Genomic DNA, 56793 nt, shown 5'->3' on the forward strand with positions numbered 1-56793 from the left:
CGCACTGGCTCATGCGGTCTGTCTGGACAAGCCTGTGACCGAGTTTGCCTTTGAAGTGACCAACAGCGACCTGACGATGCCCGAGTGGGCGTCCGGCTGGGGGCGTATCCACTTCCCGCCGGTCAAGCTGGTGCAGGAGTAAGCCATGAAACCGAATTTGTACATCTGCCACACGGCCTATCAGGTTTTGGTAGACCTGCTGCGGGCCGGGCGCTGCGCCTGTGAAAATGGACCCCACACGATGGTGCTTTCCGCATCCGTGCCCGACACCGCCGCGCTGGCGGCCCGGCTGGACGCGGCCGGCGTTGTTAAGACAGTCATTGTGGACGAGACAAAGTGGCCCGGCACAGTGACAGGCCCCTTTGCCCACCAGCGTGCGGCGCGGGCGTTTGAGAAGCTGTGCGGCTGGAAATTTGACCGCGCAGCGTATGAAAACGTGTATATCCACAACGATTGGAGCGTGCTGGGCCGCTATATGCAGGACTGCCGCGCCGGGTATATCTTGTGTGAAGACACGTTCGGCAGCACCCTTGGCCCCGACCAGCATCTTGTGACCGACCAGCGCGCGGCGGCCGATTTTGCCGCGAAACAGCGCGGAAAAGGCTACCTCTACTGGGGCGACAGCCCATGGTGCGTGCGCATCGAGAGCGAGGACGCCGCGAGGTGTACGCTGTTCCCCGCTGCGCGCATGGTGACGGACAGCAAGGCCATACTGTTGGAGAGCCTGACCGATGCCGAAAAAGCGCTGGTGTGCCGCATATTTTTGACCCAGCCCCTGCCCGAAAAGGCCGACGGCGCAACGCTTTTGCTGCCCCGCAGCTTTGTGGCGGACGGACTGATGACCCAAGGACAGCAGGACGCGATGTTCAAGGCGGTAGCGGAAAAATATGCCGTTGGGCCGCTGTTTATCAAGACCCACCCCCGGGACACGACGGACTATAAAGCCCTGTTCCCTGACGCTACCGTGTTGGAGCGCACGATGCCCAGCGAGGTGCTGAACTTCTGTCTGCCCTTCCATTTTGCCCGCGCCGTGACCGTGCAGAGCTTTGTTTTGCGCGGGTTCACCGCGGCGGATGAAAAAATCCACCTGACGCTGGACGAGGCGAGGGCGCTGGTGTGAAGGGTTGCAACTGTAGGGGCGGGACATGTCCCGCCCTCAACCTGATCGTAATAGAGCGCTTTCCGTAAAGCTGTGGGCCGGGCATGCCCGGCCCCTACATGCGTGGTTCATTTTATATATAAGCCAAATATGCGAGGTATAATACCATGAAAACAATCGCCGTTATCCCCGCGCGTTACGCCAGTACCCGGATGCCGGGCAAGCCGCTGGCGGATGTGCTGGGCAAACCGATGATCTACTGGGTCTACCAGGCCGCCAAGGCCTGCCCGAAGCTGGACGATGTGCTTATTGCCACCGACGACGAGCGCATTGCCGACGCCTGCAAAGCCTACGATATGCGCTACTTGATGACCAGCCCTGACCACGATACCCCCACCGGGCGCATCTGGGAGGTCAGCACCGTGGAGAATGCAGACCTCTACTTGCAGCTGATGGGCGACGAACCGCTGGTCAACCCGGCCGCGTTTGACCTGATCCTGCCCAGCACCCTGCCCGAGGATCCTTATTATGTCGCCGTACTGACCAATATTATGGAACACCCGGCGGATGTCATCGATTTCTCCAATCAAAAGGTCGTGACGAACGCCGCGCGGGAGATCCTGCTGATTTCCCGCAGCCCCATCCCCTACCCCAAAGGCACGCTGGATTTTGAGTACGAGAAAGTCACCGGCATTCAGCTGTACAGCAAGCAGGCGCTGAAATTCTACCACGAGACGCCGAAATCCATCCTGGAAAAGGCCGAGGAAAACGACATGATGCGCTTTATCGAGAACGGCCACAAGGTACACGCCATCGTCAGCCCTTACAAGACGGTCAGTGTGGATACGCCTAAAGATTTGGCGCTGGTAAATGAAATTTTGAAGGAGAAGCAGCATGGCTGATATCAAACTGCTGGACTGCACCCTGCGCGACGGCGGCTATGTCAACAGCTGGCAGTGGGGCTTCGGCTCTGCGAGGCGCATCATCCAGACGCTGACCCGCGCGGGCGTGGACGTCGTCGAGGTGGGCTTTCTGCGCAATGTGGACGGCTACGACCCCGACGTGACGGTCTGCAACACCATCGAGGAGCTGAACCGCCTGCTGCCCGACGAGAGCCAGCGCGGCCACACGATGTATTCCGGCATGGCGATGCGCTCGAACTACGATATCTCGAAGCTGTCCCCCTACGACGGCCACGGCATCGAAATTATCCGCATCACCGCCCATGACTACGACATTAAAGACGGCATGGACTTTGCCCGCCGCATCAAAGAACTGGGTTACAAAGTCTCCATCAACCCCATCAACATCATGGGGTACAGCGACAAAGACCTGCTCTGGATCTTTGAGCAGGTCAACGAGATCCACCCCTGGCAGTTCTCCATCGTGGATACCTTCGGCAGTATGCGCCGCCGTGACCTGGAGCGCATTGTCAGCATGGCCGACCACAACCTGGCCCCGGATATCCGGCTGGCGCTGCACCTGCATGAGAATATGGCCCTGAGCTTCTGTCTGGCACAGGAGTTCTTGGACAAGCATCTGCGCCGCGACCTGGCCGTGGACGGCAGCCTGATGGGCATGGGGCGCATCCCCGGCAACCTGCCCATTGAGCTGATCGCCGACTATATGAACGAGTATTTCGGCGGCCACTACAACATTGATGACTTGATGGACGCCATCCAGGACCACATTGCGCCCATCAAGGGCGAGTGCGCCTGGGGCTACACCCCGGCCTACTTCCTGTCGGCCAAGTTCAATCTGCATCGTAACTATGCCGAACATTATCTCGGCAAGGGCGACTTGACGAACCGCGACATCAACCACATCCTGGCGGCCATCGCGCCGGACAAAAAGACTGTGTTTGACGCCGCCTACGCTGATACGCTCTACACCGAGTACAAGAACCGCCGCACCGACGACACTGCCGCGCTGGCTGCCTTGCAGGCCGCCTTTGCGGGGAAAACCGTGCGGGTGCTGGCCCCCGGCGCAAGCCTTGCCACCGAGGCAGGCCGTGCGGCCGTGGCGGCGGCACAGGCTGACGTGACCGTCTCGGCCAACTTTGTGCCGGAGTTTGTCAAGCCGGACTATGCGTTCTTCACCAACGCCAAGCGCTTTGATGAGGACGCCGCCTACCCCTGCCCGCTGATTTTGACGAGCAACCTGCGCGCTGACAAGGGCGCGGCGGTCGTCAACTATGACCGCCTCTCCGCCACCGACGCCCAGGGCGGCAACAGCGTTTTGATGCTGCTGCGGCTGCTGCGGCTCTGCGGCGCGGCTAAGGTGCTGCTGGCCGGTGCCGACGGCTACAAGGCGGGCACGGCGGCCTACGCTGACGCCGGGCTGCACACCCACACCGGGCGCGGCGCGGCCTACAACGCCCAGATGGCGGGGGCCATCCGCGCGGCGGGCCTGCCGGTGGCGTTCATCACCCCCAGCGAGTACGAGAGGGCCTGACCATGATACGATTGCTGGTGCTGGATGTGGACGGCACAATGACCGACGGCGGTGTCTACTACGACGCCACCGGCAACGAGACGAAGAAGTTCGCCATCAAAGACGGCGCCGGGCTGGTGCTGGCCCGCACGGCGGGCATCCGGGTGATGATCTGCACCGGGCGCGAGTGTGAGGCTGTGCGCCGCCGTGCTGCGGATTTGAAAATCACCGACGTATACCAAAACGTAGGCAAAAAGGCGGCGTTCCTGCGCGGTTTTATGGCCGAGAACCACTACGCGCGGGAAGAAGTCGCCTACTGCGGCGACGATTTGAATGACCTGGCGGCCATGGCGCTGTGCGGTTTTGTGGCCTGCCCGGCGGACGCCGCTGCGGAGGTGAAAGCCCGCGCCGATTACATCTGCCCCCAGCGCGGCGGCGAGGGTGCCGTGCGCGGTGCCGTGGAGAAGATTCTGCGCGGGGACGGACGATGGAAGGACGCCGTGAAAAAGGCGTTTGATGTTGAGCTATAATTGGGAGAACCCATGAAACAACAATGGAAAAACCATAAACCCCTGCTGGCCGCTTTGGCGACGCTGGTCGTGCTGCTGGCGGGCGTGGTGCTCATCTGGCTGGCGCAGGTGCGCCCCAACGTGGGCAAGGGCCGCAGCGAGATCATCACCGATTTCCTGCGTGCGGAGCTGATCCATGACGGCGAGACCGCCGAGCAGGTGTTTACCTACGACAAGGATATTTTGACGATAGGCCTTGAATTTTACCTGCCGGGCGCACAGCCCAGCGGCGAGCTGGATGTGGTGCTCTATGATGCCGACACCGGCGAGGAGTTGGCCCGCTCGGTGGGGACGATGGACTATATCGTGCCTGACCAGTACACGACGCTGGGTCTGGACCCCGCCGTGACCGGGCAGGAGGGCCGCCGCTACCGGTTGACCGTGACGCCCCACTACACGACCGACGCGATTCTGGCCGTTGGCCACAGCGACGGCGTGGCGCTTTGGAAAGAGCAGATGTCGGTGGCTGACCGCGCCGTGGACGGCACGATGGCCATGCAGATCACCTACCAGCGCATCGGCGGCTACCTGACCCGGTTCTTCCTGGTCGTGGGCGGCTTTGCGGCGCTGCTGGCGGCATTTGCCGTGTGGGCAGTGCTGAGCAAAAAACTGGCGCTGCACCGTCTTGTATTTGTTCTGGTGCTGGGCTTTGGGCTGCTGTACAGCTTTGTGCTGCCTCCCTACGCCGCGCCGGACGAAAAATACCACATCAACCAGAGCTTCACCCTCGCCTGCCGCTGGGCCAACGATTTGTCCCGCGATGAATGGCGGATGGGCAAAGTGCCCACGACGACCTCCTTCCGCCGCGTAGGCGACGAGGACGCCGATTTGCAGGACGAGAACACGACGGTCTTTACCTGGGAGGAGTTTACCTCCGAGCTGTTCACGACGACGGACCAGCCATTTGACAGCCACCAGGAGTACAACGAACTGCAGACCGACCAGAACCCGCTTTTGTATGTGGTCAGTGCGGCGGCGGTGTTCCTGGCGTATGTGCTGCACCTGGGGTTTGCCCCGGCGCTGTTCCTGGGGCGGCTGGCAAACCTGCTGCTGTTTGCGGCGCTGGCGGCGCTGGCCGTGAAGGCCGCGCCGTTTGGCAAGCGGGTGTTCACCGTGGCGGCGCTGCTGCCCATGACGCTGCACCTGGCGGCCAGCTTCAGCCGCGATGCCCCGCTGCTGGGGCTGTGCTTCGCCTTTACGGCGCTGCTGCTGGATGCGGCCTTCGGCCCCGAAAAGCAGAAGGCTCTCTCCCCTGCCCGGCTGGCGCTGCTGCTGGGTTGTGGTGTGCTGCTGGCCCCCGGCAAGCTTGTTTACCTGCCGCTGGCCGCGCTGTTGCTGGTGGTGCCCGCAGCCCGGCTGGGCCGCCACGCCAAAGCAAAAAAGTGCGGCTACCTGGCCGTCTGCCTGGCGCTGGCCCTGCTGCTGAACACCGGCCTGCTGGCCGACACGCTGCACAGCGGCGCAGGAGAGCAGACGGAGACGAGCGAGACAACAGAGACGACCGCCGAGGCAACAAATATTGAAGACACCGACCGCACGCCAAAGGGCCGCCCGGAGGAACGCGACGCAGATTACGAGGTAGAGATCTGTACGGTAAACACAACGGAAAACTTCCTGCGTCGGCTGTACTATTTTATTGATAATACGCGGGATCCCGCCCAAAGCGAACTGGACTTCTGGGTGCAGGCTCTCAATGACGGTGATGTTACCCCTGCTGTGCTGGAGCAGAGCTTCTTCCTTTCGCCGGAGCATATCAATGAATACAATGATATCTCCGACTTTTATTGGAACGTGTGCAGCGCCCTACTGGGCACCAATGTCAGCTATGGCAACGAGGATGCCTTCTACCCCTACTTTGAACAGGGCGGCCCGGTGCTGGCCTATAAGCAGCTGCTGGGGCTGGACGGCACCCAGACTTACTTTGCCGAGCTGGGGCTGGAAGTCGGCTCAATGGATGACCGCATCCCGCTGGACCGCGCCGAACTGGCAAAAGAGGTCGAGGCCGCTCGCGCGACCCGCAGTACCCAGAGCACGGCGGATGAGGCCGACAAGACTACCTATACGCCCGGGTACATCCTGCGGCATCCCGTGGCCACTGTCATGCTGTTTGTGCGCAGCGCCGTGGAAAACGGCGACCACTATATCCGCACGCTGGTGGGCGGCAGTTTAAGCTACTACACCGTGGATCTGGCCTGGGGCTGGGTCGTGGTGCTGTACCTGCTGCTGGCCTATGCGGCCCTGCCGGTGCAGGGCGCGGCGCTGGCCCCCTGTGGCAAAGCCCGCGGCTGGTGCTGCGCGGCGACAGTGGTCAGCTGCCTGCTGGCTGTGGCTGGCTGCCTGCTGTGGACGCCCACCCATTACGAGACACTGTACGGTCTGCAGGGGCGGTATTTCCTGCCGGTTCTGCCGCTGCTGCTCCTGACCTGCCTGCCCCGCCGCCTGGCCGCCGTGCCCGACGAGGATACGGCGCAGTCCCACCTGACTCTGGCCCTGGCGCTGGTGCAGGCGGGCGTTGTGGTCAATATCATGCTGGCAGTGATTGCACGATAAAAAGGCTTACACTATGGTTATTTGCTTCTTCTCCACCCAATACCTCCCCACTCCCGGCGGGGTCGAGCGGTATACCTGGAATCTGGCGCGGCGGTGCGTCGCGGCGGGGCACCGGGCGCTCGTGGTCGCGGCGTCGCTGCCGGGCCTGCCCGCGCGGGAGACCGGCCCCGACGGTATCGAAATTTTTCGCCTGCCGTCGTACCCTGTCATGGGCGGGCGGTTCCCGGTGCTGCATCCCTTCGTTGACGCTGGTGACCTGTGGGCGCAGGGCATCGACTTTGCGGTCATCCAGACCCGGATGTACCCCCAAAGCGTCTGGGCAGCCCGCCAGTGCAAGCGGCGGGGCATCCCGGCGCTGGTCATCGACCACTCTACCGGCTATATGATGCACGGCGGGCTGGCCGGGGCGCTGGGCAAAGCCTATGAGCACGCCGCCTGCGGCTGTATCCGCCGCTGTGGATTCCCCTTCTACGGCGTTTCGGGGGACGTCTGCCGCTGGCTGCAGACCTTCGGCATCGCAGCGGCGGGCCGCCTGCCCAACGCTGTTGATCCGGATGAGCTGGACAAACTGGCCCGCGCCGAGAACGCCGTAGACTGGCGCACCAAGCTGAATGTGCCCGCGGGCGGCAAGCTCATCGCCTTTGTCGGGCGACTCATCCCCGAAAAAGGCGCACTGCGCCTTGCCAACGCCGTGCAGGCCATCCCCGGTTGTGTGCTGGCCGTGGCTGGCACCGGCCCGGAGGAACCGTCTCTCGCCGCGCTGGGCGGCCCCATCCACGTGCTGGGTGCGCTGCCGCATGAGCAAATCGTCCAGCTGCTGGCCCAGGCGGACGCCTACTGCCTGCCGACGGAATACGCCGAGGGCTTCCCTACCACCCTTTTGGAGGCTGCGGCCTGCCGCTGCCCCATCGTGACGACCCGCACGGCGGGCACCGGGGAGCTGCTGCCCGGGGGCGATTACGCAGTCTTTCTGGCTGACGCATCCACCCAAACCATCCGCGCCGGGCTGGATACCCTGATGGCGGATCCTGCTGCGGCGGCCGCCCGGGCCGAAAAAGCCCACGAAAACCTTTGCAGCCACTTTACATGGCAGGCTGTGTTTGCTACAATGATGGAAATTGTAAATGCAGCCAAAAGGAGCTAAGATGTCAAAACTACTCATCGTCATCCCCGCCCATAACGAGGAAGCCAACATCGTGCAGGTCGTGGAGGAACTGACCCGCGACTATCCCCAGTATGATTACGTGGTTGTCAACGATGGCAGCCGCGACAAAACGGCGGCCATCTGCCGCGCCCACAGCTATCGCCTCATCGATCTGCCGGTCAACCTGGGGCTGGCGGGCGCGTTCCAGACCGGGCTGCGCTTTGCCGCCGAAAATGACTACGACTGCGCCATGCAGATGGACGCCGACGGCCAGCATAAGCCGGAATATATCGAAGCTATGATGAAAGAACTGGAAGCAGGCAGCGATATCGTCATTGGCAGCCGCTTTTTGACCGTGAAAAAGCCCAAGACGCTGCGGATGCTGGGCAGCTACATCATCAGCTGGTCCATCCGGCTGACGACGGGCCGCGCCATCTGCGACCCGACGAGCGGGATGCGGATGTTCAACCGCGCTATGGTCGAGGAATTTGCCCAGAACCTCAACTACGGCCCCGAACCGGACACCATCAGCTACCTGATCAAAAACGGCGCGACCGTCAAGGAAGTGCAGGTGGAAATGGGCGAACGCATGGCGGGCCAGAGCTACCTGACCTTCTGGCGTAGTGTGCAGTATATGGTCAAAATGTCCATCTCGATTTTGCTGATCCAGTGGTTCCGCAAGCGGGACACCGAGACCCCCTACCCCGAAAGGAGCCTGTGAAATGTTCGATCAAACGCTCATTCGCATCTGCCTGATCCTGGGCAGCTTCATCACGGCGGGGTATATCCTGCGGCGCGTGCGGCAGGCAAAAGTCCAGATCGAGGATACGATCTTCTGGCTGCTGTTCAGTGCGGCGCTGCTGATTCTGGCCATCTTCCCAGGCATTGCCTACTGGGCCGCCAACCTGCTGGGCTTCATGAGCCCCATCAACTTCGTCTACGTCGTCATCATCTTCCTGCTGCTGGCTAAGCAGTTTTTCATGTCCATCAAATTGAGCCAGCTGGACAGCAAGGTGCGCATCCTGACCGAGCAGGTCGCGCTGAACGAGGAAAAAGTGGAGCGGGACAAGCTGGACCTGTAAAGGCTTCCCCCAGGGGGAAAGGTATTTGCAATAAAAATTTGTATTCCGGCAAAATCTATGCTATAATATAGTATTGACTAAACAGAAAGAAGGTTTCAGATATGGCATATACCCCGAAACTGACCTATAAGGGCCGCCCGCTGGTGCGCTGCGGCAACGATATCTACTACGGCTCAATGAAAGATCCGTTCGTCGTTTATCTGCAGGTGCTCTCCACCAAGAAGGAAAACGGCGTCGACGTAGCCGATAAGGTGCACATCGTCCTGCTCTCCACCGATGAGACGAAGCCCCTGCCCGAGCGCATTGCCCGCCAGGCCAACAAGGTGGGCCTGTACAACGCGCTCTCCTTCGGCGATATCATGCTGCAGGGCGCATTGCAGAAAAAGTAAGAAATGGCTGAATCAAAAAACTGCCTGTCTCCGCATTTAGGAGACAGGCAGTTTTTTTAATAGATCGGCCAGCCGTATAGAAATTGCATTGTGTAGATAACGCTTACGATAACCTGCGTTACCAATACACCCTTTGTGAGCCGTGGGCGGCCCTGCAAAAGCAGCGCCAAGGCAATGGGCAGACAGAACAGCCCCACCGCGTACCGCGGGGCGCTGATCAGCCAGGTGGCACCCATCGTTACGGCAAAATAGGCAAGACCGAAGCCGAGCCAGTGCGCCGGAAGGCGGCGCACCGTGGCAGACAGCAGTGCCAAAATTGTCAACAGGCAGAGCACCGCGGTCAGGCATAGCGCAAGGGCGCTTTTGGGGCTGCTGTCCCACCACTGCGCCATGTAGTCCAGGTGGTAGCGCACAGTATTGGTGAACAGCCCCAGCTTCTGGTTCCAGTTGTCCCATTGGTATATCTGGTACTGGTTCCACCGCCCATATACGAGGTAGTTCAGCAGAAAATAAAGGCCAAGTCCGGCAGCCGGGGACAACATAGCAAGCAAGGACGGTATTGTGGGCCGCGTACCGCGCCGCCACCGCATAAAGAGATACAGGCCGGTCAGCCCCAAAAGCAGACCGCCGGGGGCACGGCACAGACCGGCAAGAACCCCTAGCGAGGCACAGCGCCACCATTGTTCACGTTCCAGCGTCAGCACATACCGCACCGTAAGCAGCAGGAACAAGCTCTCTGTCATGGGCACTGCAAAAAACACGGACGCCGGGCTGGCCAATAGAAGCGCCAGCGACAATGCGGCTGTCTGCTCGCCCCAACGGCGGGCGATTACTGTGTAGAAGGATGCTGTGGCCGCTGCAAAGAGCGGCAACTGCACTGCAAAACCCAGCCAGAAAGCGTCGATGCGGGTCACGAAGTGGAGAATGTGCAGCAGCGCAGGATACAGAGGGAAAAACACGATTTGGAGATACTGCTCCGGGAAAGCCTCCTGCGTGCCGTAGCCATAGATGGAAAGGTCAAGGTAGTGCCGAGAATCGGTATTGCCGTAAAACTGCCATTCTATCGCCTGGCGAAAATCAGCCTCGGGATAGTTTATATGGGCCGTGACGGCAAAAATCAGATGAAGGACAAGGATAAAGGCGGCCCCGGCAATGGCGGCCCAGCATCTGCTGCGCGACGAAGGCTCCGTATAGTGCGGGGCGGGCTCCGGTGAAAAGACGCGCCTTATGCACCACACGGCAGACCAGAGAAACAGCAAAGCGGCTGCCAGGGATGAGGCTGTTTTGACTGGTTCAGGCATTTGAAATTCTCCTGATTTCAGCATAAAAGGCTCGGTGCTTATCCACCGAGCCTTTTGGCATACTTTAAAAATTACTGATCCTGCTTGTCGGTCTCCTCGGCGGAGTCCTCCTCGGTGCCTTCCAGCTCAACGTCGAAGGTCGCGCCGCAGTGGGGGCAGACCAGGTCACCCTCGGGATCCATCAGGGTCTCCTCGTCCAGGGTGGAGATCTGGCCGCAGTTCGGGCAGGTCACCTCGTACATGGTGCTGTCATCGTCTTCGTCGTCCTCATCCTCGTCGTCGTCATCGGCATAGAGGTCGCTGACGATATCGTCAACATCCTGATCCAGCGTCTCCAGTTCGTCGTAGACCTGATCCAGGGCGTCGTCATGCTCGGTGACCTGGGCGGCCATCTCTTCCAGCAGGTCCATCATGGCGGCAATGACTTTGCCGTTCTTGGAGTCTGCGTCAAATTCCATACCGGTCATCAGGCCGCGGATGTAGGCGGCCTTTGCATTCAGATCCATAGCCATAATTCAATCCTCCCTAATGTTAAAAAATGCCGGGCGCGGCGGTACGGCCATGCCCGGCAAAGAGAAACAAAATTAGTTCACGCGCTCCATATACTCGCCGGTGCGGGTATCGATGCGAATCTTATCGCCCTCGTTGATGAACAGGGGCACGCGGATCTCGGCACCGGTCTCGACGGTGGCGGGCTTCAGGGTGTTGGTGGCGGTGTTGCCCTTGACACCCGGCTCGGTAGCGGTGACTTCCAGCTCAACAAAGTTGGGGATCTCAACGCTGAAAACCTTGCCCTTGTAGCTCAGCAGCTTGCAGGTGTCATTCTCCTTGCAGAACTTGAAGTTATCGGGTACGTCAGCAGCACCAACAGGGATATCGTCGTAGGTCTCAACATCCATGAAATGGTACAGATCGCCGTCCTCATAAGAGTAGGTGACCTCGCGGCGCTCGATGAAAGCCTGCGGGAACTTAGCGGTCGGGTTGTAGCTGGTCTCAACAACAGAGCCGGTGATGACGTTCTTGGTCTTGGTACGGACGAAGGCAGCGCCCTTGCCCGGCTTGACGTGCTGGAACTCAACGACCTGAAGGACCTGGCCGTCCTGCTCGAAGGTGACACCGTTACGGAATTCGCCTGCAGAAATCATATAGAAATTCCTCCAATATTAGATTATACATACCTGTATTTATTTTACAGGAAAGTCGGCACTTTTTCAAGCCCTGTTCGGACTTTTTTGCGTGAAATTTGCTAAATTTTGTGTTTTTTATAGGGCGGCATAGGTTTTTGCCAGCGTGGCGGCGTCCTCGGCCTGCGTTCCGGCAGACTCGCAGATTATGGTGGGCGCTAAACCACGCTCCTTCAGCAGCGCCAGCAGCGGCGCGTGGGGTGGGCCAAACTCGGTATCCGCAAAGGTCAAGTGGCACTTTTCCCCACCCTTGGTGTAGGCAATGCGGGAAAAATGCGCGTGGAAGTGTGCGGCGCGGTCGTCGCCCAAACGCGCCGCCAGCGTGTCCAACAGGGCAGCGTAATCGGCGGGCGCGGTGGCAGCGGCAAACTGCTCGCCGCAGCTGCGGGCGTACAGATGCCCGAAATCGATGCAGGGCGTGATGCGCTTGTCGACCTCGCACAGGGCCAGCACCTCGTCCAGCGTGCCCAGCTGGTTGATCTTGCCCATCGTCTCGGGGCAGAGAATGCAGTCACCGTAGCCGGCTTCGTCGCAGGCTTTGACAGCGCGGGCCATCGTGTCCAGCGCCTTTTCCAGCGCCGCCTCCCGGCTCTGCTTGCCGCAGGAGCCGGAGTGGAAGATGACACGCCGTCCGCCCAGCGCCTTGACGAGGGCGCAGCTTTGCAGCAGGTAGTCGATGCTGTTCAGCCGCTTGTCCTCCTCCAGGCTCGACATACTGATATAGTACGGCGCGTGGACCGAGAGGACGATATTTTGCCCTGCACAGGCGGCACCCAAGGCAGCGGCCTTGTCGTGGGCCAGCCGCACGCCGCGGCCGCACTGGTACTCAAACGCCGTCAGGCCAAAGCCTGCCGTGTAGGCGGCGATGGCGGCGGGGTCAAACTTTTTGACCGTGTAGCTGTCGGCCAGCCCGGCCGTGCCGAAACGCGGAGTGTCACTCATACAGCTTGCCGCCCTTCTGATAGTATTTGTCGATCCAGTACGGTTCAAACTTGCGCTTTAACAGCACAAATTTGTTTTTGTCGTGGTTCGTGCGGGGCATCAGGTACAAGCAGGGGCAGCCGTACAGCCCGGCGGCCATCCGGTCGGCAAAAATCTGGTCGCCGACCATGGCCATCTCGCTTTTTTGGCAGCCCAGCCGCCGCCGCGCTACCCGCAGGCCGACGGTGAACGGCTTGCAGGCCAGCGGCACCCAGTCCAGGCCGATGCGCTCCGCAAAGGGACGCACCCGCTTGGCGGTGTTGTTGGACACAATGGTCAGTTTGATGCCCGCCGCGCGCATTTCATCCAGCCAGGCCTGGACGGATGGTTCCAGCACCTGGCTGTTGTCACCGGTCAGGGTGTTGTCTACGTCCAGCACCAGCGCCTTGATGCCATGTGCCGCGAGAAAATCCGGGTGGATGCACTCGATGGTTTTGAAAATATATTCAGGGGTTAAAATCATGGATGTGACCTTTTTAAAGATGGCGGTTGGCTGCCGCGGCATGAGGGTATGCCGCCCTACGATGCACAATTCCGTAGGATGTGGGGCGGGGTGCCCTCATGCCGCCGCATCGCTGCCGCCGATAAAATAAAAGTGCAGGCCCGCGCGTAACGCGAACCTGCACAGTCGTTCGTTGTAAGATACCTTACTTAAACTTGCGCTTGCGGGCAGCCTCGGACTTCTTCTTGCGCTTAACGGAAGGCTTCTCATAAGCCTCGCGCTTGCGGACCTCAGCTAACACGCCGCTGCGAGCAGTGCTGCGCTTAAAACGGCGCAGAGCGCTCTCGAGGGACTCGCCCTCTTTGACACGGATCTCCGACATCTTCTTCCCTCCCTTGACCTGAGACAGGAGTTTGCCGGTCAAATACTATTAACCAGTAAACAAGATTATACTATAAAAGCCCCCCTGATGTCAACAACAATTTTCGCTAAAATGAAAATTTTTAAAATGTTCATAAATGGTGGGGCGGTTTGCCCTCAGGCTGCCCCACTTTGCCTTTAGAACTACTTTAGCCTTTAGTTGTAGGGGGCGGCGTCCTCGTCGCCCCGTACCCTCGCCGTCACATCCCCCTGATCCTATGCCACAGCCACAGCGCCCCATAAATCACGGGCTGGTGCAGCATATACACAAACAGTGTGTTCCGTCCAACAGCACAGAGCGGCGCTGCCGCAGCTGGGGCCTCTCCCCTGCTTGGGTGCCACAGCCGCGCCAAAAACACACCGCACCAGAACAAAAACACCCACGGTATGACCGGGAAATAATCCGCCGAGGTAAACCGTGTCAAGTCCGGCAGGCCCAGCCAGAACCAGTTTGCCTTGTACAGCCCCGCAGGCAGGGCGCAGAGGTGCCAATTCTCAAAGCCTAAATACCCGTAGGGCAGTTGATTCGTCAGCGCAAACAGCGCCGCAGACGTCGCCAGACCCATCCCGGCTGGCACGCGCTGCAAAAGCGGATACACCAGGCAGGTCAGCAGCACGGCGGCGGCGTTTAGGTGCAGCACGCCGAACCAGATGGCTTCCGACGGCATGAATACCGCCGTCACAACCGTGAGTACCGCCGCGCACCCGGCCACCAGCAGGCCGTTTTTGACCGGCTTGCGGGCCAGCGGAAAGCTGAACCCCGACAGCACAATAAAGCTCCAACAGATATATTGCTGCCACACATGGCACCCCGGGGCCCAGATATCGTACCAGCGGCTGGCATGGCCGAACACATATACCCAGTCGTACATGCCGTGGTAGACCAGCATATTCAGCAGCGCCAGCCCGCGCAGGGCGTCCGGCAGCCACATCCGGTTGGTTTTGGTGCGCAATACAGGCATGTTACCGCCTCTTTCTCAAATTTTACCGATACTTTATTGTAGCACAGTTGCCTGCACCTTGCAATCGGTGCGGTTTTGCGATACAATATCCTGGATAAGGAGTGTGAAACTATGCAGGACATCCGCCTTGTGGCGCTGGACCTTGACGGTACTGTTTTCAACGATAAAAAGGAGATCACCCCCCGCACGCTGGCGGCCATCCGCACGGCCTGTGAGCGTGGCGTGGCGGTGCTGCCCGCTACCGGCCGCACGGCAAGCGGTGTGCCGGAGGCGTTCACCGCCATTCCCGGCGTGCGGTACGCGCTGACCTCCAACGGTGCCAGCGTCGTGGACCTGCAGACCGGTGAGCAGCTGGTGAACCAGCCGTTCAAGACCGAGGACGCACTGAAAATCTATGATATCCTGGCGGGTGGTGCCGGCATGATGAGCATTTTCATCGGCGGCAAAAGCTACACCACCCGCGAAAACGCCGAGCAGCACATGGACATGGTCCCGGAAAATCTGCGCACCTACTTCCGCACGACCCGCCTGGAAGTTGCGGATATGCACAAAACGCTGCGCGACCACGCCCACGAGATTGAAAAGTACAGTATGCTCTACGCCACCGAAGCCGAGCGCGACGCTGCCTGGCACGAGGTGCTGGCCGCCTGCCCCGGCATGGAGCTGACGAGCAGCCTGCCCTGCAACATGGAGATCAACGCCCCCGGTGTGACAAAGGGCAGCGGCCTGATGGCGCTGGCCCGCACGCTGGGCCTGACCCGGGCGCAGGTCATGGCTGTGGGTGACTCCGGCAACGACTGCGCCATGATCGAAGCTGCGGGCTTGGGTGTGGCGATGGGCAACGCCACCGACGATATCAAGAAAATTGCCGATGTTACGACGGATGATAACAATCATGACGGTGTAGCAGCTGCGATTGAGAACTATGTTTTATAATATATGAAATAAAATATACGAGAGGTAAACCTATGAAGAACGTTCTGGTAGGGCAGTCGGGTGGCCCGACTGCTGTCATCAACTCCAGCCTGGCGGGTGTCTACGAGACCGCGAAGGCCTGCGGTGCACCCCATGTCTACGGTATGCAGTACGGCATTGAGGGCGTGCTGGAGGGCAAGCTCGTTGACTTGGACACGGTCCTGGGCGATAAGATGGACATTGAGCTGCTCAAGCGTACGCCGTCCAGCTTCTTGGGAAGCTGCCGCCACAAGCTGCCCGACCCCACGGTGGACGAGAAGCCGTTTTTGCAGCTGTTTGAGCTGTTCAAGCAGTACGACATCGGCGCGGTGTTCTACATTGGCGGTAATGACTCGATGGACACAATCTCCAAATTGAGTGCCTACGGCAAGACCGTAAACAGCGAGATCCGCTTCATTGGCGTACCCAAGACCATCGACAACGACCTGATGCTGACCGACCACACCCCCGGCTACGGCAGTGCAGCAAAGTACATTGCCACGATTTTGAAGGAAGTCATCTGCGATTCCAGTGTCTACGACCTGCGCAGCGTGACGGTGGCGGAGATCATGGGCCGCCACACCGGCTGGCTGGCCGCTGCCGCCAGCCTGGCCGCAGGCCCGGACTGCAACGGCCCCGACCTGATTCTGCTGCCCGAGCGCCCCTTTGACGAGGAAGCGTTCCTGGCCCGCGTCGCAGAGCTGGAAAAGGAGCGCCACAATGTCATTATCGCAGTCAGCGAGGGCGTGAAGAATAAGGACGGCGTTTTCCTGTGTGACCTGGTCTCCACGGCCGGGCAGCTGGACGCCTTCGGCCACAAGGCAATTTTGAGCGGCACGAGCCGCTACCTGGCGGACCTGATCCGCGTGCGCCTGGGCTGCAAGACCCGCGCCATCGAATTTTCGACGTTGCAGCGCTGCGCCAGCCACCTGGCCAGCCGCACCGACGTGACCGAAGCCTACCAGGTGGGCGGCGCGGCGGTGGAGGCCGCTGTGCGCGGCGAGACCGCCAAGATGGCAGCCATCAAGCGCCTGAGCGACCAGCCCTACCGCGTGGAGACCGAGATGGTCGATGTGACGCAGGTCGCAAACTTTGAAAAAACGGTCCCTGACGAATGGATCACCGCGGACGGTATGCACGTCAACGAGAAGTTTGAGCGCTACGCCCGCCCACTGATCCAGGCCGAGCTGACGCCCATCTACATCAACGTCGTGCCGCGGCATATTCATCTGTGATAGAGCAAAATGCCTCCCTTGTCAAAGGGAGGTGCCGAGCTATGCGAGGCGAAGGGATTCCTGCCCGGCTGCGGGCGTGAGCGCGTGTAAGGCAACGCCCGTCGGAATCCCTCCGGCCGCCTTCGGCGTCCACCTCCCTTTAACGAGGGAGGCTTTTTTGTTTGTTACAAACAAAAAAGGACCCGCATCCCTGCGGATCCTTAAAAGCTATCAATCTGTACGAGATCAGCCGGAGACCTTCTCCTTCAGTCGGCCGCTGGCCTTGAAGCCGGGGATAGCGGTCGGCTCCAGCTTGCTGGTGACCTTGGTCTTGGGGTTGGTGAAGTTCTTGGTCTGGCGCTCACGCATCTCGAAACGGCCAAAGCCTGCGATGGTGACCTTGTCGCCGCTCTTGAGCACATCGCCGATGGTGCCGAAAATGCCGTCCATAACCTTCTCCACTTCAGCAGCGGTCATGTTGGTGTCATTGGCAACCTTGGTAATCAACTGAGATCTCGTCATGATATTTTTAACTCCTATCCTTATAGGCACACATAGCCTTTATTATTACGTTGTTTATTATAGAGAAAATTGTGCGCAGAATCAAGAGTTTTTTCGCAAAAAAGCGGTTTTTCGGCAAAAATCATAAAATTTGCGAACGGAATCCGGCAAAAAGTGACATATGGCAAAAAATGCACGTTCTGCGCTGGAATATCCGAGCGGCGCAGCGCGGTACAAGCCCATCTGCGCGGCGTCGGGGTAGCTGGCGGGCGCACCGCCTACCGGGGCGCAAAGGCGGGTACCTCGGCAAAGGCGCAGCCGCTTTTGGACGGTATCATGTCGATCAGCGCTTTGACCTCGCGTACAAAGTATCACGAGGCATAGCGGACCTCCTTACAGATTCAGCGGGTAGACTGCGGCGGTAAAGTTGGCGGGCCGCAGTGTGACCTGACCCCCGGCGGGGTAGTACCGGGTGGACAGAACGGCCGCGCCATCGTTGAGGAAAATTTCCAGCGAGGACGCATCCCCCGCCACCCGTAGACGACGGCAGGGCGCATCCAGCACCACACAGCGGCTCGTGCGGCCGCCGGACATGGCGGCGTCGGTAAAGGTCAGGCAGCAGGTGCGGTCGGCGTCACTGTAAGCCAGCGTCAGCCCGCCGTCAAAGCCCAGAGAGAAGTCCCCGCCAGGGGCGGCAACCAGGTCGAAGCAGGCATCCACGGCCTGCTCTGCACCGTCTGTGGCGGTCACAGCGGCCCCGCGGCGGGCGGCCAGCTCGGACACCGGGTTTTGCAGGATGTGCCCGGCATTGTCCCGGGTCAGCACCCGGGAAATCGTCATGCAGTGCTGCCAGCCGTAGGCCACGGTGGCGACGTTGGTAGCCCTGTTCGTCCAGCACGCGGCTGATGCCCTCCACCATGCGGGCGCAGCTCTCACTGCTGAGGGTGGGCATAATGACGCCGATCTGCAGGGTACGGCGGGTGTGCATCATCTACGCCTGCATACTGGGGCGGTAGCCCTATAATAGCAATCCACAACAAAACGCCTGCACCCTTTTTACAGGTACAGGCGTTCATGCTATTTGTTATTTCCCATTTGCCGCTTCGCGGTGCAAATTCGCGATATCCACCAGCTCCATCTGGCTGATATCGTGGTCGCCGCGCAGGGCGTCCACCAGCACGCTGGCGGTGTCCATGGCCGTGATGGTCGGGATGGACAGCTCGGTGGCCTTGCGGCGGAACTTGACCGAGTCGCGGTGCGGGTCGCGGCCATGGGGGCTGGTGGAGATGATGTAATCCACCAGGCCGCTTTCCAGCAGATCCAGCACGTTGGGGCGTGCGCCGCTCATCTGGCGGACGACGCTGCAGGGTATCATCTCGCCGTTCAAGTACTTGGCTGTGCCGGGTGTGCCGTAAATCTTATAGCCGTAGTCGTGCAGCTTCCAGGCCAGCTTGGCAGCTTCAGCTTTGTCGCTGTCCTTGACCGAGATAATGACGCAGGAGCCGGGGCCGGGCACCTTGAACTGGTAGCCAGCCGCCACCAGGCCCTTCATCATGGCCTCGTGGAAGGTGGGGGCAATGCCCAGCACCTCACCGGTGGACTTCATCTCGGGGCCCAGCATCGTGTCAACGCCGTGCAGCTTCAGGAAACTGTACACAGGCACCTTGACGGCGTAGTAGGGGCTCTGGCCGTTGCGCCACAGACCGGTGCCGTAGCCCATATCCTTGAGCTTTTCGCCCAGCGTGCAGCGCACGGCCAGATCGACCATCGGCACACCGGTGACTTTGGAGATATAGGGCACGGTGCGGGAGGAACGCGGGTTGACCTCGATGACATAGACGCGGTCATTCTGCACAGCGTACTGCACGTTGACCAGGCCCACGACCTTCAGCTCGCGGGCAAAGCGGCCGGTGTAGTCGACCAGCGTGTCAATGACCTTCTGGCTGAAGGTCGTGGGCGGGTAGACACAGATGGAGTCGCCGGAGTGAACGCCGGTACGCTCGACCTGCTGCATGATGCCGGGGACGAGGTAATCTGTGCCGTCGCAGATGGCGTCGACCTCGCACTCGGTACCCAGGATGTACTTGTCCATCAGGACCGGGTGGCTCATGTCAACGTGCTTCGTGATGACGCCCATGTACTCGATAACGTCGCTGGAATTGTAGGCCACGATCATGTTCTGACCGCCCAGCACGTAGGAGGGGCGCATCAGGACCGGGTAGCCGACCTCCTGTGCCGCCTGCAAAGCCTCGTCCAGCGTAAAGACCGTGCGGCCCTCCGGGCGGGGGATGCCGCAGCGCTCGAGCAGCTCGTCAAAGCGTTCGCGATCCTCGGCCTCATCAATGGCGTCAGCGGGGGTGCCGAGAATCGGCAGGCCAATCTCATCCATGTGCTTCGCCAGCTTGATGGCCGTCTGGCCGCCGAACTGCACGAGGCAGCCGTCGGGCTTTTCGGTCTCAATGATATGGTCAACGCTCTCGGGGTTCAGCGGGTCAAAGTAGAGGCGGTCGCCGGTGTCAAAGTCAGTGGAGACCGTCTCGGGATTGTTGTTGACCAGGATCGCCTCGCAGCCGTGCTGCTTCAGCGTCCAGACCGCGTGGACCGAGCAGTAGTCGAACTCGATGCCCTGACCGATGCGGATGGGGCCGGAGCCGAAAACGAGCACCTTCTTCTTGTTGGGGTCGCTGCGCTCGGCAATGAACTGCTTGGCCTCGTTATCCTCGTCGTAGGTGGAGTAGAAATACGGCGTCTTGGCGGCAAATTCCGCGGCGCAGGTGTCGACCATCTTGAAGGCGGCCTTCGGCGCTTCGGGCAGGGTGTCCACGCCCGCCAGGCGTTTGATGGTCTTATCCAGGAAACCGAACCTCTTCGCGTTCAGATATTTTTCCGTCGTCAGTTCGCCGGTTTTCAGGCCCATTTCAATGTCGGCCAGGTGCTGCAATTTGTCCAGGAACCACCAGTCAATCTTGGTAATGTCATAAATTACATCATGTGGCACGCCGCGCTTGAGGGCTTCGTAGACGCAGAAGGCGCGCTCGGAATCCTGCACGTGCAGGTGTTCAATGACTTTCTCGGTGGTCAGCTTCTCAAAGTCGGGCAGCGTCATCGTGTCAAGGCCCAGCTCGGTGGAGGAGACAGCCTTCATCATGGCGTGCTCGAAATTGTTGCCGATGGCCATGACCTCGCCGGTGGCCATCATCTGGGTGCCGAGAGACTTGTCCGCATAGACGAACTTGTCAAACGGCCACTTCGGGTATTTGACGACAACGTAGTCGAGGGCCGGCTCAAAGCAGGCGCAGGTCTCGCCGGTAACGTCGTTGGTGATCTCGTCCAGCGTATAGCCCAGGGCAATCTTCGTGGCGACCTTGGCGATGGGATAGCCGGTGGCCTTGGATGCCAGCGCGGAGGAGCGGGACACGCGGGGGTTGACCTCGATGACAGCATACTCAAAGCTGTCCGGCTTCAGGGCAAACTGGCAGTTGCAGCCGCCCTCGATGCCCAGTTCGGTGATGATATCCAGCGCGGCGGTGCGCAGCATCTGGTACTCTTTATCGGAGAGGGTCTGGCTGGGGGCCACGACGATGGAGTCGCCGGTGTGGATGCCGACGGGATCCAGGTTCTCCATGTTGCAGACGGTGATAACGTTGCCCTTGGAGTCGCGCATGACCTCGTACTCGATTTCCTTCCAGCCGGAAATGCACTTCTCTACGAGGATTTGGTGGATCGGAGACAGGCGCAGACCGTTGGTGGCGATTTCATGCAGCTTCTCGCGGTCCTCGCAGATGCCGCCGCCGGTGCCGCCCATGGTAAAAGCAGGGCGCACGATGACCGGGTAGCCGATGACCTCGGCAAAGTCCAGTGCGTCGTCCAGATCCTCCACGACTTTGGAGGGGATGATGGGCTGGTGCAGCTTTTCCATCGTGTCCTTGAACAGCTGGCGATCCTCGGCGCGGTCGATGGTGTCGGGCTTGCAGGCCAGCAGACGGACACCGCTGCGGTCCAGGAAACCGCTGCGGGCCAACTCCATGGAGAGGTTCAGGCCCATCTGGCCGCCCAGGTTAGGCAAGATGGCGTCGGGCTTTTCTTTTTCAATGATGCGCTCGACGACCTCGGCGGTCAGCGGCTCAATATATACATGGTCGGCGATGTCAGGGTCGGTCATGATGGTGGCGGGGTTGGAGTTGACCAACACCGTCTCTACGCCCTCGGATTTCAGCGCACGGCAGGCCTGGGTACCGGAGTAGTCGAACTCCGCCGCCTGACCGATGATGATGGGGCCGGAACCGATGACCAGCACCTTTTTGATACGCGGGTCTTTAGGCATTGTCGATCACTCCTTTCGCAGCCAGCATACGGCTGACAAACTCGTCAAACAGGAACTCGGTATCTTTGGGGCCGCCGTTGGCCTCGGGATGGAACTGCACGGTGAAGCAGTTCCATTTAAAGTAGTCAACACCCTCGCAGGTGCCGTCGTTGGCGTTGAAGTAGCTCATCTGGCCTACGTCCTTGGACAGTGTCTCGTCCTCCACCGCGTAGCCGTGGTTCTGGCTCGTGATGAAGGTACGGCTCTTGCTGATGTGGCTGACCGGCTGGTTGGCACCGCGGTGACCGTATTTCAGCTTGCAGGTCTTAGCGCCCGCGGCCAGCGCGGTGAGCTGGTGGCCCAGGCAGATACCGAAGGTCGGGATGCCGGTGTTCAGCATTTCGCGGATGTTTGCAATGATTTCCACATTCTCTGCCGGGTCGCCGGGGCCGTTGGAGAGCATCAGGCCGTCGGGGTTAAGTTTAGCCAGTTCGGCGGCGGTGGTCATGCCGGGCAGCACGGTCACGCGGCAGCCGCGCTTTTGCAGACAGCGCACGATGTTGTTCTTGCAGCCCAGATCCAACAGTGCAACGTGCAGAGGCGTGTCGCCCCACTCCCCTGCCTGGGTCGGCTCGTAGGTCTTGGCCTCGCGGCAGGTGACGGTCTTGACGGCGTTGACGACGGCATAAGCGGCAATCTCGGGCAGCAGCGCGGCCTTCTTCTCCGGCTCGGCGTCAGGGTCAAACTCGGTGGTGATGGCACCGTTCATGACGCCGCTCTCCCGCAGGGTGCGGGTCAGGCTGCGGGTGTCGATGCCCTCAATGCCGATGATGCCGTTTTTCTTCAAGAAGGAATCCAGCGTTTCCTCGCTGCGGAAGTTGGAAGGGGTCTTGCACGCCTCGCGCACAATGTAGCCCTTGGCCCAGATCTTGCCGCTCTCAGTATCCTCGCTGTTCATGCCGTAGTTGCCGATGAGCGGATAGGTCTGGGTGATGATCTGGCCGTAGTAGCTGGGGTCAGTCAGCGTTTCCTCAAAGCCGACCATACCGGTGGCGAAAACGACCTCGCCGATGGTGGTGCCGGGGCAGCCCACGCTGACCCCGCGGAACACCCGGCCATTGGCCAATATCAGATATGCCTGCATAGTGTAAGCCTCTCGTTTTTGTTATCTATAAAGTAAACGTGTGCAAGAGAAGAGGTAAGAGAGAAAAGAGTAAATTCAGGAAGCCCTCTTATCTCTTCTTTACTTCTCATTTCTCTGCTTACAAAGTCTGCTTCGCAGCTTCCTTCATCTTACGGCTGCCCAGGTGCACCAGCGGCAGCTTGCCCTCCTTGCAGATGGGGCATTCCTCGGGGGCATAGTTGGGCAGGTCGAGCTTGAGCGCACTTGCCACAATGGGGATCGGGGACGGTGCCTCGGCGCGGGTGCGATCCACCACGCATGCGATGCCCACGCAGATGCCGCCGTTTTCCTCGATGACACGCTTGGTTTCCAGGCTGGAAACACCGGTGGTCACAACGTCCTCGGCGATGACGCAGCGCTCGCCCGGATGGATGCGGAAACGCTTGAGGGTCATGACATTGTCAACGCGCTCGGTGAAGATGGCGCGCTTGCCCATCTGACGGCCCAGCTCGTAGGCGTAGACAATGCCGCCCATGGCGGGGCCGACTACAACGTCAATGTTCAGTTCCTTGAGCTTCTCGGCGACCGGGGCCATGACCTCAGCGGCCTTGTCCGGGTACTGCTGCAAAAAGGCCATCTGGCAGTATGCGCCGGAGTGGCGGCCGGAGGACAGCAGGAAGTGCCCCTCCAAAAATGCTTCACATTCTTTCAAAACGTCCAGAGCTTCGCGTGCCATAGTTTGTTCCTCCTGTATGTTATTCAACTTATAGTAGCATATTCTGTATAAAAATGCAAGATATATGAATGCTTATCTTGGTGACAGCTTCCCACTTAGGGGGAAGCTGTCGGCGGCCCTGACCGCCGACTGATGAGGGGCGGCCTTGCCGTTGCTGCCCGTGAAGGGGCGGCGGTGCAAGCATGCCCCTCATCCGGCCTTCGGCCACCTTCCCCCCAGGGGGAAGGCTTTTACCGTGCGCACCCTCTGATCTCCTCCAGCGTCTTGACGCCGTGAGCGTCCATCCACTGGTTGATCTCGCTCGTGATGCGGGTGCAGGCTTTCGGGTCCAGGAAATTCGCGGTGCCCACCTGCACGGCGGCCGCACCGGCCATGATGAACTCCAGCGCGTCCCTGCCGGTCAGGATGCCGCCCAGCCCCACGACCGGGATGCTGACGGCCCCCACGGCCTGCCAGACCATGCGCAGGGCAATCGGCCGCACCGCCGGGCCGGACAGGCCCGCGAAGGTGTTGTTGAACACCGGACGGCGCTTTTCCAGATCGATGGCGCAGGCCTGGAAGGTGTTGCACAGGCTGATGGCGTCCGCGCCCGCAGCCTCGACGGCCTTGCACATCTCGGGGATGCTCTCGGCCTGGGGGCTCAATTTGACGATGAGCGGCACATTGCAGACTTTGCGCACCGCAGAAACGACCTCGCTTGCATCCGCCGCGCGGATGCCGAACGCCAGACCACCCTGCTTGACATTCGGGCAGCTGATGTTCAGTTCAATGAAATCCACGCCAGCGGCGCAGAGCATCATGACGCCCTCGACGTTCTCGTCGATGGTGTGGCCGCCCAGGTTGGCCCAGACGGTAGTGCCGCACTGGCGCATGGCGGGCAGCTCGTGGTCGATAAAGTGTTGTACGCCGGGGTTTTGCAGGCCGATGGAGTTCATCAGGCCGGAGGGCGTCTCGTACAGGCGCTCGCCCTCGTTGCCGGGCTGGCCGTGCAGGGTCAGCCCCTTGCCGGAGATACCGCCCAGCACCCGCAGATCCTCGATGCCCGCGTACTCGGGGCCGAAGCCGAAGGTGCCGCTGGCCGCGACGACCGGCCCGGCCAGGCGCTTGCCGAGGAAATCAACGTGAAGATCTGCCATCAGTCAAACACCTCCTGTGCGTTAAAGACCGGGCCGTCCTTGCAGACCGTGACCGGGCCGATTTTCGTGTGGCAGGTGCAGCCCAGGCAGGCACCCAGACCGCAGGCCATCTTCTTTTCAAGGCTGGCCAGGCAGGGCACGCCCGCGTCGGCGCAGAGCTTGGCCACGCCGCGCATCATGACCATGGGGCCGCAGGTCAGCACAATGTCATAGTTGCGCACGTCCAGCAGGTCCGTTACCAGGCCGTGGTGGCCCTCGCTGCCGGAGTCGGTGGCCAGGTGGATAGTGTGGCACCAGGGCACAAAGCTCTCCATGCCATAGCTGGCGTCGCGGAAGCCGACGTAGAGGTCGGGCCGCACGCCCGCGCGGCACAGCTCCTTGCAGAGCAGCAGCAGCGGCGCGGTGCCGATACCGCCGCCCACGACGGCAATGCGCTTGTGGCTGGCGGCCAGCGCGGCGGTGTCAAAGCCGTTACCGCAGGGGCCTGTCACGGTCAGGGTATTGCCAGCCTGCAGCGCAGCCAGCTTGCGGGTGCCCTCGCCCTTGACCTGATACAAAAAGGTCAGTGCGCCGGTCTGGTTATCAAAATCGTCCACGCTGATGGGACGGGACAAAATCGGCGTGGCGTCCGCCGCCCAGGCACGCAGCATATAAAACTGGCCCGCATGGGGTTCGCGGCTGGGATCCTGCCACTGCACGACCAGGCGCATGATATCGGAAGCGACAACTTCCTGACGCAGGACCGTTAAATTACAGCTTGTTGCATTCACCCTGGATATCCTCCCGCATGCGCACGCACTCGTTGTAGGCGGCCTCGTCAAAGGCGACGCCGGGCTGTTTCTTGTAGGCCAGCAGGATGCCGCGGCTGGAATTGACGACGCCGCCGTTGCCCTTGGTCAGGTACTGGGCAATGTCAGCCGCTTTGCCGCCCTGCGCACCGTAGCCGGGGATCAGGAAGAAGGTGTCCTTGTAGGCCGCGCGGATGGCAGTAGCTTCCTCGGTGTGGGTACCACCAATGACCAGGCCGATGCTGGAATAGCCGTGCTCACCCATGTAGTCCTTGCCCAGGGCGGTCAGGCTGTCGCCGACGAGGTCATAGACGTGGCGGCCATCGTCCAGCTTTTTGTACTCAAAATCCTTCGCGCCGGGGTTGGAGGTACGGCAGAGGACGAACACGCCCTTGCCCTGCTCGGCGCAGTACGGCAGATAAGGGCTGATGGAATCCAGGCCCATGTAGGGGGCCAGTGTGATGATATCGGCCTCAAAATCGCCGGTAAAGTGCGCCTTGGCGTACATTTCAGCAGTCTTGGCAATGTCACCGCGCTTGATATCGGCAATGACCGGCAGGCCGGTGGCGCGGGCCATTTTCAGCGTTTCGGCGTAGGCGCGCATACCGTCCAGGCCCAGGGACTCGTAGTAGGCGATCTGCACTTTGTAGCAGCCCGCCACGCCCTTGGTGGCGTCAATCAGGGCGCGGTTAAACGCGACGACATTCTCCCCTGCCGTCCTGGCGGTGTCGGTGGTGGGCAGGTAGCTGATTTCGGTATCCAGCCCCACGCAGACAGGGCCGTTCGCGGCAACGCTCTCGTACAGTTTGTCCATGTTGGTAAGCATGCTGATTCCTCCGTTTGATGTATACAAATTGTGGCTTTGTGGCTCTGCAATATAATGTATATAATGTTGGAAATCGTAGGGGCGGATTCTATATCCGCCCGCGGGGCTGTGCCAGCGGCAGCCTTGCACGGGCGCATAGGGAATGCGCCCCTACGGGTGTTTTGTGCGTGAAGTGGCGTTACTCTTCAATCTGGAACGTAACCTTTCCGCCTTTGATCGTTGTTACGACCTTGCCGTAGAGCAGCGCACCGTCATAAGGGCAGTTCTTGCTCTTGCTGTGCAGCTCGTCGGCGTGGACTTCATACATATGGTCGATATCCACCAGCACGACATCGGCGTCGTAGCCCGGTTCCAGCAGGCCCTTGTGGTCGGCCAGGCCCAGCACGGCGGCGGGGCCTGCGCTCATCAAAAAGCTGAGCATTTCCAGCGGGATGCGCTGCTCGCGGCAGAGCTTGGTGTAGCAGACGCCGAACGCGGTTTCCAGGCCCACCATACCGGCGGCTCCCTTCTCCTTTTCTTCGGCGGTGTGGGGAGCATGGTCGGTGCCGATGCAGGTTACGGTGCCGTCCTTGATGGCGTCAATCAGTGCGTTCACGTCGTCCGCCTTGCGGATGGGCGGATTGACGCGGTAGGTCAGGCGGCTGTCGTCAAACCACAGGTGATGGGGCGTGACCTCGCAGCTGACCCGCGCACCCTTCATCCGGCTCATCCGCACGGCGTCCACGGATTCCTTCGTGGAGACGTGGCACATATGCAGCCGCGTGCCGTAATATTCGGCCAGGTGGCAGTTGCGCACCGTCTCGATGTTCTCAGCCAGGCGGTAGTCCCATGGGCTGATCTCGCGGTCCTCGGCGTGGGACATGATGGTTAGGCCGCGCTCGGTGGCGATCGCAAAGGCGCGGGCCATGACGGCATTGTTCATGACGCCGTTGCCATCCTCGGTGATGAATTTGACATCCTCGGGCAGGGTCAGCAGATGATCCAGCGTTTTGCCGTCAAAATCTTTCGTGATGGAGACGGTCTGGTTTGCGTCGCACAGCCCCACGCGGGCGGCCTCAGCCTCGACGGCGTGGGCAATTTCGGCGGAAGAGCAGACAGGCTTGGTGTTGGGCATCAGGTTCACGAAGGTATACCCGCCCGCTGCTGCGGCGGCAGAGCCGGTGGAGATATCCTCTTTATACTCAAAGCCGGGGGTGCGCCAGTGGCAGTGGGTGTCGATGAAGGCAGGCAGCACGGTACGGCCCTTGGCGTCGAGCACCGTCTCCCCTTCCGGGACAAGCAGCCCCAGGCCGACAGCGGCGATCTTGCCGTCGCGCAGCCAGACCTCAACAGGTTTGCCGGCGCTGTTCTTTGCGTTGCGGATCAGCATGGTGGAAACCTCCTTACCATTTCCTTTGGCCCAAAGGCCCCTAGGGGATTTGGGCAAAAAAAAACTTTTCCCAAAAGGGAAAAGTCAAAAAGTCACACTCAAATCAACAGCAGGAAAAAACACTGCACCGTGAATTTTGAAGCAAGAAACAAACTGCATCATCATTCTGGCAAGCTCCTTCCCGTCATTTTTACATGGGTTTTACTTATTGTACCATGCACACGCGGCAGTGTCAATGCAAACGCCCGGATTGCGAAAGTAGGGATTTCCTGAATTTTTGCGCCGACTTTTGTACAAATTGATAAAAGTGTATTTACAGCGTGTGCCGATGCGGCCAACCTTACAGCACCCCCCCTCGTTTTTGTGTGGTTTGGGTTCAGTATACCGTGCAGCGCGATTTTTTGCAAGCATTGCACCCGGCACAAAAATATGCTATACTATAAATTATTATGGTGAAGTTAAGAGGAATGAACTATGGGCCTTTGGGAAGATGCAAAAAATATCCGCGATAAAGACCCCGCCGCGCGCAATGTGGCGGAGGTTATTATCCTGTATCCCGGCTTTCATGTGTTGGTCACGCACAAGATTGCGCATTTTTTGTACAACCATAAGTGTTTCTTTCTGGCGCGGTTCGTCAGCCAGCTGGCACGCCACCTGACCGGCATTGAAATTCACCCCGGCGCCAAAATCGGCCGCAAGCTCTTTATCGACCACGGCATGGGCATCGTCTTTGGCGAAACGGCGGAAATCGGCGACAACTGCACGATCTACCACGGTGTGACCCTGGGCGGCACCGGCAAGGATACTGGCAAGCGCCACCCGACGCTGGGCAACAACGTCCTGATCGGCGCGGGGGCCAAGGTGCTGGGCCCGGTTTATATCGGCGATAACGTCCGCGTCGGCGCGGGCAGTGTGGTGTTGAAAAACCTGCCCGCCAACGCCACCGCCGTCGGCGTCCCCGCCGAGGTCGTGCGGGTCGGCAGCGTCAAGTGCGTTCCGGCGGACGACCTGGATCAGCAGGATCTGCCGGATATCGTCAACCAGCGTATCTCCGAACTGGAAGCCCGCCTGAGCCGCTTAGAGGCCGAAAAGCAGGGCGAGTTCCCGCCGGATAAAAAAGAATAATAAAAACGCACGCCGTGAAATTTACGGCGTGCGTTTTTTGTCAGTATGGCTTCCCCAGAGGGGGGAAGCTGTCAGCGGCCCCGCCCGCTGACTGATGAGGGGCAAACTTACCGGGAATTTCCCACTGACGGGCAATAGGGCAAACCCGCCCCTCATCCGCCCTCGGTCGGGGCCTCGGGCACCTTCCCCCACGGGGGAAGGCAATCAACTCATTTCAAATTCCGCAAATCTCCGCTCTCGCGGAAATCTTCATAGTCCAGAGACAGTGATGGGCTGTAATAGGGGTCGTGCAGGATGTTGTCCCTGCCGTGTACGGCATACAGGCGGTCGTGCTCGGCGTCAAAACGAGCTTTTTTGGCCGGGTCGTTCTCGTCCGAGCCGCGGCTCTTGCTCTCATAATGGTAAAGCTCGGCATAGGGCGTCCAGACGATGCGGTAGCCGGCATCCCGCACCCGCAGGCAGAAGTCCACGTCGTTGTAGGCGACGGTGAAATCCTCGTCGAGGCCATGCACTTCGTCATAAACGGCGGTGCGCACCAGCAGGCAGGCGGCCGTCACGGCCGAAAAATCCTGCACGGTGGCCAGGCGGAACATATACCCGCTGCCGCCGCGCTTGTGGTACTTGTGGCTGTGGCCCGCGTAGCCGCCCAGCCCGGTGATGATGCCCGCGTGCTGGATCGTGTCGTCAGGGTAGTAGAGCATCGCGCCGCAGATGCCGACACCGGGCTGGCTGCACTCGCCCACCATCTGGGTGAGCCAGTCGCCGTTGATGACCTCGACGTCGTTGTTCAGCAGCAACAGATACTTGCCCGCAGCGTACTTGCGGCCAAAATTATTGATGCGGCTGAAATTGAACCCGCCCTTGTAGGTCACGACCCGGGCGCGGTCGTAGCGGTCGGGCATTTTTTTATAGTAGGCCGTTGTGGCGGGGTCGGTGGAGTTGTTCTCAATGACGATGACCTCAAAATTTTCATAGGTCGTCTTGGCGTAGATGCTGTGCAGGCATTTTTCCAGATCGTCGGTGTGGTCTTTGTTGGGAATTAAAATCGATACGAGCGGTTCCGGCTCGGGGATGTCCCAGACGACGTGGCAGGTGCCGGGGAAGCGCCCGGCCTCCACCCTGCCCTGCCGCCCGGTGGCGGCCAGGTGGTCCGCCACAGCGCGCTGGGCGGCCTGCTCGACATAAGGCTTGGCCGCTGTGCCGCCGCTGGTGGATGCCGCGTGTACACGCCAGTAGTAGAGCACCTGCGGGATGTGCAGCGGCTTGGCTGCGGGGTCAGTGCGCTGCATTTCATCGATGAGGCGCAGGAATAAGTCGTGATCCTGCGCACCGTCGCACGTGGGTCGTTCGCCGCCGACGGCATTGAACAGCGATTTTTTGAAGACAGCCAGGTGGCAGATGTAGTTGACCGCCATCAGGTACTCGGGCGCGTAGTCGGGCTTGAAGTGACCGACGCGGGGATGCTTGGGCGTTTTTTCAAACAGGGCCTCGTCGCTGTACGCGAAGGCTGCACCGCTCTCGGCCAGGGCCTTGCCCATGCAGTAGACGGCGTGGGGGGCCAGCATATCGTCGTGGTCGGCCAGGGCCAGGTAGTCCCCGGTGGCGAGCTTGGCGGCCTCGTTCGTGTTGGCGGCGATGCCCTTATTCTCAATTTTGGCGTAGACAATGCGCTTGTCCTGTGCGGCGCGGGCCTGCACGGTTTTGGCAACGTCGGGGTGGGCGTCATCGCTGGCATCCACCAGCACCAGCTGCCAGTTCGGCGCGGTCTGGACCTGCACGCTGTTCAAAAACTGCTGCAAAAACTGCGGCGGCGTGTTGTACAGCGGCGTCAGGATGCTGATGGTGGGCCAGGTCTTAGCGGCCGGGTCGGCACGTTGAGCGTCTAATGTCTGTTTTGCGGGCAGATACCGCGCACGTTTGCCGAAGAACCGCCGTTTAAAAAAGCCGACGGCCCGCCCGGCCATAACGCCGACGCCCTGTTCTTTCGTCAGGGTCTGCGCATAGCCGAACAGCTCTTTGATGCGTTTTGTCTCAAGGCTCATGGGGTGGCTCCTCATAAAAGCAATCTTTGTGCCAGAGTTTGGGGTTCGTGTCGATATACTGCCAAATTTGTGCGCAGCCATGTTCGGTGCGTACAACATGGTCATGGAAAGATTTTTGCCAGATGGGGCGGGAAAGCCGCTTGGAAACGACACCTTTAAATTGCTGTATAACGGTAGAGATTGTAGGGGCGACCATTGGTCGCCCGCCCGGCCCGTCTGGATTAACAACAACAAATGAACATGGTTTGGCATTATGGCGTACTTTTCTAACGAGATATGCGGATACTGCTTTGGAATTTCCCAAATACACTGCTCTACAACTTTTCCTGCTTTGGACAACGCGGGTGGGTGCTGCGGGCGAGCAATGCTCGCCCCTACATTCTCGGCTCTCGTGAACGTATCATTTCCCCACAAAATCCTCTGTCGTTCGTGCGTGCAAATCGTGATGAAATACGCGCCGTTCTGTGCGTAATCGTACTCCGTAAGGCGGTTGATTTTCCGTTTTGGCTTCATCACTTCAACCCGAAATTCTCAAACAGATTGTTGAAATGTGGGTTGTAATAGGGGTCATAATTGTCGATATACTGTTGATATTTTGCGTAGAAATTCGCCTTCTCACGCTCGTAGCGCTTGGTGTTCTCGCTCAGGGTGTCAAGGCCGCGGCTCTTGCTCTCGTAGTGGTAGGCTTCGGCGCGGGGCGTGTAGACGTTCAAAAGGCCTTTCTGCCACAACTTCAGGCAGTAGTCCACGTCGTTGTAGGCAACGGCGAACTTTTCCTCGTCCAGACCGCCAAATGCACGGTAGAGTGCGGTTTTTGTCATCAGGCAGGCACCGGTCACGGCCATGTAATCCTGCGTCGTGACCAGGCGGTACATATCGCCGACGGCCGTGCGGGGGTAACTCTTGTGGCTGTGGCCCGCGCTGCCGTTGATGCCCATGAGCACGCCCGCGTGCTGGATCGTGTCGTCAGGGTAGTAGAGCTTTGCGCCCACCGCGCCCACATCGGGCCGCTGGCTGTAACTCAGCAGTTCGCGCAAAAAGTCGGGCGACAAAATCTCGATATCATTGTTCAGGAGCAGCAGGTGCTCACCCTCGGCAAACGTCGCGCCAAAGTTGTTGATAGCCGAGAAATTGAACGGGCCCTTCCCCTCAAACGTCACGACCCTGCAGGTCGGGAACCGGTCATGCAGCGTTTTATAGTAGGCGAATGTCGCCGGGTCAGTGGAGTTGTTCTCGATGACGATGGCCTCAAAATTGTCATACCCGGCGTTTTTGTACAGACTTGTCAGGCAGCGGTCCAGGTCGTCGGTGTGGTCCTTGTTGGGAATCAGCACGCTGATTTTCGGGTGGCCGGTCAGCTCGTACTTGACCTGGAACGCGCCGGGTGCATCAGGCACCGCCATGGCGTGCCCCGGCAGGCTGAGACGTTCGAGCTGCGCGTCGATGGCCCGCTCCCCCGCCGCGATGGCGTAGGGCTTGGCCTCCATGCCTGCGGCGGTGGAACCTGCGTGGCCGCGCCAGATGTAGAGCACTTTCTTGATATGCTCGATGCGCTGTGCTTTTTCGGTCAGGCGCAGAATCAAATCATGATCCTGTGCGCCGTCAAACTCTTTCGATTCATAGGCCCCGGCGGCATCCAGCAGTGGGCGGCTGAACACGGCCAGATGGGTAATGAAGTTGACCCCGCGCAGGTAGTCCGGCGCAAAGTCGGGCTTGAAGTGGTAGCCGCCCAGCTCCTTCAAATCGGCGGAGAGGACAATTTCATCACTGTACACAAAATCTGCACCGGTGTTTTGGATGGTCTGCACAACCTCGAACAGTGCGTTTAAATACAGTACGTCGTCGTGGTCCAGCAGGGCAATAAAATCGCCGGTGGCCAGCTCGAACCCACGGGTCGTGTTGGCCGCAATGCCGCCGTTCTCAATCGGTTCATAGACGATGATGCCGGGCACGGCCTTGGGCAGGCGGCTTTCCAGCCGCTTGTCGGCGTCGCTGGCGTCCACCAGCACCAATTCCCAGTTCGTGTAGGTCTGTTTGACGACACTTTGCAGCATTTCGTCAAAAAATTTCGGCGGCGTGTTGTACAGCGGGACGATGATGCTGACCTTCGGCCCCTGCAAATGTGCAGCGCGTTGGGCTTTCAGCTCCCGGCGCAGCGGGATATCTGCCCGATGCCGCCAGTCGTCGTGGTGCATGGCCAGCCCGACGCGAAATTTCACGTCGCGCCACAGCTGCTCGGCCCCCTGCTCCCGCAAGGTGCGCACACTGCGCCCGGCCAGATCCCGCAGGTGGGCAGGGTTCAAAAGCCGCCGCGCCATGCCGCCCACGCTGTCCTGTACGGCCAGGTCGGCGGGGCGCTCGTTGTTCGGTTTTGCATTTTCGGGCATCGTTTATTCCTCGGTAACTTTCGCCGGCATGGCGTCCTTTTTCTCGAACCTGCGGTACTCGGCGGTGATCTCCTTCGTCGGGCCTAAGCGGCGCAGATGGCCGTGGTCGAGCCAGGCGACCTTGTTGCACATACGCTCGATCTGGTCAATGGAGTGGCTGACCAAAATGACCGTGGTACCGCCGGAAAGCAGCTCCGCCATGCGCTTTTCGCACTTTTCCTGAAACAGGAAATCGCCCACCGACAGAATCTCGTCGGCAATCAGGATATCGGGCTTCGTCATCGTCGCCACGGCGAAGGCCAAACGCGCCACCATGCCGGAGGAGTAGTTTTTCAGCGGTACGTCGAGAAAATCCTGCAATTCGCTGAACTCGACGATATCGTCAAATTTTGAGTCGATGTACTTGGGCGTGTAGCCCAGCACCGTGCCGTTTAAATAGATGTTCTCCCGCGCGGTCAGGTCCATGTCAAAGCCCGCGCCCAACTCGATCAGCGGCGCAATCGTGCCGTTGACCGTGACGCGGCCCGCGCTGGGCTTATACACGCCGGAAATGACTTTCAGCAGCGTGGACTTGCCGCTGCCGTTTAAGCCAATCAGGCCGTAGAAATCGCCGGGCATGATATCAAACGATACATCGTCCAAAGCGAAGAACTCGTCAAAGCGCACGCCGCCGTGCAGCAGCGCCACGAAATACTCTTTCAGGCTCTCGTGCTTTTCTTTGGCAAGGTTGAAGCGCATCGAAACATGGTCGATGGAGATAATGGGTTTCTGCTCTGCCATTTCGATGCCCCCTTACATGTACAGGACGAATTTGTCCTGGTTCTTTTTAAAGACGCAGACGCCCAGCCCCAGGCTGAGTGCGGCGCAGAGGAACGGAATGAGCACCATGTTCGGGGTCAGCCCCTCGCCCCACATGACGCAGGAACGCACCGAGGTGATGTACCAGTAGATGGGGTTCAGGTTGATGATGTACTGCATCCAGCTTTCCATCTGGCGCGGGTCGTAGAAGATGGCGCTGCCGTAGACGAGCAGGGTGCAGAACACTTCCCAAATGTGCATGATATCGCGCACAAAAACGTAGAGCGTTGACAAAATCAGCCCGATGCCCAGGCTGAAAATAAACAGCATAACGATGGGATAGACGGCCAGCAGTACGGTCTTGACCGAAATGTGCGACCAGGTCAGCAGCGCCACGATGAAGAGCGCCACCAGGCTGAAGAAGAAGTTGACCAGCGCAAAGCAGCACTTTTCCAGTGGGAAAATGTACTTAGGGATGTACACCTTTCGCAGCAGCGGGCCGTTTTTCAGCACGCTCTCCATGGCCATGGTCGTACTCTCGCGGAAGAAGTTGAACATCAGCTGGCCGATGATGAGGAACAGCGGGAAATCCTCAATGCCCTGGCCGCGCTGGTTGAACAGCGCACCGAACACGGCCCACATGACCAGGCAGGTCAGCAGCGGGTTCAGCACGCTCCAGGCTACGCCCAGCACGCTGCGGCGGTATTTCAGCTTGAAGTCGCGGGTGATAAGATTTTGCAGCAGGTAGCGGTACTTCCAGAACCCTGCAAAGGTGTTTTTCAGATTTTGCACAGCTTATCCTCAATATTTTTCAAAATACTCGAACTTCTGCTCGGCGAAGGGGGTGTGCTCCTTGTCCTTGGCGCTGGTCTTGTGCGCACAGCCGCAGTCAGGCCACTGCACGTTGACGGTCGGGTCGTCGTACGGGATGCCGCCCTCGGCAGTCGGGTCGTAGACGTCGGTGCATTTGTAGCAGAACTCGGCCACGTCAGACAGCACGACAAAGCCGTGGGCAAAGCCCTCGGGGATCCAGAGCATCTTCTTGTTCTCGGCCGAGAGGGTCACGCCGACCCACTTGCCGAAGGTCGCGCTGTTGGGGCGGCAGTCAACGGCTACATCAAACACTTCGCCCAGCGTCACACGGACCAGCTTGCCCTGGGTGTGCTTGGTCTGGAAGTGCAGACCGCGCAGCACGCCCTTGGTGGAGCGGCTCTGGTTGTCCTGCACGAAGGGCTTGTCGATACCGGCAGCGGCGAACTCGTCGATTTGGTAGGTCTCCATGAAATAGCCGCGGTCGTCGCCAAAGACGGTCGGCTCAATGATCTGCACTTCAGGAATCTCAGTCTTGATAAAATTAAACTTGCCCATGGTTGGAATCTCCTTTTTCTATATTTTATAGGACAGTATATACATAGCGATACAGGTTATATTATACTCCATTATAGCGCATTGGGCAAGATGGCAGTAAAATTTTGTCGCTGCTGTAACAACACGTCCGCCTTTTCCGTCTTGTAGGGTGAGGGCAGATGTGCTATGATAATACGAAATGAAAGGATGGTGCGGCAGATGACAAAACGCGAAGCCCGCGCACAGGCCAGGACCCTGCGTGCAGCCCTGGATATGCAGGCTGTGGGGCGCGGCATGGCGGCAGTGCTCTTTCCCCTGCCCTGCTGGGCGGTGGCAGGCACGGTGCTGGCCTTTGCAGCCATGCCGGATGAGCCGGATACAGCGGCGATTTTGCGCCAGGCGCTGGCGGACGGCAAACACCTGCTGCTGCCCCGCGTGTTGAGCAAAACGGCCATGGACTGGGTGGAGATCCCGGATTTGGCTCTGCTGCGTCCCGGCGCTTTTGGGATTTTAGAGCCGCCCGCCGACTTGCCCGTTGCCGATCCGGCAGTCTTTGCGCGGCCGCTGGCGCTGATCCCCTGCCTGGCTGCTGGCCGCGACGGTGTGCGCCTGGGGCGCGGCGGAGGGTATTATGACCGCTTTTTGGCACACTATAAAGGGGCAAAGCTATTGCTCTGCCCCGAAGCGGTGCTGACGGATACCCTGCCCTGCGACGATTGGGACGCCCATTTTGCGCCCGAAGAAATTTTGACCGAGAAAGGAATACAAGTATGAAGAAGCTGCTTTTTGCAACAGCCCTGCTGGCCGCGCTGCTTTTGAGCGCCTGCGGCGGCAAAACCAACGACGATGATTTTATGAGCAAGCCCGCCGTGACGCCCGAACCGGGCATGGAGATCGACCCGGAATTTGGTGTTGACCCCGAGCCCGAAACCGATGAAAATGCCCAGCCGGCACCGGACGCCGAGCTGAGCGATATGGTGGACGCGCTCTATAAGATTCAGCCGGTGGAGCTGATGGGCATGGAGACAACGGCCATCGACCTGACCGACGAGACCTGGTACGGCTACCTGGCCGGGCTGACCGCCGACAATGTGGGCAAAGTGGACGCGGCTGTCATCAGCGAGCCGATGACTGGCAGCCAGGCGTACAGCCTTGTGCTGCTGCGCCTCAGGGACAAGGCCGATGCCCGCGAGGTCGCCGATTCGATGGAGGAAAATATCAGCATGCGCAAGTGGGTCTGCGTGGAGGCAGATAAGGCCCGCGTGGTCAGCTTTGATGATAAGCTGCTGTATGTCATGGCAGACAGTGAGCTGGTCGATGTCGATCTGTTAGCGGATGCTGCTGCAAAGGCCTTTAATGCAACATTCGATGTCGATGATTCCCTCGTCAATGAGGACGAGAGCGAGCTGCCCCCGGAACTGCTGTCCGCCCCGGCTGTGGCAGACTGAGCGATACAAAAAAACAAAGAGCCGTGCCCTTTGCGGGGCACGGCTCTTGTTGTTTACAGGCGGGATCAAGCCTTGGCGGCCTTGATCTCCTTGATGAGTTCGGGAACGACCTTGTACAGATCGCCGACGATGCCGTAGGTGGCAACGTCGAAGATGGGGGCGTTCTCGTTCTTGTTGATGGCGATGATGTTCTCGGAGTCCTGCATACCGGCAACGTGCTGGATGGCACCGGAGATGCCCAGGGCAACGTAGATGCGGGGATGCACGGTCTTACCGGTCTGGCCGACCTGGTGGTCAGCAGACAGCCAGCCCTCATCGGTGACGGCACGGGAAGCACCGACAACACCGCCCAGAGCCTCAGCCAGCTCCTCAGCCAGCTTGATGCCCTTCTCGGGGTCAGCGGAGATACCGCGGCCGACGGAGACGACAACGTCAGCACCGATCAGGTCGACGAGCTTCTCGGCGCTCTTCTTGATGTCGAGCACCTGAACATGGATGTCGTCGGCAGTCAGAGCGGGCGCAACATTCTCGATGACGACCTTGTCAGCACCGGCCTGGTCGAACGCCTGCATCTGCATGACGCCGGGGCGGACGGTGGACATCTGCGGGCGGAAGCGCGGGCAGATGATGGTAGCCATCAGGTGGCCGCCGAATGCGGGGCGGGTCATCTTCAGGTTGGTGTTTTCCTCGAACTTGGTGTTGTCCACATCAATGTTGGAGGTGGTGCGCAGGAAGTTCTTGTACTTCTCGACATCGACGTCCAGATGGGTGCAGTCAGCGGTCAGGCCGGTGTGCAGACGGGCTGCGCAGCGGGGGCCGAGGTCACGGCCCAGGTTGGTCGCGCCGATCAGCATGATCTCGGGCTTCTTGTCCATGATGAGGTCGCACAGCGCCTTGGCATAGCCATCGGTGGTGTAGTCCTTCAGCAGGGGGCTGTCGATATTGTAAACACGGTCAGCGCCGTAGCCGCCCAGAGTCTTGAGGTCAGCCTCAGCCAGGCCGCTGCCCATGACAACACCAGCCAGCTCAACGCCAAGGTCGTTGGCCAGCTTGCGGCCCTCGCTCAGCAGCTGATAGCTGATGGACTGGATCTCGCCTTCGCGCTGCTCGCAGAAAACCCACACGCCCTTGAAGGCGGCGGTGTCCATTGCATTGAATTCAGCCATTGTTCGTTTCTCCTTCCTCAAATCAGGTGCTTGTCGTTCAGGATGCCGACCAGCTGGGCAGCGTCCTCGACCTTGATGCCGGCGCCCTTGACCGGAGGAGCAAAGGACTTGTAAACGTTCGTCGGGGAGCCCTTCAGGCCGATGGTATCGGTCTCGATGAGCGGGTCATCCTTCAAAGCGTTGTAGTCAAAGACCTCGAGCGGCTTGTCGTAGCACTCGAAGATGCCGGAAACGCTCATGTAGCGCGGGGTATTCAGCTCCTTGATGCAGGTCAGCAGGCAGGGAGTCTGAACCTTCAGCTCCATGTAGCCATCCTCCAGCTGACGCTTGACAGTCAGGGAGTTGCCATCCTTCTGGATGTCGGTGACATAGGTGACCTGGGGCAGGTGCAGCTTCTCAGCGATCTGGGGGCCGACCTGGGCGGTGTCGCCGTCGATGGCCTGACGGCCGCAGAAAACGATATCCTCAGGGCCGACGCCGATCTTGTTGACGGCAGCAGCCAGAATCTGAGAGGTGGCGAAGGTGTCGGAACCGCCGAACTCGCGGCCGGAAACCAGCACGCCGCGGTCAGCGCCGCGGGCCATCAGCTCACGCAGCATACCCTCTGCCGGCGGCGGGCCCATGGTGACGACGACGACTTCGCAGCCGGTCTCGTCTTTCAGCTGCAGGGCAGCCTCAACGGCGTTGAGGTCATCAGGGTTGGTGATGGTCGCCATTGCGGAACGATCCATCGTGCCGTCAGCCTTGACAGCGACCTTGCCCTGCGTATCGGGAACCTGTTTGACACAAACGATTGCTTTCATTACGTCTGTCCTCCTTACTTCAGCAGCGCGCCGCTGATGACCATCATCTGCACTTCGCTGGTGCCCTCGTAGATCTCGGTGATCTTGGCATCACGCATCATGCGCTCGATGGGGTAATCGCGGGTGTAGCCGTAGCCGCCGAACAGCTGCAGGCAGCGGCGGGTCACATCGCTGGCGGTGCGGGCGGCAATGAGCTTGGCCTCAGCAGCCTCGACGCTGTAACGAACCTTCTGGCCGTCCATGGCAGCCTGCTTTTTCTGGGCAGCTGCGTAGACCAGATACTTGGCGGCGTCAACGCGGGCCTTCATCTCGGCCAGCTCGAACTGGGTGTTCTGGAACTGTGCGATGGAGCGGCCAAACTGCTTGCGCTCCTTGACATAGGCGACAGTCTCGTCGATGGCGCCCTCGGCAATGCCCAGAGCCTGGGAAGCGATGCCGATACGGCCGCCGTCCAGCGTAGCCATGGCCAGCTGGAAGCCCTTGCCCTTCACGCCCAGCAGGCGATCCTTCGGGATGATGCAGTCTTCCATGATCAGCTCGCAGGTGGAAGAACCGCGAATGCCCATCTTGTCCTCGGGCTTGCCGACCTTAAAGCCGGGATCGGTGCGCTCAACGATGAAGGCGCTGATTTCCTTCTGCTTGCGGCCGCGCTTGTCGGTGACAAAACCGGTGACGGCGATGATGATGAACACATCGGCAAAACCGGCGTTGGTGATGAAGATCTTGGAGCCGTTCAGCTTCCAGTGGTCGCCCTCGTCAACGGCGAAGGTCTGCTGGCCCTGGGCGTCGGTACCGGCACCGGGCTCGGTCAGGCCGAAAGCGCCGATCCACTCGCCGCTGCACAGCTTGGGCAGGTACTTTTCCTTCTGGGCAGGGGTGCCGTTCTCGTAGATAGGCGCCGCGCACAGAGAGGTGTGGGCAGACAGGATAACACCGGTCGTGCCGCAAACCTTGGACATTTCCTCAACCGCCATGACGTAGGACAGCACGTCGCCGCCTGCACCGCCAACGGACTTCGGGAAATAAATGCCCATCATGCCCAGCTTAGCCATCTTCTCAACGGTCTCTTTGGGGAAGTACTCCTCCGCGTCGACCTTCTTGGCCAGGGGCTTGACTTCGTTCTCAGCAAACTCCTTGTACATCTTCTGGACCATTTGCTGCTGTTTAGACAGAGTAAAATCCATTACTTAATCCTCCCTATATCAACAAACGCGGCCCGGCACGGTACATTGCCGCGCCAGGCGCGTAAGTTTACGAAATTACAGAGCGTCGACCGGGGTCTTGGTGCGGTCAGCGTTGTAGACGTAGAAGCCCTTGCCGGTCTTGCAGCCCAGGTTGCCGCCGCGGACCATCTTGCGGATCAGCGGGCAGGCACGGTACTTGCTGTCGCCGGTCTCCTTGTACAGAACGTCCATGATGGCCAGGCAGATATCCAGACCAACAAAGTCACCCAGCTCCAGGGGGCCCATCGGGTGGTTGGCACCCAGCTTCATGGCGGTGTCGATACCGGCGATGTCGGAGACGCCCTCCATCTTGATGAAGGCGGCCTCGTTGATCATCGGGATCAGGATGCGGTTGACGACGAAGCCGGCAGCCTCGTTGACCTGAACCGGGCTCTTGCCAATCTCGGTGCTGATCTTCTTGATGGCCTCAACGGTCTCAACGGGGGTGTTGACACCGGCGATGACCTCGATGAGCTTCATGCGGTCAGCAGGGTTGAAGAAGTGCATACCGACCAGAGGACGAGACAGGCCCTTGCCGATCTCGGTGATGGACAGAGAAGAGGTGTTGGAAGCGAAAACGCACTCGGGCTTGCAGATCTTATCCAGCTCGCCAAAGGTGGTCTGCTTGACCTTCATATCCTCGAAAGCAGCCTCCACGATCAGGTCGCAGTCAGCGCACAGGTCCTCTTTCAGGCCGGCGGTGATAGCAGCCATGCGGCGGTCGACTTCAGCCTGATCCAGCTTGCCCTTGGCAACCAGCTTGGCATAGCCAGCGGCGATCTTGTTCTTGCCGCCCTCGGCCCACTCCTGCTTGATGTCACACAGAGCAACGGTGTAGCCCTCGACCTGTGCGAAAGCCTTTGCAATACCCTGGCCCATAGTGCCAGCGCCAATAACGCCTACCTTCATAGTAGTTACCTCCAATTTAAGATAAAAGATGATAGATAAAAGATAAAAAAACCGGTGTGCGCGCTGCGCACGATTTTAAGATTTATCTAAAATTAGTTGTTCGTGAAAACCGGCTTCGGTTTCGGCTTCTCGCGGCTCAGGAAGCAGCCCATGCCCTCGACCTGGTCGTGGGTCTCGAAGCAGTCGCCGAACAGCTTCTCCTCGACTTCAACAGCCTTCTCGATGGGCAGGCTGATACCATCGTTGATGGCCTTCTTGCAGTTGCGCACGGCGATGGGAGCGTTCTTGGCAATCTTGCCAGCCAGCTTCAGTGCGGCGGGCATCAGCTCTTCCTGGGTGTACACAGCGTTCACCAGGCCGATGCGCAGGGCTTCGTCCGCCTTGATGTTCAGGGCAGAGTAGACCAGCTGCTTTGCCATGCCCATGCCGACGAGACGTGCCAGGCGCTGGGTGCCGCCGAAGCCCGGGGTGATGCCCAGGCCCACTTCCGGCTGGCCGAACACGGCGTTGTCGGAGCAGAGGCGGATATCGCAGCTCATGGCCAGCTCATTGCCGCCGCCCAGCGCGAAGCCGTTGACAGCTGCGATGACAGGCAGCGGGAAATGCTCGATCATCAGGAACACATCGTTGCCCAGTTTGCCGAAAGCCTCGCCCTCGGCCTTGGTCATAGTGGACATGGAGCCGATGTCAGCACCGGCAACGAAGCTCTTGTCGCCAGCGCCGGTCAGCACGACACAGCGGACGGTGTTCTGATCGATGGCCTCAAAGGCGGCCTTCAGGTCAGCCAGAACCTCCGGGTTCAGCGCGTTCAGCGCCTTCGGGCGGTCGATGGTCAGGACAGCAACAGCGTCCTGAATTTCGGTAGTAACAAAGGACATTTTTAATTCCTCCGGTAATTACATCTCAACGATGGTGGCGCAGCCCATGCCGCCGCCGATGCACAGGGTAGCCAGGCCCTTGTGAGCGCCGCGATGCTTCATGGCGTACAGCAGGGTGACCAGAATACGGGCGCCGGAAGCGCCGACGGGATGGCCCAGCGCAATAGCGCCGCCGTTGACGTTCAGCTTCTCCTGGTCGAAGTGCAGAGCCTCGCCGACGGCAACAGACTGAGCGGCAAAAGCCTCGTTGGCCTCGATCAGATCCATGTCGTCCACGGTCAGGCCAGTCTTGGCCATGACCTTCTTGGTGGCGGCGATGGGGCCCAGGCCCATGACCTCGGGCTCAACACCGGCCAGAGCACCGGCGACCCAGGTGGCCAGAGGCTCAACGCCCAGCTCCTTGGCCTTCTCCTCGCTCATGACGACCAGAGCAGCAGCGCCGTCGTTGATGGCGGAGGAGTTGGCGGCGGTGACGATGCCGTCCTTCTTGAAGCAGGGCTTCAGCTTGCCCAGAACCTCCATGGAGCTCATGCGGGGGCCTTCGTCGGTATCAAACACGGTGTCGCCCTTCTTGCCCTTGATGACAACGGGAACGATCTCGTCCTTGAAAGCGCCGTCGGCGATAGCCTTAGCGGCCTTCTCCTGAGAATGGAAGGCAAACTCGTCCAGCTGCTCACGGCTGATGGGGCTGTAACCGTACTTCTTCTGGTAGGTCTCGTTGGTGCAGACGTTCTCGGCGGTCATGCCCATGTGCATGTTGAAGCCGGTGGCGTCCCACAGAGCGTCATTGACCATCGTGTCGACCAGCTCGCTCTTGCCCATGGGGGAGCCCATACGGTAGCCATAGCGGCCCTTCATCATGGCGAAGGGAGCCATGTCCATGTTCTCCATGCCGCCTGCAACGACGATGTCGGCATCGCCGGCCTCGATCATCTGGGCAGCCATGTTGACACAGTTCAGACCGGAGCCGCAGACCACGTTGACGGTGACAGCGGGGGTCTCGATGGGCAGACCAGCCTTCAGAGAAGCCTGACGTGCAACGTTCTGGCCCAGGCCAGCCTGGATAACGCAGCCCATGTAGACATGGTCGACCTGCTCGGGCTTGACGTGTGCGCGGTCCAGAGCCTCCTTGATGACAATGGAGCCCAGCTCTGCAGCGGGGACATTGGCGAGGGTGCCGCCGAACTTACCGATGGCAGTACGGCAGGCGCTGGCAATGACGATCTTTTTCATAAGTAGCCTCCTAAAATAAGTCTCTTTTGGATGGACTATTGAGTAACTATCTATCTTCAAGCCGACGATACGTGCGGCATGAATGCGCTATAACTCCCCTGCTTCCCTCTTGACGATGAGGGCCTTTTCAACGTTGCGGGGCACAAAGCGGGAAACATCCTGCCCATAGTGGGCAGCCTCCCGCACGATGGTGGAGGAAAGGTAACTCCACTTGATGGCCGTCGCCAGGAACACTGTCTCGATCTCGGGCATCATGGCGAAGTTCGTGTGGGCCAGCTGAATCTCATTCTCGAAATCCGTGACTGCCCGCAGGCCGCGCACCATGACGGTCGCGCCCTTCTGCTTGGCGAAACTGACCGTCAGGCCGTTGAAGGAGTCAATCTCGACGTTCGGGATATTCTTGCAGGCATCCCGCAGCATGGCAACGCGCTCCTCGACCGTGAAAAGCGGGGTCTTGGCACTGTTGACCAGCACCGCGACAATCACTTTGTCAAACATACGGCTGGAGCGCTTGATAATATCGAGATGCCCGTTGGTGACGGGGTCGAAGCTGCCGGGATACATGGCAATGGTGGACATGAATGTGTGAACCTTTCGGTTTGGAATAACGCCTTACCTGTTAAAAATTAAACAACTTTAGGGGTAAAGCTAGGCACCTGCGCCGACGCTGGCTCTTTGGTTGTCCATTGGGTCAGGAAGTACGGCGGACTGGTGCCGCTGCGGTCAAGTCTCCTTGAACCGCTACTATAGTTTTACCATCTTGTTAAGGTTTTGTCAATGACGAATTTGTTGAAATTCAGTCAAATTTGAGAAAAAAACCAAGCTGACTACCTATTTATATAGGCAGACGCAGAAAAAAATCTTTTTTGGACAGTTTATCGGCTCCATTTGTAGGGGCGGGCATCGAACCCTGCGAAGCGGGAAACGTCGAAAAAACAATTTTTTAACCCCCTTCTCCCCTTCCCCCTCTTGACCCATGGACCATAACGTGTTATTATTTTAACATACGGGGCTTTGAGAGCGTCCCGCGTCTGAAAGAGTAAAACGAGGTGCTGTAAAATGAATTTTGAGGACCTGATCGCAAAAGTAAAGACCTGTGGCAAGCAGAAGCTGGCCGTTGCCGCTGCCGAGGACGACGCCGTCCTGGAGGCTGTTGACGCTGCCCACAAGCAGGGCATCGCCGATGCAATCCTCGTCGGTGACGAGGCAGCCATCCGCAAGATCGCGGCCGAACTGAACATCGACCTCTCCGACTATGAGATCATCAATGAACCTGACAAGGTGCAGGCTTCTCTCAAGGCCGTCAAGCTGGCCCACGACGGCGTGGCCAATATGTACATGAAGGGCCTGCTGGATACCAAGACCTTCCTGAAGAGTGTGCTGGACAAGGAAGTCGGCCTGCGCACCGGCAACACCCTGTCCCACGTCGCCGTGTTCGAGGTCAAGGGCATCGAGCAGCTGCTGTTCTTGACCGACGTCGCCTTCATGACCTACCCGACATTGGAAGATAAAGTACATATCATCGAGAATACCGTTGCTGTGGCCCATGCCTGCGGCGTCGAGTGCCCCAAGGTTGCGCCCTTGGCCGCTGTTGAGGTCGTCAACCCGAAGATGCCCTGCACCGTCGATGCCGACGAGCTGCGCAAGATGAACGCCGAGGGCAAGATCACCGGCTGCGTCGTCGACGGCCCCTTGTCCATGGATATTGCCATTGACCCCGAGGCTGCCCACCACAAGGGCGCCCAGGACCGCCCGGCCGCCGGCCATGCGGATATCCTGCTGTTCCCCGACATCCAGGCGGGCAACCTCGTCTACAAGACGCTGGTCCATACCGCCGACTGCAAGAACGGCTGCATCCTGACCGGCACCAAGGTACCCGCCATCCTGACCAGCCGCAGCGATTCCTTCCAGACAAAGGTCAACTCCATCGCGCTGGCCGCTGTTGTCGCGGCTGGACTGAACCAGTAAAAAATGCCTTCCCCCGAGGGGCTGCGCCCGCAGGCGCGTGTCGGAGCGCAACCGCCGAAGGCGGCTCTTAGCGCGTAGACGGAAGGTGGCCGAAGGCCGGATGAGGGGCGGGTTTGCGGCAGCCATCCGGCGGGCAATCACAATAAGGCTGCCCCTCATCAGCCGCCTGCGGGCGGCAGCTTCCCCCTTGGGGGAAGCCAAAGAATGTAAAAAGGAGACGTTCACAATGTCCATCAAAACCCTGGTCATCAATCCCGGCTCCACCTCCACCAAGGTCGGTGTGTTCGAGGATGAGACCCTGCTGTTTGAAGAAACGCTGCGCCACCCCACCGAGGAAATCGCCAAGTATGCCAGCGTCATCGACCAGAAGGACTTCCGAAAGGAGATCATTCTGGACTTTCTGAAAGAAAAGGACTGCGATCCCAAGACCCTCAACGTCATCGTGGGCCGCGGCGGTCTGCTCAAACCCATCCCCGGCGGCACCTATGCCGTCAGCGATGCCCTGCTGGCTGACCTGAAGGCCGGTGTCCAGGGCCAGCACGCCTCCAACCTGGGCGGTATCCTCGCCCGCGAGATCGGTGATTCCCTGGGCGTGCCCAGCTACATCGTTGACCCCGTCGTCGTTGATGAATTGACCGATAAGGCGCGCATTTCCGGTATGCCGGAGCTGCCCCGCCGCTCTATCTTCCACGCGCTGAACCAGAAGGCCGTTGCCCGCCGCTTTGCCAAGGAGAACGGCAAGCGCTACGAGGATCTGAACCTCATCGTCATCCACATGGGCGGCGGCGTCTCGGTTGGTGCCCATGACCACGGCCAAGTCGTGGACGTCAACAATATCCTGGACGGCGAGGGCTGCTTCAGCCCCGAGCGCAGCGGTACCGTGCCTGTGGGCGACCTGGTCAAGATGTGCTTCAGCGGCAAGTACACCCAGAAGGAAATCTACAAGAAGATTTGCGGCAACGGCGGCTTCAACGGTTATCTGCATACCAACGATGCCCGCGAGGTCGGCAAGATGGCGGAGTCCGGCGACGCGCTGGCAAAGCAGGTCTGGGAGGCATTCTTCTACCAGATTGCCAAGGATGCCGGCGCTATGGCCGCTGTCCTGCACGGCAAAGTAGACCAGATCATCCTGACCGGCGGCATTGCCTACAACCCGTTCACCGCCAAGACCCTGACCGATTACCTCGGCTGGATTGCCCCTGTCACCACTTACCCCGGCGAGGACGAGCTGCTTGCCCTCTGCCAGGGTGCTCTCCGCGTCATGACCGGCGAGGAAGAAGCGAAGAACTACTAATTTAATAATAGTAGTGCCCCTGACAGCAACCACGCTGCCAGGGGCATTTTGCGTTTGTAAGGGGCGGCGGCCTCGACGCCCCACGGAGTGGTGCTTAGTTTATTGGGCGGTTGTAGGGCGGCCTGCCCTCAGGCCGCTCTACATAGAGCCATTTCTGGGACAGAGGATGTAGGGGTGGATTCCATATCCGCCCGCGTGGCCTTCCCGCGAAGGGGTGCTTGCCATACACGCGCGGGCTGGGCATACCCGGCCCCTACGGTGTGGTGAGAGATATACAGTGCAAGAGCGGCCCGCGCCCCCGGGAGGGATAAATCCCATCCACTGCGACTAAAACAGATGTGCCAACAACTTTTTTACGGCGGGTATCCTGCCGATACGCCAGAACACTACCGCCCCGAGTACCCGCAAAAGGATAGCGTCCACGTCAAACCGGAATGGTGCGGTATCGGTGCGCACAAACAGCTGCGTGACCTCGATCACACTGCCGCCCAACACGGCAAGCCAGACGGCGGCCCCTGCCCCGCGCCAGCGGGGCGAGATACGCGGCAGCAGCAGAACCGGCACGGAAAACACGAAAAAGTTCATCCAGAAGGCAAAATGTCCGCGGAACGCATACCCGCCGCCGTTCAAGTACCCCTGCCTCGGCACCAGACAGAGCAGGTACTGCATGATTTGCCGAAACGGCACCAGATTTACATTTGCCTGCCACGATGGGTCGCGCCAGAAATCCAGCACCGGGAACGCTACACATCCGGAAAATGCTGTGGCAAAGTACAAATCGAACAGCCACAGCCCAGCCACGGCCATAGCAGATGCACGGCGAAAAGCCCGCGTTTCCGCCAGGCCATCCGTGCAGAGCAGGCGCAGCAGCCAAAAGGAGAATGTCGCAAAAACAAACGGCAGAACGACAAGCAGTAGCAGAGACGTTACGCTAAGACCATGGATGCCCGCCCCGCCCATCAACAGCCGCAGAAATTGCAGAGATAAAAACGCTGCGGCAAACAGCAGCAACCCGGCCAGCACTGTGCAGGCACGGCGGCGGCGCAGCTGCGGGCCAAGCTCCTGCGTGTAGCTGGCAAGCTGTTCCGCTGTGCGTGTCTCGGCGGCCTGTACCGCAGGCGGCTGGGGCTGGCTCTCCCCTGCCAGCAGCTCACCAACGCTGATGTCCAAAGCAGCGGCCAACGGCAGCAAAAACGAAACATCCGGCAGGCCCTTTCCTGTCTCCCAACGGCTGACTGCTTTGTCCGTCAGTTGAAGTTTGTCGGCCAGCTGGCGCTGCGTCCAGCCCTTGGCGCGGCGTTCGGCGGCGATAAACGTTCCGATTTTTGTAGCATCCATAGGAAAACCCTCCTGCATTGTTTTGCCCTTATCATAAAGAAACACGCCGATTTTGGCAACCTATGCTTCATAGAATTGCGCAAAATCAGCGTGTGTATGATACTTACTTATTCTGACTTGTTCTCGTTCTTCCCCAATTCCAACTGCCTGAAGCCCTCGCCGTGGACTTCGTTGGATTGGAGCATGATGATGAAACAGCCGGGGTCGATGGCTTGGACAGCGTGCTCAATCTCGTACAGTTGCTTGTTGGAGCAGGCACAGAGCACCACGTCCTTCGGCTGGCCGCCGTAGCCGCCGCGGCCCTGCAAAATCGTCGAGCCGCGGTCCGCTACCCGGTCAATCTCAGCACAGGCGGCCGCGCCGTCGTCGGTGATAATCATTGCCAGCATCGACGACGAGAAGCCGAACATCATCTTGTTAATGACGGCGGACACAATGAAATTGAACATGATACCGTAGATAATAGAATCCACATCCTGGAAAACCGCGCCGTTGAGCAGAATGACCGCCAGCGCCGCCGCAAAGGTGATGTTGCCAAATGGAAGGTGCGGGTGCTTGGCCTTGATGCCCATGGTGATGAAGTCCAGGCCGCCGGTGCTGGAATTGTTCATGTAGATCAGTGCGTCGCCGATGCCGCCCACCACGCCGCCGCAGATTGTGGCCAGCAGGCGGTCGCCCTGATAGACCGGCATGAGCGGCAGCAGATAGTCGGTGAACACCGCAAACAGCACCATGCAGTAGACACTGCGAATAAAAAACGATTTGCCGAGCAATTTATACGTGCAAAGGATAATGGGAATGTTGATCAGCACATTGCTCAAACCCATGGGGATGCCGAACAGGCGGTACAGAATGGCGCAGATGCCCGCAACGCCGGTGACGGGGACTTCGGACGCGACCGCAAAGCTGTAAATGCCCGCCGCCGAGATAAAGCAGCCCAGCATTTGCAGCAGGAAGTTCACGGATTTGTTTTTCGTCATAGGGGATCCTCCTCAACAAAAAGACCGGGAGCAAACAATGCTGCTCCCGGCCAAGCGTTTTACGCTCAAACGTTCTTTTTAATCTTGGATGCGCTGTATGTGTTCAGGGCGGAACTGTTCAGGTTATGCTCCAGTGCGGCACCGGCGGCGTACAGCTCGCTCTGGATGTCGGTGGACTTCATGCCGCTCAACAGGTCGTACATACTGTTCAGCTCGTCCACAGTGTAGGTCTTGAACGGATCAATCTTACGGGCAACCAGAATCGTCGTGCCCAGGTTGATGGTGGTCCAGTGGTTCAGCCCGGCCTCGTCCAGCGGGTCGGTCAGGTTGTTGTACTCGTCGCTGCCGTAGCTGCTCAGGTCGTCCGGCGTGTACAGCTGGGAAGCTGCGTAGTAAACGGCCTGGCTGGCGTCCAGACTGCTGCCCATGGCGGCCATCGCCTGCGGCACATAGGTCATGGCGGCGGTGTACAGGGCGCTGTTGCTGGCGGTCTCGGCGGTGGCGGTCGTGTTCAATTCGGCCATGCAGCTTTCGGCGGTGGCCATGATGGCGGCCTTCTGGTCGTCATCGGCCATCGAGTAGGTGGAGTAATCCACCAGCGGGAACTGCACAGCCTCGATGTAGTAGCAGTCGTTGTTGACGAAGTCGGTGTACTCGTCCTCGGCCACAGGCGTCGTACCGTCGGGGCCGTAGGTCATCTTCAGCAGAGCCTTGGCCTTCTGGGCGTTGAGCAGGTAGGTCTGCAGGCTCGTCTTGGAAATGCCATTGGCGGTATACAGGTCGCCGTTGGTGGACCACAGGTTGTCGGCAGTGTCGGCGGCCTCGGCGGTAGCGGCGTCATCCAGCACGCCGTTCATCTCGGTAAAGCGGCGCTCGACCTCGGCGTAGTAGGAAATGGCGCGGTCTGTCAGCTTGGCAACATACTCACTGCCGGTGGCGGTGACTTCCTCATCACCGATGGTGCCGGTGCAGGTGGCCTTCAGCACGGCCTTGACGTCGGAGGCAGTCTCGCCGGTGGCAAGCTCTGCCGCGTTGGCGGCGGTGTTGTAGGAGTTGTACTGGGCCAGCAGGTAGATACCGGCCGGGATCTCGATCCCGCCGATGGAGCCGACGGTGGACGGCGTGGACATGGCGCAGCCAGCCAGCGCCAGCACCATGGAAACAGCCATGGCAAGGCTGAACAGCTTGGTTTTAATGGAACGCATGGATTTGGTTCTCCCCTTTATGATTGGCTTTGCGGCACAACGCCGCAACATAAATGATATTATACCGCATTTTTGCCGCTATTGCAACCCCTGCGGGGGTGTGATATACTTGTGAAAAATGTGTGAGGGCACCTATGTAGGGGCCGCACATATGCGGCCCGCAACTTTCCCGTGAACGACCGCCTGTTTTACACGCGCGGGCCGGGCATGCCCGGCCCCTACAAAGCTACCGAGGAGATTCACTATGCTTTTAACCGCCGAACTCGACAGATTATCCGCCACCGATTGGCAGCCGTTTTTTGCGCAGGAGCGGGCAAAGCCGTATTTTGCGGAATTAGACGCCTTTGTGACAGCGGCTGCGGCGAAAAAGACCGTCTACCCCGCGCCGGAAAATATCTTTGCGGCGTTCCGCGCCTGCCCGGCATCGGCGGTGCGGGTGGTCATCCTGGGGCAGGACCCCTACCATGAGCCGGGCCAGGCTATGGGGCTTTCCTTCTCGGTGCCGGACGGCTGCAAGGCCCCGCCGAGCCTGCGCAACATCTTTAAGGAATTGGAGAGCGAGTTCGGCCCCGGCTGTGCCGCCCACACCGACCTGACCCCCTGGGCGCAGCAGGGGGTGCTGCTGCTGAACACCGTGCTGACCGTAGAGCAGGGCGCGGCCAACGCCCACGCGAGCCATGGGTGGGAGACGTTCACCCGCGCGGCGCTGGAATACGCCGCCGCTGCAGGCACGGCCCCGCTGGCCGCCGTGCTGTGGGGCAAGCCCGCCCAGAAATACGCGGCGATTTTTGAGAAGGCCGCCGCCCGCCGCCCGGTGCTGGTGCTGGAATCTGCCCACCCCAGCCCGCTTTCGGCCTACCGCGGGTTCTTTGGCTCGGCACCGTTTGGCAAAGTAAATGCTTTTTTAGAAAATAACGGTGTATCGAAAATTGACTGGTATCTGCCCGCAAACGCAACCCACAGTTGACAGATTGCCGGGGCCGATTTATGGTGTGCAACCGGGGATTCTGGTAGGATAAGGGCAAGGAAATTGAAGGAGGTACACCCAAATGATCTTTGCAGACAAACTTATCACCCTGCGCAAAAAGGCGGGCTGGTCCCAAGAGGAACTGGCCGAGAAACTGAACGTGACCCGGCAGTCGGTATCCAAGTGGGAGGGCGCACAGTCTGTGCCCGACATTGACAAAATCTTGCAGCTGAGCTGCCTGTTCGGCGTGACGACCGACTACCTTTTAAAAGACGACGCGGCCGAGCCGGAGTACACCGAGGACGATACCTCTCCCCTGCCCCGGGTGACGCTGGCCCAGGCCAACGATTACCTTGCCAAGGCCAAGGCCAACGCGCCCAGGCTGGCGCTGGCGACGGCGCTCTGTGTCGTCTCCCCCATCCCGCTGCTGGCGCTGGGGGCGTTGAGCGAGGCCGGCCTGTTCGGCATCTGGGATGACCTGGCGGAGGGCATCGGCCTCATTGCGCTGCTGGTCATCATCGCCGCAGCGGTGGCTATCTTCATGCAGTGCAGCGCGTCGGTGCGGGCGTATGAATTTTTGCAAAAGCAGGCCATTGAGACTGAGTACGGCGTCACCGGCCTTGCGAAGGAGCGCCGCGACGCCTTTGCGCCGCAGTACGACAAGGCCAACATCCTCGGCACGGTGCTCTGCGTTTTGTCGGCGGTGCCGGTGTTTGCTGCCATGATGGTTGGTGCGTCGTTTTTGGTGTCGGCGTCCATCTGCCTGGTGCTGGCCCTGGTGGCCTGCGGCGTCTACGCCTTTGTGCGGGTGGGCACGGTGCGGGATGCCATGGATCAGCTGTTGGAGGAGGGCGACTACACCCGCCCAAACAAAGCCATCAAGAGCCGCATAAACGCGCTGACTGCCGCCTACTGGCTGGTAGTGGTCGCCATCTTCCTGTGGTACACCTTCGGCCCCCAGGGAAACGGCCAGCCGCAGTACAGTTGGTTCATCTGGGCCATCGGCGGCGTGGTGTACGCCGCGCTGGTAATTGCGGTCAAGGCGTTTATGAAGAAGAATCGGTGAAAATAGCAGCACCCCCAACCAAAAACGGTTGGGGGCGTTATTTTTGTAGAGATGTAGGGGCCAGGCATGCCTGGCCCGGTTGTGCAAGACAGACGAGCAGTTATGGCAAGGCTGCAGGCCGGGCATGCCCGGCCCCTACAATCAAATCAGATGGAAATGCCCCAACGCCTTCGCCAGGCCGTCTTTCATAATATCATCCGTGACATAATCCGCGGCCTGCTTGGCGGTATCACAGGCGTTGCCCATGGCGACGCCGATGCCCGCATAGTCCAGCATCGTCACATCATTGCCGCCGTCACCAAAGGCGATGCACTGCTCCCGGGTCAGCCCCAGGTGCGCCAGCGTGTGGGCCAGGCCGTTAGGCTTGCCGCCGCCCTCGGGTAGGATATCGCAAAAATCATCCTCCCAGCGCACAGCCAGGCAGCCGGGGCAGCGGCGCAGGAACTCGGCCTCCTTCTCCGGCGGCAGGAACGCGCTGAGCTGGTAAATATCCTCGTGCTGGATCAGCGCGGCAACATCCCCGGCCCCCAGCTCCAGCTTTTTGGCAAAGTTGCGGCTCCAATCGTTGATAAGGTTGAACCGGCAGAAGTCCTTGCCTACAAAACCGACGGACAGCTGTTCTTTTTCAATGTACGGCAGCAGCGTTTGCAGCGATGCCGCCGGGATGTACTTGGTGTACAGCAGCTCGCCGTCGGCCAGGTAGCAGTACTGGCCGTTCATCGTGACATAGCCGTCAAAGGGGATGCCGTCCAGCGCGTGCAGGTACGGCAGATGTACCGGCGGGCGGCCGGTAGCAATAAACGTTTTGACGCCGTTTTTGCGCAGCCGGGCCAGCGCGTCCACCGTTGAGGCGGGCAGGTGCTTGGCCTCAAAAGGCAGCAGCGTACCGTCAATGTCAAAAAATGCAGCTTTGATATCCGCCATGGGGTTACTCCCTCTTCAGATTGCGGCCCATCAGCGCCATCAGGGCGTTGCGGGCTTCGAGCTTGCCGTCGAGGATGGCTTCCACAGCCTGCACGATGGGCATTTCGACTTTGTACTTTTTGGCAAGGTGGCAGGCGGCGGGCAGCGCGTTGATGCCCTCAACGACTTGGCCGACCTCAGTCTTGGCGTCCTCGACGGATTTGCCGCGGCCAATCAGCATACCGGCGTGCAGGTTGCGGCTGTGCATACTGGTACAGGTGACGATCAGATCGCCCATGCCGGACAGGCCCGCAAATGTCTCGGGCTTGCAGCCCATGGCGATGCCCAGACGGGAAAGCTCGGCGTTGCCGCGGGTGATAAGGGCGGCCTTGGCGTTGTCGCCGTAGCCCAAGCCCAGCGCGATGCCGACGGCCAGCGCAATGACGTTCTTGACCGCGCCGCCCAGCTCGGTGCCGCGGCGGTCGTCGTTGGTATAGACGCGGAAGGTCGGTGTGTTGAAAATTTTCTGCACAGTCTTGGCGGCGTCCTCGTCGGCGCTGGCGGCCACGATGGCGGTGGGCATATCGCGGGCGACTTCCTCGGCGTGGGTGGGGCCGGACAGCGCCACGACCCGGGCCGTGCGCTTTGCCTTGGTGAGCTCGTCCTCAATAATCTCGCTCATGGTCATCAGGGTCTTATCCTCAACGCCTTTGGCGACATCGACGATGATCTGGCCCTCCGGGATGTGCGGGACGGCCTTTTTGGCGGTGGCACGCACAAAAGGAGACGGCACCGCAAAGAGCAGAATATCGCGGCCCGTGCAGGCCTCGGCGATATCGGCGGTGTAGTGCATGGCGGCGGGCAGTTCCATACCGGGCAGGTTGGGATGGCGGCGGGTGGTGGAAAGCGATTTCAGCTCTGCCGGGATCGCGCTCCACACGGTCACATCGCGGCCATTGGCGGCCAGCAGCCGCGCCAGCGCAATACCCCAGGTGCCGGCACCGAATACGGCAATTTTAGTCATAGAAATAGTTCTCCTTGTAACGAGAAGGTTTGGAATGTAGGGGCGAGCATTGCTCGCCCGGGAACCGTGCGGTAGCCTGGCGGGCGACCAATGGCCGCCCCTACCGATGGTTGCCCAGCAGCCCGGCAAACAAGCGGTGCCGGGGCTTGGGGGCGGGGGCGTCCACATCCAGATAAACCCTCTCAAAGCAGTTGACGATGCGGGTGGTGCCGTAGGTGTGCTCCCGCGGGATGGAGGCACCGTAGTTCAAATGGATGTGCCCATGCAGCATATACTGCGGGTGATAGCGGTCCAGCAGCGTGGAAAACGCCGTGAACCCGCGGTGTGGCAGGTCGGTCATGTCGCCGTAGCCGTGCAGCGGCGCGTGGGTGACTAAGATGTCCACCCCGCCGTGGCGGTCGATCTTGCCGCGCAGGCGGTTGACCCGTTTTTTCATTTCGGCTTCGGTAAACTGCCAGGCACCGGTGTGGTAGCGGCAGCTGCCGCCCAGCCCCGCCACCCGCAGGCCGTTGTGGACATAGACCTCGTCATCAATGCAGATGACCCCCTGCGGCGGGAGCAGGTCGTAGCTTTCATCGTGGTTGCCGTGTACGTAGAGGACCGGCATCGGGGCCATGGTGGCTAAGTATTCCAGATAGTGGCGGCTCAAATCGCCGCAGGCGATGATCAGTTCGACCCCTTCCAGCTTGTCCGGGGTGAAATAGTCCCACAGGGCCTTGCATTCCTCGTCGGCGATAGCTAGAATCTTCACAGCTCGGCCTCCTTCTCCACCGGGAGAAGATCGCGGTGGATGCCCTGCATACGGTACATCGGCTTCGCGATATCGGCTAGCTCGTCATATTCGGGAATGTGGCCGTCTACGGCGTCGCACAGGTAGTCCATGTGGGCGATCTGCTCCAGGTCCAGCCCATGGCGGCCGCTGTTCTTGACGCTGCCGTCCTGCGCCGTGATGCGGCAGTGGAACGGATCGATCATACCGGAAGTGACGCCGGAACGCAGGATCTGTGCCAGATGGTTGACATCGGGCGGCAGTTCGCGGCTGAGCAGCACGTCCATGACGCCGCTGTTCATGCCCCACCAATAGTTGACGGCGCGGCCGTCGGTGCCGGATTTATCCCGCACCCAGCCGCCGTTCAAAACGGTGCGGATGACATTCTCATAGAACTGGCCCCAGTGCCAGAACGGCGTAGCCAGGTCCTGCAATACGCCGCCGGGGCGCACCAAAAATGTGCCGAACTCCCGCTGCGGGCGGTTGGGCATCGGTGCGTCGCGGCCCGAAATAACCGTGATGCCCTTCTGGGTGAAGGTGTGCAGCGGGTCGGCCTGGTCAGGCAGGCAGGTCCACAACAGCTCAATGCGGGCGCGGGGATTCGCCATGCGGGCGCCCAGCGCAAAGGCGTTGATGTTGGCGGGTACGCCAAAGCTCGGGTAGTCGGCCACATAGCCGATGCGGTCCGTGCCCGCCATGGCACCGGCAATCGCGCCGGTGATGAACTTGGCCTCGTACACGCGGGTGTAATAGGTGCGGATGCTGGCATAGGGCATCTCCATCGAGCAGTTCAGAATGCGAACCTGCGGGTGCTTGACGGCGGCGCGTAAGGACGCACCCACCAGCTTGGGGCTGGTGGTGAAAACAACGTCTGCGCCGTCGGCAATGGCCTGCTCGACCAAGGCATCGGCGTTCTCACCGGGGACTGCGTTGAAGTAGGCGGTCGTCTCGACCTGGCCCGCAAATACGGTGTCCAACTGGGTACGTCCAAACTCGTGCTGGCTCGTCCAGGAGCTGGTCCCGGGGGTGCGCTCGTGGACAAAGGCAACTTTCAAGTGGCTGGGTGCGGTGTGCTTGCCGGGCAGAATGCGGTCCAACAGCCCGGTCTGCTTCGGCTCGGCGGGTTTGTCGCTGACACGCACGGGGTCAGCCTTTTGCAGGGCCAGCACATCGTCCCACAGGGCGTCGAGCTTCTCGCTCAACTCATTAGGGCTGAGCTTGGCAAGCTCCTCTTTGGTGTAAACGCGCAGCAACAGCAGCAGTACGTCGCCCACTGTGCAGCGCAGTTTTGCGCCGCCGTGGGCCAAAAAAGCCTTTTCGACCCAGTTGTAAAGGGATAATACCTCGGCGCGGTCGTCGCCGCTCCACTTTTCATCCGGGCCTTTGCCCAGGATTTTTTGCAGGCGGGCATAGCTGCCGGGCTTGGTGAAGGTGAGCAGATAGTTCTGTGTGATGGGGTAAAAGTGCATGAACTCGTAGTACATCTGCACGGCGGGGTCGTCGCTGTACTGCGGCACGACGCGGATGACATTGCCCAGAATGCTGGTCGCGTCAAAGTATTTCAGCACGCTGACGCGCTTGTTGCCCTCCTGCACATAGAAGCGACCCATGTACTCATAGCAGCGGATGGGGTCGCGGATGCCCTCTTCCAGATGAGACAGGCAGAGGTTGACCCACTTACTGGCAAACTCGGTCTTGAGGTCCAGCAGCGGCATAAAGTTGGATGCGAACGCTGCGGTGCGGCCAGTCGTTTTGGTGCCCACCAGCAGATTCAGCGGGATATCCACCTGGCCGAGGGGAATTTGATTTTCCACCGGGACATTTTGCAGGATATCGTCCAGCACAGGCAGAAACGGCGATTGCCCGGCAAGCATTTTCTCCCGGTAATCGCGCAGTGCCAGCTTTTGGGCTTTCAGGTACAGTTCATTTCCCTCGTTGCGGTTCACAGCCGGTCGCCTCCTCGATTCTTATACAACAGATACAAAATTATTATAACACATATGTGCGGAATATACAAAGATTTTTGCAATTACCCTGTATGCACCGCCTTCGGGTACACCTTATACATCCGGTCATTGTCGTAGTGCTCGTCTAAATAAGTTTCGATGCTGTTCGCGGCGGGAACGCCGTTCAGGCGGTCGTTGTAGCGCACCAGCGCAGCCGAGCTGACGACCATATCCGCCGCCATGAACACGCAGAGCGCCCAGGTCAGCACCGTGCCGAAGCGGCGGGGCAGCTTTTCGATGGCGGCAGAAATCGGCGGGTACAGCACTTTGAACCACGCCACCGCCGCAAAGCCCCAGAAGAAGCAGTACAGCAGGTTGATACGCCCGCCCAAATTGAACGGTATCGCGCTGTAATCCCAGAACACCGCGCCGAACACGACCTCGGTAAAGACGCTGCACAGGTACTCA

The 56793-nt window shown here is 59.9% G+C and carries 55 protein-coding genes (2 of these 55 cut by a window edge); 19 read left to right on the forward strand and 36 right to left on the reverse strand.

Annotation, left to right across the window (positions count from 1 at the left end; translation table 11 throughout):
* The 10 genes from ACZO0A_RS00275 to ACZO0A_RS00320 form a co-directional block, all read left to right on the forward strand.
* A protein-coding gene (locus ACZO0A_RS00275) for an ABC transporter ATP-binding protein (RefSeq protein ID WP_302149966.1) crosses the window boundary here: on the forward strand, window positions 1–142 show its end. It extends 1136 nt beyond the left edge of the window; 142 of the gene's 1278 nt are visible here — the last part of the coding sequence; its start codon lies beyond the left edge, outside the window; its stop codon occupies window positions 140–142.
* A gap of 3 nt (window positions 143–145) precedes the next feature.
* Entirely contained in the window at window positions 146–1120 is a 975-nt protein-coding gene (locus ACZO0A_RS00280; protein WP_302149965.1) for a glycosyltransferase family 52, read from the forward strand.
* Window positions 1121–1266: 146 nt separating this feature from the next.
* Window positions 1267–2001, forward strand: coding sequence for a 3-deoxy-manno-octulosonate cytidylyltransferase (locus ACZO0A_RS00285; RefSeq protein WP_302149964.1), 735 nt, complete (start codon window positions 1267–1269; stop codon window positions 1999–2001).
* Entirely contained in the window at window positions 1994–3553 is a 1560-nt protein-coding gene (locus tag ACZO0A_RS00290) for an aldolase catalytic domain-containing protein (protein ID WP_302375084.1), read from the forward strand. Before ACZO0A_RS00285 ends, ACZO0A_RS00290 begins: the two co-directional genes overlap by 8 nt.
* Before the next feature lie 2 nt (window positions 3554–3555).
* Window positions 3556–4062, forward strand: a complete 507-nt coding sequence (locus ACZO0A_RS00295; protein WP_291231321.1) for a KdsC family phosphatase — start codon at window positions 3556–3558, stop codon at window positions 4060–4062.
* A 12-nt stretch (window positions 4063–4074) separates the two neighbouring features.
* Window positions 4075–6651 (forward strand): DUF2142 domain-containing protein, encoded by a 2577-nt coding sequence (locus ACZO0A_RS00300; protein WP_302375086.1) that lies wholly within the window; start codon window positions 4075–4077, stop codon window positions 6649–6651.
* A gap of 13 nt (window positions 6652–6664) precedes the next feature.
* A complete protein-coding gene (locus ACZO0A_RS00305) occupies window positions 6665–7795 on the forward strand; it encodes a glycosyltransferase family 4 protein (protein WP_302375087.1) in 1131 nt (376 codons plus the stop codon).
* Window position 7796: 1 nt separating this feature from the next.
* Entirely contained in the window at window positions 7797–8516 is a 720-nt protein-coding gene (locus ACZO0A_RS00310; protein ID WP_302375089.1) for a glycosyltransferase family 2 protein, read from the forward strand.
* Window position 8517: 1 nt separating this feature from the next.
* Window positions 8518–8877, forward strand: a complete 360-nt coding sequence (locus ACZO0A_RS00315) for a DUF2304 domain-containing protein (protein WP_215693986.1) — start codon at window positions 8518–8520, stop codon at window positions 8875–8877.
* Window positions 8878–8978: 101 nt separating this feature from the next.
* Window positions 8979–9266, forward strand: a complete 288-nt coding sequence (locus ACZO0A_RS00320; RefSeq protein ID WP_215693984.1) for a hypothetical protein — start codon at window positions 8979–8981, stop codon at window positions 9264–9266.
* A gap of 56 nt (window positions 9267–9322) precedes the next feature.
* Here the strand turns inward: ACZO0A_RS00320 and ACZO0A_RS00325 are convergent, their stop codons facing one another.
* From ACZO0A_RS00325 to ACZO0A_RS00355, 7 genes are all read right to left on the reverse strand, one after another.
* Window positions 9323–10567 (reverse strand): hypothetical protein, encoded by a 1245-nt coding sequence (locus tag ACZO0A_RS00325; protein ID WP_302375091.1) that lies wholly within the window; start codon window positions 10565–10567, stop codon window positions 9323–9325.
* A gap of 71 nt (window positions 10568–10638) precedes the next feature.
* The gene (locus ACZO0A_RS00330) at window positions 10639–11079 is read right to left on the reverse strand and encodes a CD1247 N-terminal domain-containing protein (protein ID WP_291210152.1); all 441 of its coding nucleotides are present in this window, start codon (window positions 11077–11079) and stop codon (window positions 10639–10641) included.
* A gap of 72 nt (window positions 11080–11151) precedes the next feature.
* Complete coding sequence (gene efp, locus ACZO0A_RS00335; RefSeq protein ID WP_078783163.1) at window positions 11152–11712, reverse strand: elongation factor P; 561 nt, start codon at window positions 11710–11712, stop codon at window positions 11152–11154.
* A gap of 117 nt (window positions 11713–11829) precedes the next feature.
* On the reverse strand, window positions 11830–12693 hold the full coding sequence (locus ACZO0A_RS00340) for a TIM barrel protein (RefSeq protein WP_294779942.1): 864 nt from the start codon (window positions 12691–12693) through the stop codon (window positions 11830–11832).
* Entirely contained in the window at window positions 12686–13195 is a 510-nt protein-coding gene (locus tag ACZO0A_RS00345) for a YqeG family HAD IIIA-type phosphatase (protein WP_215693976.1), read from the reverse strand. The genes ACZO0A_RS00340 and ACZO0A_RS00345 overlap by 8 nt, the downstream gene beginning before the upstream one ends.
* Before the next feature lie 184 nt (window positions 13196–13379).
* Window positions 13380–13556, reverse strand: a complete 177-nt coding sequence (gene rpsU, locus ACZO0A_RS00350; RefSeq protein WP_005928271.1) for a 30S ribosomal protein S21 — start codon at window positions 13554–13556, stop codon at window positions 13380–13382.
* 238 nt (window positions 13557–13794) lie between these two features.
* Entirely contained in the window at window positions 13795–14556 is a 762-nt protein-coding gene (locus tag ACZO0A_RS00355) for a heparan-alpha-glucosaminide N-acetyltransferase (protein ID WP_302370563.1), read from the reverse strand.
* A gap of 111 nt (window positions 14557–14667) precedes the next feature.
* Between ACZO0A_RS00355 and ACZO0A_RS00360 the strand changes: the two genes are divergently transcribed.
* Together ACZO0A_RS00360 and ACZO0A_RS00365 are read left to right on the forward strand one after the other, a co-directional pair.
* Window positions 14668–15492 (forward strand): Cof-type HAD-IIB family hydrolase, encoded by an 825-nt coding sequence (locus ACZO0A_RS00360; protein WP_294719870.1) that lies wholly within the window; start codon window positions 14668–14670, stop codon window positions 15490–15492.
* A 32-nt stretch (window positions 15493–15524) separates the two neighbouring features.
* Complete coding sequence (locus ACZO0A_RS00365) at window positions 15525–16745, forward strand: 6-phosphofructokinase (protein WP_486845895.1); 1221 nt, start codon at window positions 15525–15527, stop codon at window positions 16743–16745.
* Between the two features lie 225 nt (window positions 16746–16970).
* On the opposite strand, the gene ACZO0A_RS00370 is transcribed toward ACZO0A_RS00365, so the two are convergent.
* The 9 genes from ACZO0A_RS00370 to ACZO0A_RS00410 all read right to left on the reverse strand — a co-directional run bounded on the left by ACZO0A_RS00370 (window position 16971) and on the right by ACZO0A_RS00410 (window position 27506).
* Window positions 16971–17276 (reverse strand): HU family DNA-binding protein, encoded by a 306-nt coding sequence (locus tag ACZO0A_RS00370; protein ID WP_227595201.1) that lies wholly within the window; start codon window positions 17274–17276, stop codon window positions 16971–16973.
* Window positions 17277–17618: 342 nt separating this feature from the next.
* Window positions 17619–18065 (reverse strand): GH32 C-terminal domain-containing protein, encoded by a 447-nt coding sequence (locus ACZO0A_RS00375; RefSeq protein WP_302492423.1) that lies wholly within the window; start codon window positions 18063–18065, stop codon window positions 17619–17621.
* Between the two features lie 244 nt (window positions 18066–18309).
* Window positions 18310–21549, reverse strand: coding sequence for a carbamoyl-phosphate synthase large subunit (carB, locus tag ACZO0A_RS00380; RefSeq protein ID WP_302375097.1), 3240 nt, complete (start codon window positions 21547–21549; stop codon window positions 18310–18312).
* Entirely contained in the window at window positions 21542–22672 is a 1131-nt protein-coding gene (gene carA, locus ACZO0A_RS00385; protein WP_302375098.1) for a glutamine-hydrolyzing carbamoyl-phosphate synthase small subunit, read from the reverse strand. The genes carB and carA overlap by 8 nt, the downstream gene beginning before the upstream one ends.
* Window positions 22673–22790: 118 nt before the next feature.
* Window positions 22791–23387, reverse strand: a complete 597-nt coding sequence (gene pyrE / locus ACZO0A_RS00390; RefSeq protein WP_215693955.1) for an orotate phosphoribosyltransferase — start codon at window positions 23385–23387, stop codon at window positions 22791–22793.
* Window positions 23388–23617: 230 nt separating this feature from the next.
* Entirely contained in the window at window positions 23618–24523 is a 906-nt protein-coding gene (locus tag ACZO0A_RS00395; protein WP_215693953.1) for a dihydroorotate dehydrogenase, read from the reverse strand.
* A complete protein-coding gene (locus tag ACZO0A_RS00400) occupies window positions 24523–25293 on the reverse strand; it encodes a dihydroorotate dehydrogenase electron transfer subunit (RefSeq protein ID WP_291208332.1) in 771 nt (256 codons plus the stop codon). Before ACZO0A_RS00400 ends, ACZO0A_RS00395 begins: the two co-directional genes overlap by 1 nt.
* The gene (pyrF, locus tag ACZO0A_RS00405) at window positions 25274–26137 is read right to left on the reverse strand and encodes an orotidine-5'-phosphate decarboxylase (RefSeq protein ID WP_215693948.1); all 864 of its coding nucleotides are present in this window, start codon (window positions 26135–26137) and stop codon (window positions 25274–25276) included. Before pyrF ends, ACZO0A_RS00400 begins: the two co-directional genes overlap by 20 nt.
* Window positions 26138–26315: 178 nt before the next feature.
* On the reverse strand, window positions 26316–27506 hold the full coding sequence (locus tag ACZO0A_RS00410) for a dihydroorotase (protein WP_215693946.1): 1191 nt from the start codon (window positions 27504–27506) through the stop codon (window positions 26316–26318).
* A 474-nt stretch (window positions 27507–27980) separates the two neighbouring features.
* Here ACZO0A_RS00410 and epsC point away from each other — a divergent pair, with 474 nt between their 5' ends.
* Window positions 27981–28631 carry a serine O-acetyltransferase EpsC gene (gene epsC, locus ACZO0A_RS00415; protein WP_215693944.1) on the forward strand — a complete coding sequence of 217 codons (651 nt, stop codon included), beginning with the start codon at window positions 27981–27983 and terminating at the stop codon, window positions 28629–28631.
* Window positions 28632–28840: 209 nt separating this feature from the next.
* On the opposite strand, the gene ACZO0A_RS00420 is transcribed toward epsC, so the two are convergent.
* From ACZO0A_RS00420 to rfbC, 5 genes are all read right to left on the reverse strand, one after another.
* Complete coding sequence (locus ACZO0A_RS00420) at window positions 28841–30673, reverse strand: glycosyltransferase family 2 protein (RefSeq protein ID WP_302375102.1); 1833 nt, start codon at window positions 30671–30673, stop codon at window positions 28841–28843.
* 512 nt (window positions 30674–31185) lie between these two features.
* A complete protein-coding gene (locus tag ACZO0A_RS00425; protein WP_302375103.1) occupies window positions 31186–33060 on the reverse strand; it encodes a glycosyltransferase family 2 protein in 1875 nt (624 codons plus the stop codon).
* Window positions 33061–33063: 3 nt separating this feature from the next.
* A complete protein-coding gene (locus tag ACZO0A_RS00430; RefSeq protein WP_291208350.1) occupies window positions 33064–33840 on the reverse strand; it encodes an ABC transporter ATP-binding protein in 777 nt (258 codons plus the stop codon).
* 12 nt (window positions 33841–33852) lie between these two features.
* Window positions 33853–34650, reverse strand: a complete 798-nt coding sequence (locus tag ACZO0A_RS00435; protein WP_215693936.1) for an ABC transporter permease — start codon at window positions 34648–34650, stop codon at window positions 33853–33855.
* A 9-nt stretch (window positions 34651–34659) separates the two neighbouring features.
* Window positions 34660–35226 carry a dTDP-4-dehydrorhamnose 3,5-epimerase gene (gene rfbC / locus ACZO0A_RS00440; protein ID WP_302375105.1) on the reverse strand — a complete coding sequence of 189 codons (567 nt, stop codon included), beginning with the start codon at window positions 35224–35226 and terminating at the stop codon, window positions 34660–34662.
* A gap of 198 nt (window positions 35227–35424) precedes the next feature.
* On the opposite strand from rfbC, the gene ACZO0A_RS00445 reads away from it, so the two are divergent.
* Entirely contained in the window at window positions 35425–35979 is a 555-nt protein-coding gene (locus tag ACZO0A_RS00445) for a 5-formyltetrahydrofolate cyclo-ligase (protein WP_291231339.1), read from the forward strand.
* Window positions 35976–36653 (forward strand): hypothetical protein, encoded by a 678-nt coding sequence (locus ACZO0A_RS00450; RefSeq protein ID WP_302375107.1) that lies wholly within the window; start codon window positions 35976–35978, stop codon window positions 36651–36653. The genes ACZO0A_RS00445 and ACZO0A_RS00450 overlap by 4 nt, the downstream gene beginning before the upstream one ends.
* 65 nt (window positions 36654–36718) lie before the next feature.
* Here ACZO0A_RS00450 and acrA read toward each other — a convergent pair whose 3' ends face one another.
* From acrA to coaD, 7 genes are all read right to left on the reverse strand, one after another.
* Window positions 36719–37819 carry an acryloyl-CoA reductase electron transfer subunit beta gene (gene acrA, locus ACZO0A_RS00455; protein ID WP_291231341.1) on the reverse strand — a complete coding sequence of 367 codons (1101 nt, stop codon included), beginning with the start codon at window positions 37817–37819 and terminating at the stop codon, window positions 36719–36721.
* A gap of 17 nt (window positions 37820–37836) precedes the next feature.
* Entirely contained in the window at window positions 37837–38622 is a 786-nt protein-coding gene (locus ACZO0A_RS00460) for an electron transfer flavoprotein subunit beta/FixA family protein (RefSeq protein ID WP_215693926.1), read from the reverse strand.
* A 14-nt stretch (window positions 38623–38636) separates the two neighbouring features.
* Entirely contained in the window at window positions 38637–39806 is a 1170-nt protein-coding gene (locus tag ACZO0A_RS00465) for an acyl-CoA dehydrogenase family protein (protein WP_215693924.1), read from the reverse strand.
* Between the two features lie 75 nt (window positions 39807–39881).
* Complete coding sequence (locus tag ACZO0A_RS00470; protein WP_215693922.1) at window positions 39882–40754, reverse strand: 3-hydroxyacyl-CoA dehydrogenase family protein; 873 nt, start codon at window positions 40752–40754, stop codon at window positions 39882–39884.
* 92 nt (window positions 40755–40846) lie between these two features.
* On the reverse strand, window positions 40847–41632 hold the full coding sequence (locus ACZO0A_RS00475) for an enoyl-CoA hydratase-related protein (protein WP_291208372.1): 786 nt from the start codon (window positions 41630–41632) through the stop codon (window positions 40847–40849).
* A gap of 18 nt (window positions 41633–41650) precedes the next feature.
* Window positions 41651–42865, reverse strand: coding sequence for a thiolase family protein (locus tag ACZO0A_RS00480; protein WP_291231988.1), 1215 nt, complete (start codon window positions 42863–42865; stop codon window positions 41651–41653).
* Between the two features lie 87 nt (window positions 42866–42952).
* Window positions 42953–43444, reverse strand: coding sequence for a pantetheine-phosphate adenylyltransferase (coaD, locus tag ACZO0A_RS00485; protein WP_291231989.1), 492 nt, complete (start codon window positions 43442–43444; stop codon window positions 42953–42955).
* Between the two features lie 480 nt (window positions 43445–43924).
* Here coaD and ptb point away from each other — a divergent pair, with 480 nt between their 5' ends.
* Window positions 43925–44833: a phosphate butyryltransferase gene (ptb, locus tag ACZO0A_RS00490; RefSeq protein WP_078783194.1), complete on the forward strand. Its 909-nt coding sequence runs from the start codon at window positions 43925–43927 to the stop codon at window positions 44831–44833.
* Between the two features lie 226 nt (window positions 44834–45059).
* Window positions 45060–46127 carry a butyrate kinase gene (gene buk, locus ACZO0A_RS00495; RefSeq protein WP_215693915.1) on the forward strand — a complete coding sequence of 356 codons (1068 nt, stop codon included), beginning with the start codon at window positions 45060–45062 and terminating at the stop codon, window positions 46125–46127.
* A gap of 327 nt (window positions 46128–46454) precedes the next feature.
* Here the strand turns inward: buk and ACZO0A_RS00500 are convergent, their stop codons facing one another.
* The 3 genes from ACZO0A_RS00500 to ACZO0A_RS00510 form a co-directional block, all read right to left on the reverse strand.
* The gene (locus ACZO0A_RS00500) at window positions 46455–47465 is read right to left on the reverse strand and encodes a helix-turn-helix domain-containing protein (protein ID WP_302375113.1); all 1011 of its coding nucleotides are present in this window, start codon (window positions 47463–47465) and stop codon (window positions 46455–46457) included.
* A gap of 107 nt (window positions 47466–47572) precedes the next feature.
* The gene (locus tag ACZO0A_RS00505; protein ID WP_215693911.1) at window positions 47573–48445 is read right to left on the reverse strand and encodes a YitT family protein; all 873 of its coding nucleotides are present in this window, start codon (window positions 48443–48445) and stop codon (window positions 47573–47575) included.
* Between the two features lie 65 nt (window positions 48446–48510).
* Window positions 48511–49650 carry a hypothetical protein gene (locus ACZO0A_RS00510; RefSeq protein ID WP_302375116.1) on the reverse strand — a complete coding sequence of 380 codons (1140 nt, stop codon included), beginning with the start codon at window positions 49648–49650 and terminating at the stop codon, window positions 48511–48513.
* A gap of 244 nt (window positions 49651–49894) precedes the next feature.
* Here ACZO0A_RS00510 and ACZO0A_RS00515 point away from each other — a divergent pair, with 244 nt between their 5' ends.
* Together ACZO0A_RS00515 and ACZO0A_RS00520 are read left to right on the forward strand one after the other, a co-directional pair.
* Entirely contained in the window at window positions 49895–50617 is a 723-nt protein-coding gene (locus ACZO0A_RS00515) for a uracil-DNA glycosylase (protein WP_302375117.1), read from the forward strand.
* A gap of 82 nt (window positions 50618–50699) precedes the next feature.
* Entirely contained in the window at window positions 50700–51683 is a 984-nt protein-coding gene (locus ACZO0A_RS00520; protein WP_302375120.1) for a helix-turn-helix domain-containing protein, read from the forward strand.
* A gap of 141 nt (window positions 51684–51824) precedes the next feature.
* On the opposite strand, the gene ACZO0A_RS00525 is transcribed toward ACZO0A_RS00520, so the two are convergent.
* From ACZO0A_RS00525 to ACZO0A_RS00545, 5 genes are all read right to left on the reverse strand, one after another.
* Window positions 51825–52607, reverse strand: a complete 783-nt coding sequence (locus ACZO0A_RS00525; protein WP_302370832.1) for a Cof-type HAD-IIB family hydrolase — start codon at window positions 52605–52607, stop codon at window positions 51825–51827.
* Window positions 52608–52611: 4 nt separating this feature from the next.
* Entirely contained in the window at window positions 52612–53610 is a 999-nt protein-coding gene (locus tag ACZO0A_RS00530; protein WP_215693901.1) for an NAD(P)H-dependent glycerol-3-phosphate dehydrogenase, read from the reverse strand.
* 100 nt (window positions 53611–53710) lie between these two features.
* On the reverse strand, window positions 53711–54361 hold the full coding sequence (locus ACZO0A_RS00535) for a metallophosphoesterase family protein (protein WP_302375122.1): 651 nt from the start codon (window positions 54359–54361) through the stop codon (window positions 53711–53713).
* Window positions 54358–56325, reverse strand: coding sequence for a BMP family ABC transporter substrate-binding protein (locus ACZO0A_RS00540; protein ID WP_294718531.1), 1968 nt, complete (start codon window positions 56323–56325; stop codon window positions 54358–54360). The genes ACZO0A_RS00535 and ACZO0A_RS00540 overlap by 4 nt, the downstream gene beginning before the upstream one ends.
* 83 nt (window positions 56326–56408) lie before the next feature.
* Window positions 56409–56793: the end of a putative ABC transporter permease gene (locus ACZO0A_RS00545; RefSeq protein WP_486845898.1), read on the reverse strand. The gene runs 914 nt beyond the window's last position; only the last 385 of its 1299 coding nucleotides appear in the window; its start codon lies off the right edge, out of view; it ends in the stop codon at window positions 56409–56411.

Source organism: Gemmiger sp., assembly GCF_057431175.1.

Excerpts from the sequence above, each read along its gene's own strand:
- ACZO0A_RS00280 (WP_302149965.1), top strand. The coding sequence starts at position 146 with ATGAAACCGAATTTGTACATCTGCCACACGGCCTATCAGGTTTTGGTA.
- ACZO0A_RS00285 (WP_302149964.1), top strand. The coding sequence starts at position 1,267 with ATGAAAACAATCGCCGTTATCCCCGCGCGTTACGCCAGTACCCGGATG.
- ACZO0A_RS00290 (WP_302375084.1), top strand. The coding sequence starts at position 1,994 with ATGGCTGATATCAAACTGCTGGACTGCACCCTGCGCGACGGCGGCTAT.
- ACZO0A_RS00295 (WP_291231321.1), top strand. The coding sequence starts at position 3,556 with ATGATACGATTGCTGGTGCTGGATGTGGACGGCACAATGACCGACGGC.
- ACZO0A_RS00300 (WP_302375086.1), top strand. The coding sequence starts at position 4,075 with ATGAAACAACAATGGAAAAACCATAAACCCCTGCTGGCCGCTTTGGCG.
- ACZO0A_RS00305 (WP_302375087.1), top strand. The coding sequence starts at position 6,665 with ATGGTTATTTGCTTCTTCTCCACCCAATACCTCCCCACTCCCGGCGGG.
- ACZO0A_RS00310 (WP_302375089.1), top strand. The coding sequence starts at position 7,797 with ATGTCAAAACTACTCATCGTCATCCCCGCCCATAACGAGGAAGCCAAC.
- ACZO0A_RS00315 (WP_215693986.1), top strand. The coding sequence starts at position 8,518 with ATGTTCGATCAAACGCTCATTCGCATCTGCCTGATCCTGGGCAGCTTC.
- ACZO0A_RS00320 (WP_215693984.1), top strand. The coding sequence starts at position 8,979 with ATGGCATATACCCCGAAACTGACCTATAAGGGCCGCCCGCTGGTGCGC.
- ACZO0A_RS00325 (WP_302375091.1), bottom strand. The coding sequence starts at position 10,567 with ATGCCTGAACCAGTCAAAACAGCCTCATCCCTGGCAGCCGCTTTGCTG.
- ACZO0A_RS00330 (WP_291210152.1), bottom strand. The coding sequence starts at position 11,079 with ATGGCTATGGATCTGAATGCAAAGGCCGCCTACATCCGCGGCCTGATG.
- efp (WP_078783163.1), bottom strand. The coding sequence starts at position 11,712 with ATGATTTCTGCAGGCGAATTCCGTAACGGTGTCACCTTCGAGCAGGAC.
- ACZO0A_RS00340 (WP_294779942.1), bottom strand. The coding sequence starts at position 12,693 with ATGAGTGACACTCCGCGTTTCGGCACGGCCGGGCTGGCCGACAGCTAC.
- ACZO0A_RS00345 (WP_215693976.1), bottom strand. The coding sequence starts at position 13,195 with ATGATTTTAACCCCTGAATATATTTTCAAAACCATCGAGTGCATCCAC.
- rpsU (WP_005928271.1), bottom strand. The coding sequence starts at position 13,556 with ATGTCGGAGATCCGTGTCAAAGAGGGCGAGTCCCTCGAGAGCGCTCTG.
- ACZO0A_RS00355 (WP_302370563.1), bottom strand. The coding sequence starts at position 14,556 with ATGCCTGTATTGCGCACCAAAACCAACCGGATGTGGCTGCCGGACGCC.
- ACZO0A_RS00360 (WP_294719870.1), top strand. The coding sequence starts at position 14,668 with ATGCAGGACATCCGCCTTGTGGCGCTGGACCTTGACGGTACTGTTTTC.
- ACZO0A_RS00365 (WP_486845895.1), top strand. The coding sequence starts at position 15,525 with ATGAAGAACGTTCTGGTAGGGCAGTCGGGTGGCCCGACTGCTGTCATC.
- ACZO0A_RS00375 (WP_302492423.1), bottom strand. The coding sequence starts at position 18,065 with ATGACGATTTCCCGGGTGCTGACCCGGGACAATGCCGGGCACATCCTG.
- carB (WP_302375097.1), bottom strand. The coding sequence starts at position 21,549 with ATGCCTAAAGACCCGCGTATCAAAAAGGTGCTGGTCATCGGTTCCGGC.
- carA (WP_302375098.1), bottom strand. The coding sequence starts at position 22,672 with ATGCAGGCATATCTGATATTGGCCAATGGCCGGGTGTTCCGCGGGGTC.
- pyrE (WP_215693955.1), bottom strand. The coding sequence starts at position 23,387 with ATGGCACGCGAAGCTCTGGACGTTTTGAAAGAATGTGAAGCATTTTTG.
- ACZO0A_RS00395 (WP_215693953.1), bottom strand. The coding sequence starts at position 24,523 with ATGGCAGATCTTCACGTTGATTTCCTCGGCAAGCGCCTGGCCGGGCCG.
- pyrF (WP_215693948.1), bottom strand. The coding sequence starts at position 26,137 with ATGCTTACCAACATGGACAAACTGTACGAGAGCGTTGCCGCGAACGGC.
- ACZO0A_RS00410 (WP_215693946.1), bottom strand. The coding sequence starts at position 27,506 with ATGCTGATCCGCAACGCAAAGAACAGCGCCGGCAAACCTGTTGAGGTC.
- epsC (WP_215693944.1), top strand. The coding sequence starts at position 27,981 with ATGGGCCTTTGGGAAGATGCAAAAAATATCCGCGATAAAGACCCCGCC.
- ACZO0A_RS00420 (WP_302375102.1), bottom strand. The coding sequence starts at position 30,673 with ATGAGCCTTGAGACAAAACGCATCAAAGAGCTGTTCGGCTATGCGCAG.
- ACZO0A_RS00425 (WP_302375103.1), bottom strand. The coding sequence starts at position 33,060 with ATGCCCGAAAATGCAAAACCGAACAACGAGCGCCCCGCCGACCTGGCC.
- ACZO0A_RS00430 (WP_291208350.1), bottom strand. The coding sequence starts at position 33,840 with ATGGCAGAGCAGAAACCCATTATCTCCATCGACCATGTTTCGATGCGC.
- rfbC (WP_302375105.1), bottom strand. The coding sequence starts at position 35,226 with ATGGGCAAGTTTAATTTTATCAAGACTGAGATTCCTGAAGTGCAGATC.
- ACZO0A_RS00445 (WP_291231339.1), top strand. The coding sequence starts at position 35,425 with ATGACAAAACGCGAAGCCCGCGCACAGGCCAGGACCCTGCGTGCAGCC.
- ACZO0A_RS00450 (WP_302375107.1), top strand. The coding sequence starts at position 35,976 with ATGAAGAAGCTGCTTTTTGCAACAGCCCTGCTGGCCGCGCTGCTTTTG.
- acrA (WP_291231341.1), bottom strand. The coding sequence starts at position 37,819 with ATGGCTGAATTCAATGCAATGGACACCGCCGCCTTCAAGGGCGTGTGG.
- ACZO0A_RS00460 (WP_215693926.1), bottom strand. The coding sequence starts at position 38,622 with ATGAAAGCAATCGTTTGTGTCAAACAGGTTCCCGATACGCAGGGCAAG.
- ACZO0A_RS00465 (WP_215693924.1), bottom strand. The coding sequence starts at position 39,806 with ATGGATTTTACTCTGTCTAAACAGCAGCAAATGGTCCAGAAGATGTAC.
- ACZO0A_RS00470 (WP_215693922.1), bottom strand. The coding sequence starts at position 40,754 with ATGAAGGTAGGCGTTATTGGCGCTGGCACTATGGGCCAGGGTATTGCA.
- ACZO0A_RS00475 (WP_291208372.1), bottom strand. The coding sequence starts at position 41,632 with ATGTCCTTTGTTACTACCGAAATTCAGGACGCTGTTGCTGTCCTGACC.
- ACZO0A_RS00480 (WP_291231988.1), bottom strand. The coding sequence starts at position 42,865 with ATGAAAAAGATCGTCATTGCCAGCGCCTGCCGTACTGCCATCGGTAAG.
- coaD (WP_291231989.1), bottom strand. The coding sequence starts at position 43,444 with ATGTCCACCATTGCCATGTATCCCGGCAGCTTCGACCCCGTCACCAAC.
- ptb (WP_078783194.1), top strand. The coding sequence starts at position 43,925 with ATGAATTTTGAGGACCTGATCGCAAAAGTAAAGACCTGTGGCAAGCAG.
- buk (WP_215693915.1), top strand. The coding sequence starts at position 45,060 with ATGTCCATCAAAACCCTGGTCATCAATCCCGGCTCCACCTCCACCAAG.
- ACZO0A_RS00500 (WP_302375113.1), bottom strand. The coding sequence starts at position 47,465 with ATGGATGCTACAAAAATCGGAACGTTTATCGCCGCCGAACGCCGCGCC.
- ACZO0A_RS00505 (WP_215693911.1), bottom strand. The coding sequence starts at position 48,445 with ATGACGAAAAACAAATCCGTGAACTTCCTGCTGCAAATGCTGGGCTGC.
- ACZO0A_RS00510 (WP_302375116.1), bottom strand. The coding sequence starts at position 49,650 with ATGCGTTCCATTAAAACCAAGCTGTTCAGCCTTGCCATGGCTGTTTCC.
- ACZO0A_RS00515 (WP_302375117.1), top strand. The coding sequence starts at position 49,895 with ATGCTTTTAACCGCCGAACTCGACAGATTATCCGCCACCGATTGGCAG.
- ACZO0A_RS00520 (WP_302375120.1), top strand. The coding sequence starts at position 50,700 with ATGATCTTTGCAGACAAACTTATCACCCTGCGCAAAAAGGCGGGCTGG.
- ACZO0A_RS00525 (WP_302370832.1), bottom strand. The coding sequence starts at position 52,607 with ATGGCGGATATCAAAGCTGCATTTTTTGACATTGACGGTACGCTGCTG.
- ACZO0A_RS00530 (WP_215693901.1), bottom strand. The coding sequence starts at position 53,610 with ATGACTAAAATTGCCGTATTCGGTGCCGGCACCTGGGGTATTGCGCTG.